30 protein-coding genes, 3 pseudogenes and 1 CRISPR repeat array are annotated in these 41020 nt (G+C 41.0%); of the genes and pseudogenes, 17 read left to right on the top strand and 16 right to left on the bottom strand.

Going from position 1 to position 41020, the window contains the following annotated elements; translation table 11 throughout:
• Nucleotides 1–80: 80 nt before the first annotated feature.
• Nucleotides 81–704, bottom strand: coding sequence for a 5-formyltetrahydrofolate cyclo-ligase (locus MKI79_RS10815; protein ID WP_241573410.1), 624 nt, complete (start codon nt 702–704; stop codon nt 81–83).
• 2 nt (nt 705–706) lie between these two features.
• Nucleotides 707–1549, bottom strand: coding sequence for an rRNA large subunit pseudouridine synthase E (locus tag MKI79_RS10810; protein WP_241573408.1), 843 nt, complete (start codon nt 1547–1549; stop codon nt 707–709).
• A 188-nt stretch (nt 1550–1737) separates the two neighbouring features.
• Between MKI79_RS10810 and icd the strand changes: the two genes are divergently transcribed.
• From icd to MKI79_RS10785, 5 genes are all read left to right on the top strand, one after another.
• A complete protein-coding gene (icd, locus tag MKI79_RS10805) occupies nt 1738–2994 on the top strand; it encodes an NADP-dependent isocitrate dehydrogenase (protein ID WP_241573405.1) in 1257 nt (418 codons plus the stop codon).
• A gap of 304 nt (nt 2995–3298) precedes the next feature.
• Nucleotides 3299–3796, top strand: coding sequence for a hypothetical protein (locus tag MKI79_RS10800; RefSeq protein ID WP_241573422.1), 498 nt, complete (start codon nt 3299–3301; stop codon nt 3794–3796).
• Nucleotides 3797–3828: 32 nt separating this feature from the next.
• Entirely contained in the window at nt 3829–6195 is a 2367-nt protein-coding gene (locus MKI79_RS10795; protein ID WP_241573400.1) for a beta strand repeat-containing protein, read from the top strand.
• 110 nt (nt 6196–6305) lie between these two features.
• Nucleotides 6306–12320: an SdrD B-like domain-containing protein gene (locus MKI79_RS10790; protein ID WP_407651641.1), complete on the top strand. Its 6015-nt coding sequence runs from the start codon at nt 6306–6308 to the stop codon at nt 12318–12320.
• A 2-nt stretch (nt 12321–12322) separates the two neighbouring features.
• Nucleotides 12323–13690 (top strand): OmpA family protein, encoded by a 1368-nt coding sequence (locus MKI79_RS10785; RefSeq protein ID WP_241573397.1) that lies wholly within the window; start codon nt 12323–12325, stop codon nt 13688–13690.
• Nucleotides 13691–13727: 37 nt separating this feature from the next.
• Here MKI79_RS10785 and MKI79_RS11770 read toward each other — a convergent pair whose 3' ends face one another.
• A complete protein-coding gene (locus tag MKI79_RS11770) occupies nt 13728–13937 on the bottom strand; it encodes a helix-turn-helix domain-containing protein (protein ID WP_407651640.1) in 210 nt (69 codons plus the stop codon).
• An 8-nt stretch (nt 13938–13945) separates the two neighbouring features.
• Complete coding sequence (locus MKI79_RS11680) at nt 13946–14071, bottom strand: hypothetical protein (protein WP_274619083.1); 126 nt, start codon at nt 14069–14071, stop codon at nt 13946–13948.
• 107 nt (nt 14072–14178) lie between these two features.
• Between MKI79_RS11680 and mobI the strand changes: the two genes are divergently transcribed.
• From mobI to MKI79_RS10770, 3 genes are all read left to right on the top strand, one after another.
• Complete coding sequence (gene mobI, locus MKI79_RS10780) at nt 14179–14430, top strand: conjugative transfer protein MobI(A/C) (RefSeq protein ID WP_456055765.1); 252 nt, start codon at nt 14179–14181, stop codon at nt 14428–14430.
• A 363-nt stretch (nt 14431–14793) separates the two neighbouring features.
• Nucleotides 14794–15762: a calcium/sodium antiporter gene (locus MKI79_RS10775; RefSeq protein WP_241573394.1), complete on the top strand. Its 969-nt coding sequence runs from the start codon at nt 14794–14796 to the stop codon at nt 15760–15762.
• Nucleotides 15763–15807: 45 nt separating this feature from the next.
• Nucleotides 15808–16317, top strand: a complete 510-nt coding sequence (locus MKI79_RS10770; protein WP_241573393.1) for a mechanosensitive ion channel family protein — start codon at nt 15808–15810, stop codon at nt 16315–16317.
• Between the two features lie 55 nt (nt 16318–16372).
• Here MKI79_RS10770 and MKI79_RS10765 read toward each other — a convergent pair whose 3' ends face one another.
• Both MKI79_RS10765 and hemB read right to left on the bottom strand, forming a co-directional pair.
• Nucleotides 16373–18571, bottom strand: coding sequence for an OsmC domain/YcaO domain-containing protein (locus MKI79_RS10765; RefSeq protein ID WP_241573388.1), 2199 nt, complete (start codon nt 18569–18571; stop codon nt 16373–16375).
• 76 nt (nt 18572–18647) lie between these two features.
• Nucleotides 18648–19655 (bottom strand): porphobilinogen synthase, encoded by a 1008-nt coding sequence (gene hemB, locus MKI79_RS10760; RefSeq protein WP_241573385.1) that lies wholly within the window; start codon nt 19653–19655, stop codon nt 18648–18650.
• A gap of 97 nt (nt 19656–19752) precedes the next feature.
• Here hemB and MKI79_RS10755 point away from each other — a divergent pair, with 97 nt between their 5' ends.
• Nucleotides 19753–20253, top strand: a complete 501-nt coding sequence (locus MKI79_RS10755; protein WP_241573383.1) for a thioesterase family protein — start codon at nt 19753–19755, stop codon at nt 20251–20253.
• 68 nt (nt 20254–20321) lie between these two features.
• On the opposite strand, the gene epmA is transcribed toward MKI79_RS10755, so the two are convergent.
• From epmA to MKI79_RS10740, 3 genes are all read right to left on the bottom strand, one after another.
• Complete coding sequence (epmA, locus tag MKI79_RS10750) at nt 20322–21278, bottom strand: EF-P lysine aminoacylase EpmA (protein ID WP_241573413.1); 957 nt, start codon at nt 21276–21278, stop codon at nt 20322–20324.
• A 47-nt stretch (nt 21279–21325) separates the two neighbouring features.
• Complete coding sequence (locus MKI79_RS10745) at nt 21326–22414, bottom strand: 4-phosphoerythronate dehydrogenase (protein ID WP_241573380.1); 1089 nt, start codon at nt 22412–22414, stop codon at nt 21326–21328.
• 62 nt (nt 22415–22476) lie between these two features.
• Nucleotides 22477–23244, bottom strand: coding sequence for a glutathione S-transferase family protein (locus MKI79_RS10740; RefSeq protein ID WP_241573377.1), 768 nt, complete (start codon nt 23242–23244; stop codon nt 22477–22479).
• 301 nt (nt 23245–23545) lie between these two features.
• On the opposite strand from MKI79_RS10740, the gene ychF reads away from it, so the two are divergent.
• A complete protein-coding gene (ychF, locus tag MKI79_RS10735) occupies nt 23546–24637 on the top strand; it encodes a redox-regulated ATPase YchF (protein WP_241573373.1) in 1092 nt (363 codons plus the stop codon).
• Between the two features lie 130 nt (nt 24638–24767).
• A complete protein-coding gene (locus tag MKI79_RS10730) occupies nt 24768–25130 on the top strand; it encodes a hypothetical protein (RefSeq protein ID WP_241573357.1) in 363 nt (120 codons plus the stop codon).
• 71 nt (nt 25131–25201) lie between these two features.
• Here the strand turns inward: MKI79_RS10730 and MKI79_RS10725 are convergent, their stop codons facing one another.
• The 4 genes from MKI79_RS10725 to MKI79_RS10710 all read right to left on the bottom strand — a co-directional run bounded on the left by MKI79_RS10725 (nt 25202) and on the right by MKI79_RS10710 (nt 29158).
• A complete protein-coding gene (locus MKI79_RS10725) occupies nt 25202–25945 on the bottom strand; it encodes an SDR family oxidoreductase (RefSeq protein WP_241573354.1) in 744 nt (247 codons plus the stop codon).
• A 44-nt stretch (nt 25946–25989) separates the two neighbouring features.
• Nucleotides 25990–26688: a histidine phosphatase family protein gene (locus MKI79_RS10720; protein ID WP_241573352.1), complete on the bottom strand. Its 699-nt coding sequence runs from the start codon at nt 26686–26688 to the stop codon at nt 25990–25992.
• A gap of 44 nt (nt 26689–26732) precedes the next feature.
• Nucleotides 26733–27842 carry a phosphotransferase family protein gene (locus MKI79_RS10715; RefSeq protein WP_241573349.1) on the bottom strand — a complete coding sequence of 370 codons (1110 nt, stop codon included), beginning with the start codon at nt 27840–27842 and terminating at the stop codon, nt 26733–26735.
• A gap of 80 nt (nt 27843–27922) precedes the next feature.
• On the bottom strand, nt 27923–29158 hold the full coding sequence (locus tag MKI79_RS10710; protein ID WP_241573347.1) for an acyl-CoA dehydrogenase family protein: 1236 nt from the start codon (nt 29156–29158) through the stop codon (nt 27923–27925).
• A gap of 91 nt (nt 29159–29249) precedes the next feature.
• On the opposite strand from MKI79_RS10710, the gene MKI79_RS10705 reads away from it, so the two are divergent.
• Nucleotides 29250–30218 (top strand): LysR family transcriptional regulator, encoded by a 969-nt coding sequence (locus tag MKI79_RS10705; RefSeq protein ID WP_241573343.1) that lies wholly within the window; start codon nt 29250–29252, stop codon nt 30216–30218.
• Nucleotides 30219–30293: 75 nt separating this feature from the next.
• On the opposite strand, the pseudogene MKI79_RS11765 reads toward MKI79_RS10705, so the two are convergent.
• The 3 genes and pseudogenes from MKI79_RS11765 to rraA form a co-directional block, all read right to left on the bottom strand.
• A pseudogene (locus MKI79_RS11765) lies at nt 30294–30626 on the bottom strand (glutathione S-transferase N-terminal domain-containing protein); the annotation flags it as partial.
• A gap of 107 nt (nt 30627–30733) precedes the next feature.
• A pseudogene (locus tag MKI79_RS11760) lies at nt 30734–31085 on the bottom strand (glutathione S-transferase N-terminal domain-containing protein); the annotation flags it as partial.
• Between the two features lie 45 nt (nt 31086–31130).
• On the bottom strand, nt 31131–31634 hold the full coding sequence (rraA, locus tag MKI79_RS10695; protein WP_241573337.1) for a ribonuclease E activity regulator RraA: 504 nt from the start codon (nt 31632–31634) through the stop codon (nt 31131–31133).
• A gap of 255 nt (nt 31635–31889) precedes the next feature.
• Between rraA and cas1f the strand changes: the two genes are divergently transcribed.
• From cas1f to cas6f, 5 genes and pseudogenes are all read left to right on the top strand, one after another.
• Complete coding sequence (gene cas1f / locus MKI79_RS10690) at nt 31890–32852, top strand: type I-F CRISPR-associated endonuclease Cas1f (RefSeq protein WP_241573335.1); 963 nt, start codon at nt 31890–31892, stop codon at nt 32850–32852.
• Nucleotides 32852–35818: a CRISPR-associated endonuclease Cas3'' gene (locus tag MKI79_RS10685; RefSeq protein ID WP_241573330.1), complete on the top strand. Its 2967-nt coding sequence runs from the start codon at nt 32852–32854 to the stop codon at nt 35816–35818. The genes cas1f and MKI79_RS10685 overlap by 1 nt, the downstream gene beginning before the upstream one ends.
• Entirely contained in the window at nt 35718–36812 is a 1095-nt protein-coding gene (gene cas7fv / locus MKI79_RS10680) for a type I-Fv CRISPR-associated protein Cas7fv (RefSeq protein ID WP_241573327.1), read from the top strand. Before MKI79_RS10685 ends, cas7fv begins: the two co-directional genes overlap by 101 nt.
• 11 nt (nt 36813–36823) lie before the next feature.
• Nucleotides 36824–37819 (top strand): type I-Fv CRISPR-associated protein Cas5fv, encoded by a 996-nt coding sequence (cas5fv, locus tag MKI79_RS10675; protein WP_241573324.1) that lies wholly within the window; start codon nt 36824–36826, stop codon nt 37817–37819.
• A gap of 8 nt (nt 37820–37827) precedes the next feature.
• Nucleotides 37828–38439: pseudogene (gene cas6f / locus MKI79_RS10670) on the top strand (type I-F CRISPR-associated endoribonuclease Cas6/Csy4).
• A 132-nt stretch (nt 38440–38571) separates the two neighbouring features.
• A CRISPR array of direct repeats spans nt 38572–40942; the repeat unit is 28 nt; unit sequence GTTCTCCATCGCACAGATGGCTTAGAAA.
• Nucleotides 40943–41020 lie beyond the last annotated feature (78 nt).

Genomic DNA, 41020 nt, shown 5'->3' with positions numbered 1-41020 from the left:
CCATCGACATGAAAACCTCTATGCTAAACTACTCAAAGAATTAAGAGAGAATCCACTCTAAAGTTATCTAGACCCTAAAATTAAAACCGAATCAAACGTGTTGGTGTGCAGACTAGATCTAAATTCTGATCCCAAATCTGCGTTGCTAAAATACCATTAACCTCCTGAAAATCATGCGTTAATCCAAGTCGAATAGTGCGATATGGATGCTTTGCCAATGTTCGATCATAAAAACCACCACCCATACCGACACGATGTCCAAACCGATCAAAAAGTACCAATGGCATGATCACCACATCAAGCCTAGCCATATCAAAAGCACGACTTGCCATGATTTGTTGCATACCGAGTCGATGTTTTGCCAAACGATTTGAATGGAGATGATTTAAAGTCAACTCTGTCCACACAAGTCGCTGATTCATATTACAAATCATTGGAATATAAACTTTCTTATTTTGTTGAATGAGTTTTTGAATTAAAGCTTGTGTCGGCACTTCGCCAAAATCACTGAGATAAAGTCCAATTCTTTTTGCCTTTTTAATTTCTGCGACGTTAAGCAATTTTTGCACTACGGCAGTTTCCGCTTGTCGAAGTTGACGCTTTGAAAGCTGACGACGTTGTTTACGGATTTGTTTACGACGTGCAGGAATTTGATTGATTGCAATTTTATCTAGAGTAATTTGATCTGAAGAAATACTACCCATGACTATTCCTTATTTCGCCGTTTTGTCGTCGCACGGCGATTAGAAGGTTTTGGGCTATTTGTATTTCGTCGTCCTGACGGTGGATTACCGCTCTTTTGACGAGAATCTGATTTTTCAGTTTGAGAATTTTTTGTTTTAGCTTTGTTTGGTTTAAAGCCATTGTTGTTATGGTCTTTTGAATTTTGATTTTTTCTCTGTTGATCTTTCGCTTTTTGATCTTTCCAACTCAAACCACTTTTAGCATGATCTTGAGTTTTATTCTTTTGCTTTAAGAGGTGTCGAAACTCATCATAAAACAAAGCTTCTAATGGCGTAGATTCTCCAAGTACTAAACCAAGATCAATCAGATTGACTGAACCAATTTGGGTGCGAATTAACCGTAGCGTTGGAAAGCCAATCGCAGCCGTCATACGGCGTACTTGCCGATTCTTGCCTTCACAGATTTGGATTTCAATCCATGAGGTTGGAATATTGGCACGATGGCGTATCGGTGGGTCACGCTCCCAAAGCCATTTAGGTTCTGTTATTTTTTCGGCTTTTGCAGGGAGTGTCATACCGTCTTTTAGCATCACACCACGACGCAATTGTTCAATTGCATTTTCTGAAACGTCACCTTCGACTTGCACGACATAGCTTTTATATTGTTTATGTTTTGGATGAGTGATTTGTTGATTGAGCTGTCCATCATCAGTCAGCAGTAATAAACCTTCGGAATCTCGATCAAGCCGTCCAGCAATTCTTAGAGTTGGATCATGGATAAAATCAGACAAAGTGATCTGCAGTTCTTCTGAACGAAATTGGGAATGTACGTTAAATGGTTTATTGAAAGCGACGATTTTTACCATGAACTTCTACTTTATTTGAATCAATAGCTTAGCGAGTATTGTAACCATCATTTTGGGAAATATTGCTATTTGTGAGATAAATTACAAAACTATTCTACATTCTTTATTATATAGGCGTTAAAAAAGTTTTAGTGTCGTTCAAGACATTTATACAGCATCGCTAATTACAAGAAGGGAGCATCTTTACAATGGGTTATCAGAAGATCGTAGTTCCTGCGGATGGTGATAAAATCACCGTAAATGCAGACCTGTCACTGAATGTTCCAAACCATCCAATCATTCCTTTTATCGAAGGAGATGGGATTGGTGTGGATATTACACCTGTAATGAAGACGGTGGTCGATGCTGCGATTCTTAAAGCATATGGTGGCAAGCGTTCGATCGAATGGATGGAAGTATATTGCGGCGAAAAAGCAGATAAAATCTATGGCACGTATATGCCTGAAGAAACCTTTGATGCGCTACGTGAATTTATCGTGTCGATTAAAGGGCCGCTTACCACACCAGTTGGTGGTGGTATTCGTTCGCTCAACGTCGCACTTCGTCAAGAATTAGACTTGTATGTTTGTGTGCGTCCAGTGCGATGGTTTGAAGGTGTGCCTTCGCCGATGCAACATCCTGAGCTTACTGATATGGTCATCTTCCGTGAAAACTCAGAAGACATCTATGCAGGGATCGAGTGGAAAGCAGATTCTGACGAAGCAAAGAAAGTTATTAAATTTCTCAAAGAAGAAATGGGCGTGACCAAGATTCGCTTTGAAGAAGGTTGTGGTATTGGGATCAAGCCAGTATCTAAAGAAGGAACACAGCGTCTAGTACGAAAAGCGATTCAATTTGCGATTGATAATGATAAGCCTTCGGTGACTTTGGTTCACAAAGGTAATATCATGAAATATACCGAAGGGGCGTTCAAAGAGTGGGGCTATGAGCTTGCAATTGATCGTTTTGGCGGTGAGTTGTTAGATGGCGGTCCTTGGGTCAAAATCAAAAATCCGAAAACAGGGAAAGACATCATTATTAAAGATGTGATTGCTGATGCGTTCTTACAACAAATCTTGATGCGTCCAGCGGATTATTCTGTGATCGCAACTTTGAACTTAAATGGTGACTATATTTCTGATGCACTGGCTGCTGAAGTTGGTGGTATTGGTATTGCGCCAGGTGCAAATATCGGTGGGGCGATCGCTGTGTATGAAGCAACACATGGTACAGCACCAAAATATGCAGGTCAGGATAAAGTCAATCCAGGTTCTATTATTCTCTCTGCGGAAATGATGCTACGTGATATGGGGTGGATAGAAGCGGCGGATCTTATCATTCGTGGTGTATCTGGTGCGATTGAAACCAAAACGGTGACTTATGACTTTGAGCGTTTGATGCCAAATGCAACTTTGCTTCGTTGTTCTGAATTTGGTAAAGCGATTATTCAACACATGGAAGATTGAATGAGCTTTCTTAAGTTATAATTTTTTGTTGGGAAGAGCAGATTAGTCTGCTCTTTTTTTTATATGAATCATAAAACTAAAGTATAATAGCGGAATAATAAAACTTAAAAATTCATCATAAAGTTCTATTCACAAGATACAAAATCATAAAATAATATGATTTATCATCCAAATTCTGCCCCAGTTACAAAAAAATTGGCTTTTTTTAAATATTTCTGTGATACATGTTGCATTCTTGTACCGTAAATGTTGTATATTAAGCGCTAAATAATCTCAGATTGTAAATATAGGTTCGAGGATGATTATGGTGCTTTCTAAACAATTCATGAAAACTGCTTTGATGAGCTCTGCGTTGATTCTATTGGCACCTAGCGTGCTTGCAAATACTCAAGCTGCAAAAGAGCCTGTATCGGTAAACTTAAACACCTATCTCATTGCTCAAAATGCTGAAGGTAAAATTACGGAACAAGTAACTTCAGAAGTGAAACCGGGGCAGGTGGTTGAGTATCGTGCAGTATATACAAATAACACAGCAGGGACGATTAAAAATCTAGTAGCAACTTTGCCAATTCCTGCTGAAACGCAATTCCTTGCTAAGTCTGCTCCAACAAAGGCTCAAGCAAGTACTGATGGTGTGAATTTTGCACCAATGCCACTGAAGAAAAAGGTTGGCGATCAGGTAGTGAATGTTCCACTAGCAGATTATCGTGCTCTGCGTTGGACCATCGCAGAGCTTCCTGCTGGGAAGTCAATTGCTGTTTCTGCGCAAACTCGCATTAATAGTACAGCTGTAAGTAATTAATCTTAAATATGCTCTTTATGAGGAAGGTAAAAATGTCTCAAAATTTTAAATTACCGCGCATTACGCAGCTAGCAACTTCGATTGCACTAGCTCTAGGTGGTGTTGCTGTAGTGCAAACAACCCAAGCGGCCGCTCCTGCTGCTGGATCAAACATCAATAACATTGCATCTGCAACGTATAATGATGCAAGTGGTAACCCACAATCTGTTACATCTAACCAAGTAACAACTACAGTACTACAAGTGGGTAGCTTCACTTTGGTTGATAATCGTACAGCATCTGCGAATCCAAATGGTTCGGTAAGCTTGTCGCATACATTAACAAATACAGGTAATGGTTCAGATACATATACACTTGCACTTGCACAGTTAACAGCTGACAACTTTGATTTGAATAATCTACAAGTATATTTAGATGCTAACAATGATGGTGTTAAAGATAGTAATACTCCTGTAACTTCAGTAACTTTAGCACCGGGTGCATCAGTTGGTTTGATTATTGAATCAACTGTACCGAGTACAGTTACTACAGGTCAGGCACAGTACACTATAACTGCGACCAGTGCATTTGATAGCGCAACTGATACAGATACAGATACTGTTGTTGTAACTAACGGTGCGGTATTACGTATTGAGAAAGCTGCAAGTGTAACTAGCGTCAGCGCAAACGGTGATATTGAATATACATTAACATATCGTAACACTGGTAATGCTGCGGCGGCTAATGTATCTATTACAGATAACATTGATGTTTCTAAAGTTGCTTATGTACTAAATTCTGGTCGTTGGAATGGTTCTGCAACTGCTTTAACTGATGCAGCTGGTGGTGATCCTGCAGGCATTAACTATCAAGTTAATGCTACAACTGGTGAAATGTTAATTTCATTGGATAACGTTCCTGCAAACTCAACAGGTACGATCAAATTTAAAGTCACTGCAAATACAACGAACACTGCAAACATTCTCAACACTGCATCTGTCTTTGATGATGATGATAATGATGCAAGCACAACCCCAAATGGCGTAACACCGACTGACTCTAACCAAACTGTCGTGACCGTGACTAGAACCTATTCGGGTACTGTCAATGAAAGCACAACCAACAATTACGCAGATGCTGCAACATTGCCAGGTAATGTCAACCAAGATAACACTGTTAAAGAAAATGCAACCATTGGTACACCAGTAGTATTTGGTAACAATACAGGCTCAGCAGATGCAGGTCCAGATCAAATTGTGATCCACAATACAGGTACTGGTGTAGAAACATATAACGTCACTGTAAATCAGGCTGACCTTCCAGCAGGTAGTACCGTTGAACTGTTTAAATCTGATGGTGCAACACCGTTAACAGATACAAATGGCGATGGTATCGTAGATACAGGTCCTATTGCAGCTGGTTCAACTGCGAACATCGTTGCAAAAGTAACTTTGCCATCAAACTACTCAACGCCTATAAATTCAGCGACTACGGATGATGTGATCTTAACAATTGATCCTGTAAATAATCCGTCTGCATCTGCAAATGATACATTGAAGCTTAGCATTGTGGATGTATTGGCACGTGATATTGACTTCCTTGCAGACCAACAAGGTCAGATTCAACCAGGTGGTACAATCCTTTATACACATACTTTGACCAACAACGGTGGTTTTGATGAAGGTGTTGGCACAAGTGTATTAACACTTACTGATCCATCAACGACTCACGCAGGTACAATGGCTGGTGCAGTTACATCGGTATATGTAGATTTAAATAATGATGGTGTTGCAGATATTGGTGAACTTGTAACTAACTTTACAAGTACAGGTGCAGGTTCTTTACAGGACTTGTTATCACAGACTGGTACAGCAGGTTTACAACCAGGTGAATCTGTAAATATCTTGGTGAAAGTTGAAGCGCCGTTGAATGCAACAGCTGGTCAATATGATCTTTCTACAATTACCATTACGCCAACAGGTACTTTGGGTGGCTTGAATGCGCCTGCAACAGTTCAGGTAGTTGACCGTACAGTGGTAAATATTGGTCAATTGCGTCTTGAAAAATCTCAAGCACTAGATGTGAACTGTGATGGGTTGGAAACAACCTTTACAAAAGGTACGTTACAAGCAGAACCAGGTCAATGTATTAAGTATCACATCGTTGCAACCAATGATGGTAATCAACAAGTTACTAATGTCGTAATGAGTGACCCAGTACCAGCATATACTACTGTTTCAACGACAGCTCCTGCACCAGCGTTTACGACTGGTAATACACCAGTAGAAGCTGCAACAGGTAACCCTACTGTGACAGTATCTAATGGTAGTACTGGTAGTGTTATTACTACTCCAGGATTTGCAGTAGATCCATTAAAACAAGTAGTGATTGAATTCACTGTCAAAGTGGACGAAAACTAATCTAAAGTTTTGGTATAAGCAATACAGCCTCTAGAAGGCTGTATTGTGAGATGCTTATATCTAAATATAAGCATCTCATTATCTCAAATTATCTATTTAGGGTCATCGCAGTGTTGCAATCGACAAAACTACAGACTTGCCAAAAAACGACATTTGTACTGTCGGCGTTGACGATGTCTATGTTGTTAGCGCAATATGGCAATGCAGCCATGCCTAGTGCAAATAGTACGATTCAGAACATTGCATATGCAACATACTTTGTAGATAGTTCAGGTGTTGAGCAAACAGTTACTTCTAATGCAGTAGAAATTAATGTTTCCGCACTATATGCAATTCACTTAACCACGCCAATTGCTCAAGAGATTGAGCCAAGTCAGTTGGTGATTTGGTCAAATACACTTACCAATAATAGTAATACCGATGCTACAGTGAGTTTGAGTACTTTTGATATTACTGGTTTAAGTAATGTCAAAATATATATCGACTCAAACAAAAACGGTCAATTTGACTCTAGCGACCCTGAATTTACGCAATACATTCTCCTCCAACCAGGAGAGAGTGTTGATTTATGGGTGGTTGCTACAGCAAGTTCATCACTGACAAATGGTCAGAAACTTGATTTACCTATTAATGCTGTTGTGGTTGAAGACACTGACGCTACAGCAAGTGCGATTGATAGTGCGAACGTCGTTATTCCAGAACTTGTTGCTACAAAAGAAGTACAGCAACAGTCGTTTGATCCTGATAACGCATCAGATTTCGATCTTGACTACACGTTGCGCATTCAAAATAATGCTTCAAAAGCAGCTACGCCAATTGATGTGACAATTGATGGTCAAACCCAGCAAATGGTGCTATTGGTAGATGATATTCCTGCCAATACGACATTCAAATATGCACGCGCCATCAATCCACAAGCAAAAGTGCTGTATAAAACTGGTGCAAATAGCTATAGCACAACAGCGCCTACTGATTTATCAACGATTGATCAACTTGTTGTTGGTTTCCCAACCATCGCTGCAAATACGACAGAGCAAGTAGATTTCATCGTCACGATGAATACTGGTATTGCACAAACTACAGTTAAAAATGTTTTTAAAGTTGAGTACGCAACCACTGGTGGACAAAAAGTCACACCATCAAATGAAGTATCAACAGCTATTTCAGGCACTGCTAAAATCTATAATAAATCAAGTGATTTTAGTACAGTGCTTGGTTCGGGTACTGCTGAACGTCCTTTGTATATTGAATCTCGAAGTGCGACATGTAATGCAGATCGTTATACAGTTGATCGTGTTAAGATTCGTGTCCAATCGAGCAAAACTGGTGACTTAGAAGAAATCATCGGTGTTGAAACAGGTGCAAATACTGGTGTATTCCGTTATGAACTACCTACAACACGTTCAGATGTTGCAATTAATTTAGATAATATTTTACAAACAGTGAAGCGTGATCAAGTTGCGATTAACTTGACCGACTGTTTGGATGAAAACAATCAATCAACGCAAACTTTTGAAAATGTTGATACGCAAGTATTGATGGATAACTATGGCACTGTTTTTGATGCAAAAACAGGGCTTCCGGTTGCTGGTGCAACAGTTACATTGCTTGATGCATCTACAGGTCAACCGATCGGTAGCGATGTTGCATACCGTATCGATCCTACAACTGGCGCAATGATCTCGATTTCTGCTACTCAGCTAACAAATAGCGACGGTGAGTTTGTTTATCCATATGTTAAAGAAGGTCGTTACATCATTGACGTAGATACAAGCACTGTATCTAGTAATACCGAATATAAGTTTGTTAGTGATACGTCAGTATATCCAATCTCAGGTTTCTCATCAGATAAAATCGTGAATGCTCAATGGTCATATGCCGGTGAGTTCAATATTGGTGAAGGTGAAACCGTACTCAATATTGATATTCCAATTGACCCATTGTCAGAAGAAAGTCGCTCAAACTTATTTGTAAAAAAAGTTGCGACAGATAATGAAGCTGAGATTGGCGAATTTGAAGAATACACAGTTACGGTTGCAAACCGTGGCAATGTTGATGCGACTGATGTTTCGATCAAAGATACCTTACCACGTGGTTTTATCTACGTTGAAGGTTCAATGCGTGTTGATGGCACGAAAGTTGAAGATCCATACGGTGGAAAAGGTCCATATTTGACTTTGGGTCTTGGAACTTTAAAAGCTAATGAAGAAGTTAAAGTCCAATATCGAGTTTACATTGGTCCAAATGCGCTAAATGGCGATGGTGTTAACCGTGTACGCGCTAAAGATTCAACAGGTGAAGAGTCTAATGAAGCTTCTGCTAAAGTTGAAGTTAGCCCAGGAGCAATGATCTCTGAAGGCTTTATCGTTGGTAAGATCTTCACAGATTGTAATCGTAATGGCGTACAAGACTTCGGCGAAATCGGTGTACCGGGTGTACGTGTTTATCTTGAAGATGGTAGCTATGCGATTACCGATAGCGAAGGTAAATACGACTTCTATGGTGTTTCAGCTAAAACTCATGTTTTAAAAGTTGACCGTATTACACTGCCATCAGAAGCAGAATTGCTTTTGATTAGCAATCGCCAAGCTGGTGATCCGAACAGTCGTTTCGTCGATTTGAAACGTGGTGAGTTGCATCGTGCTGATTTTGCAATCTCTAGTGTTGCGGCTGGTACTTGTTCTGAAACTTTGATTGATCAAGTCCTTAAACGTAAAGAAACGATTGAATTAAAAAACTCAAAGCTTGAGCAAATCCTACGCACAGACTTAACGATTGACCCATTAAATTTCCGTGTATCTGATGCACGTGGTCAGCCTGCAAGTGGTTGTATTTCTGCGCAAGGCATTAGCTCAAATTGTGCCGTTGACTATTCTAAAGAAAAGTTGATGGACTTGAAGCCAGTTCAGTTTGAACCGAAAAAAGTTGAAACGACTGTTCTTCTTGAAAAAGCATTAGAAAATGCAACAGATAATAAACTTGAAATCCTAAACTTACGTGAAGGTCAAGTGTTGGCATATCCGCAAGCCACTATTCAGATCAAAGGTACAGCGGGTACGAATCAACAACTTTGGGTAAATGGCGAACAAGTTGGCGAGAAGCGTATTGGTAAACGTGCAGTATTGCCTGATTTCCAAGTGTCTGGTTTGGACTTTATTGGTGTAGCACTTAAACCGGGTAAAAATACGATCGAAGCACGTCAGCTTGATATGATGGGTAATCTTCGTGAATCTCAAAAGATCGAAGTGATTGCACCTGACCAACTTGACAAGATTGTTCTTAACGCAACTGCGCAAACAGCACAAGCGAATGGTACAGATCGTCTAAACGTTACCTTAAAAGTGGTAGACCGTTTTGGTACTGTGGTGTCTAGCCGCACGCCACTCACTGTACAATCAAATATTGGTACAGTAGAACTAGAAGATTTAGATAAAAAAGAACCGGGTATTCAAATCTTTGTTGAAGGTGGTACTTTAGTTGTACCAATTCAATCTCCAAATGATGCAGGTGAAGGTATCCTTTCTGTTGAAAGTGGTATCTATCATGCAAGTACGCCTGTACGTTTTTTGCCAAATCTTCGCCCGATTATTGCAACGGGTATCATCGAAGGTGCAATTTCATTTAAAGACTTTAACCCAAGTGAACTCAACAAAGTTGATTCTAATGATGGTTTTGAAGAAGAACTAAACGAAATCGCAAATGCAGAAGACGGCAAAGTTAAAACCACTGGTCGTGCTGCGATGTTCTTAAAAGGTAAGGTAAAAGGCGAATACCTACTGACTTTGGCGTATGACTCTGATAAAGATAATAGTCAGCGTTTGTTCCGTGATATCCGTCCAGATGAATACTATCCAGTGTACGGTGATTCTGCGGCAAAAGGTTTTGAAGCACAGTCAACAAGTAAGCTTTACATCCGTGTAGATAAAGGTCGCTCACATGTCATATATGGCGACTATGTAACACGCACAGAAAATGATGAAGGCTTGTCGCTTGGTCAATACAACCGTTCTTTGACTGGCGTACGTGGTGTCATCGAAGGTGATAAATATAAAGTTTCAGCATTTGCTGCTGAAACCAATACTGAGCAAGTTGTGACTGAACAGCGTGCATTAGGTATCTCAGGCCCATACAGCTTAGGCAATGTTGATACGGATGACATCTTAGAAAATAGTGAAAAAGTTGAAATATTAGTCCGTGACCGTAACAATCCAGGACTGATCATTTCTACTGAAACATTGACTCGTTTTACTGACTATGAAGTAGATACTTTTAGTAATAGTATCTATTTAAAAGATCCTGTACCAAGTGTCGATGCAAACTTAAACCCAATGTATATTCGTATCACTGTTGAGTCAGATCAAGGTGGTGAAGAATATATCGTGGGTGGTGTATCAGGTTCTTACAAAATCACTGATAGCGTTAAAGTTGGTGGTTCACACGTTCAAAGTGACAATCCTTTGAATGAAGAACAACTAAGCAGTGCGAATACTGTGGTGAATCTTGGCAAATCAGGTAAGTTAGTTGCAGAATATGCAAGCTCAGAAGTCAATGTAAGTGATGTCAATGTATTGACTCAGATCAATGTCGATCCATCTGAAACAGGTGAGATTTCAGGGGATGCTTACCGCATTGAGCTTGATTATGCTTATAAGAACATGGACTTCCGTGCATATCACAATAATGCAGATGAAGGCTTCTACAATACTTCATCACCGATCTCATCAGGTCGTAGTGAAAGCGGGATCAAAGCACGTGCCAACATTAACAATGTTGGTTTGGTAAATATCGAATTTATCCGTACAGAAGATTTAAACAACGGCGTAAATCAAGGTTTATCTGCAAGTATTCAACGTGCCATCAACAAGATTCTAGCAATTGAGTTTGGCTTGCGTTATTACGACGAGTCAGAGCCTGCAACTGCAAATACTAATCAAATTGCACCGTATAGTGGTACGACTGTTCGTACAAAATTGACAGGTCAATTGCCATGGGCAGGTTCAAGTGCCTTCATCGAATATGAGCAAGATATTGAAGAATCTGATCGCCAAGTCTTTGCTGTAGGTGCAGACTACCAAATCAATACTAAGCTACGTGCTTATGGTCGTCATGAGCTAGTTTCAAGCATTAGTGGTTTGTATGAGTTGAATGATACACAGCGTCGTAACGTGACTGTATTTGGTTTAGAAAGCCGTTATAACAACGACTCTACAGCATTCAGTGAGTACCGTGTACGTGATGGTATCAGCGCTCGAGAAGCAGAAGCAGCGATTGGTTTGCGTAACCGTTGGGAGATTGAAGAAGGCTTCTATGTGAATGCAGGCTTTGAGCAAGTTAAAGCAGTGTCTGGTACAAGCAATCTGAGTGCAGACAATACAGCAGTAAGTCTTGGTGCAGAATATTTAGCACCTGAAAACTGGAAAGCTGTGGGGCGCATAGAAGCACGTTGGGCAGATCAATCGGATACTGTATTGAACAACTTAGGTGTGGCGTATAAGTATTCTGATGATGTGACTTTACTTGCGAAGAATGTACTCAGCTTCACTGATAACAAGAGTGAAAATAGTGGAAATCGTTTTGTCGATCGCTTCCAACTTGGTGCAGCTTATCGTGATACAGATACCAATCGTTTTGATGCGTTGACTAAAGTTGAGTATCGTTATGACAAGAATGAATCTGACTTAAGCAATAAATTCTTGAAGAATGTATATATCTTCTCGACACATATGAACTATCATCCAACTCGTGCAATGACCTTGTCTGGTCAGTATGCAATGAAAAAAGTTGATACGACATTCTCAGGTCTACAGTCAGACGGTACAACATACCTCGTTTCAGGTCGTGCAATGTACGATATTAATGAGCGTTGGGATGCTGGAATCCACAGTGGTCTATTGTGGTCTGACGTGAGTGATGGAAAACGCTTGCTCGTCGGTGGGGAAGTTGGTTATCTTGTTGCCGCAAACCTATGGTTGTCAGGTGGTTATAACTTCTCTGGTTATGACGATGAAGATCTTGTTGATAGTGACACCACGGTAAAAGGTCCATATTTACGTATGCGCTTCAAGTTTGATGAAAACTTGTTTAAACGTAACGATTCATCTGTTAATGCTTCGAGAGAGCCATAGTTATGAATAAACAAGCTATGAATGAAAAAGCGATGAAGCAAAAAATGATCAACCAAGTTGGCACAAGTCAGACTTGGAAAGGCTTTCGACGTCCTGCATTAATTGTTGCCATTTCTTTGTGTTTAATCACCTTAAATACGACTGTAGCTTTTGCTGTCGAGCTTGATTCGATTCCAAAACAGACTGTTTCAAGTATTCCACCTCAGCCAGAGCAGGTGAGTAATCCAGTTCAACCATCTGCACCTGTAGTTACTGCTGAAAAGAAACTTACACCAAGTTTGCCTAGACCAACGGTTGACGAATCTACGTATATTGCCAATCCACAAGACACAGACGTTGCTGAGATGCAACGACGTCTTTTGCCATTTTTTGCCAATAAACAAAGTATTCAATATTATCATGCGAAAAAAGCAGCAACGTGGCTCACTTATGCAGCACACGAAGGTAGCGAACGTGGTTTTATTAAAAATACTCGCAAAGAAGCACTTGCTGAAGCAGATCGTATCATTAGCGCATTAGAACAAGGTCAAGCAGAAGAATTAAGCTTGACGACAAATGTGCTGTCGATGTCAGGTGTAATGCGCCGTGACTTGTGGGCAAATGCAGAAGTATTAAAGCATCATGAAGGTTTTAGCCATAGCTATTCTCAAGTTGCTCAGGCAGAAGTAATGCTCGTATGGGCAGCAGCTGAGCATTGCGAGCTCGGTTGGCGCCATTCTCGTGAGAAGTTTCTCGCTGCACAGCGCTTATTGGATCTCGCAACCTATCAAGCGTTGACATCGAATCCAAACGGCACACAAGAATTACTGAAAGTCACTTATCCATCTTTAGAGGAATTGAATGGTGGGGAGAAAGCGTGTAACGGTGTCAAAGGTCAGTGGCCGATTTGGACACCAGCTGTAGTTGCACCTGTAGTCATCCCAGAACCTGAACCAACTGTGATAGATGAGTTTGAAACCGAAGAAGCGGTTAAGTTTGGTAAAATTCCAAATGTGGTGCACTTCGCTCTAGATCAGTCAGATATTACAGATGAAAGTGCGGTGATTTTGAATAAGATCATTCGGTTCATGAATAAATATCCTGACCATACCATGACTTTGTACGGTTTTACTGACCGTCGTGCCAGTGTGGCTTACAACTTACGTTTATCGAAAAAACGTGCCAATGCCGTTGCAAGCTATCTGATAGTGCATGGTATTGCTGAAAGTCGTATTGCGATGGAAGCAGAAGGCGAAACACAGTTGATTGATAATGATGAAGCGAAGATGGGACATGCTTTGAGCCGTCGTGTTGAGCTTGTCTATGTCGATCCTGAAGGCAAAGAAGTGAAAACCTATCGTCAAACTGCCGATCTTCAATTAGAAGATTAATTAGTGGTTTTAAGGTTTTGATTTTCAAAGTTTTACGCTAAGTTTTAATCATGCTAAAAGATGAAATGGCATGCGGTGACATGCCACTCCATCGCTTAAACGCACGCCTAAAATTATTCGCATCATTGATTTGTAAATATTGCGATACTTGTTCTGTTTTATAACCGTTAATTCGATACAGCTTAATTGCAGTGTGTAGACGACATTGATCAACTTGTGCTTGGAAATGAGTATGATGCTTTTTCAATTTGCGTTTTACTTGTGTGCCTGTTTTTGGCTACTTTGCGCCAAGATACTTGAGGCATTTGGTAGTGACGTGTAGAGATATTGGCGATCTAAAATCATCATAATGAGGCTTAAATCATGCAGTAAAAACGCCATCCGCTTAAAACATGCATGTAGATGCTCACAGAATCGCACACAGCGTATAAAATAGCAATTTATGTATCTACCTAGCACAACAAAATTAAAATGCAGAATTTCGCATAATGTATATTATGTTAAATAACATCTCTACGACCACACCCTACTTTCACGGTCAACGAGGCAAGCGCGTGGTCTTTAGCAAGGGACTGCGTATTTCAAAGACGAAGCTGAGATACTCATTTTTGGACTGCCAAGGTCTAGCTAAAGAATGGGAGTTAGCGCTGGCCATAGAGAAAGAAGAATTCTTCAGTGATGTTCGACGCCATGTCGATAAGCTCAACATTCTGCGTCGCAGAGTGAACGCTTATTACTAAGTTGTAAATGGCTATAAATGGTTATATCATTCAGTTCTGACCTTGGGGAGTAGTCTCTTAGTTTTTACTGTGATAACCGTCAACAGTCTCCGAACAGCAGTTCGTGGCGGTTATGTCCATACTTGGATTGACAAGACTTAAGGCAAATGGCGCTCTCGGGGTGGAGAGTCTCGTTTGACTTTGTCTAAACCACCCCAAGGAAATACTCATGTCACAGCTAATCATCGTTATTACGATCAATCGATTGGCGTCTTATGCCACTGGAAATACTCGTAAATTTTCATTCAGTAAAGCCATTAAACAACTTCCAAACTGCATCTCCTTTGATAACAAAAACCATTTTACAAATGGGAGTGTCGTCTAATGTTAGTTTCTTTTTTAGCCATTTTAGGTGGTTTCATTCTATTGGTTTGGAGTGCTGACCGTTTCGTTGAAGGTGCTGCTGCTACTGCTAAACATGCTGGCATGCCGTCATTGCTAATTGGAATGGTCATTGTTGGTTTCGGTACGTCTGCACCTGAAATGGTTGTTTCTGCAATGGCGGCCATTCATGGCAATCCAGATTTAGCCCTCGGTAATGCGCTCGGCTCGAATATCGTCAATACAGGTTTAATTCTAGGGTTAACAGCCATTATTACTCCAATATTGGTGCAATCAAAAATAGTCAGAAAAGAGATCCCTATATTATTGCTTATTAGTTCTGCGCTCGGTTATTTCCTTTGGGATGGCTCGCTAACACGTTTTGAGTCTGTTCTTCTTCTGGTAGGGTTCTTTACCTTAATTGGCTGGAGTATTTACTCTGCTATGAGAGGTAAAGGGGATAAATTAGAAAGTGAAATGGATCAAGAACTGGTTGAGCACGAGATGCCTATCAAAAAAGCTATTTTTTGGCTGGTTATTGGCTTGATTCTTCTGATAGTGAGTTCACGATTACTCGTTTGGGGAGCAGTGAGTATCGCAGAGGCGCTGGGTGTTAGTGATTTAATTATCGGCTTAACGATTGTTGCTTTGGGCACGTCACTCCCTGAATTAGCAGCATCCATTATTGCAGTTAGAAAAGGTGAACATGATATAGCTATTGGAAATGTGGTGGGTTCTAACATGTTTAACTTACTCGCTGTCGTTGGTATCGCGGGCGTTATATCGCCAATTACAGGTATGTCTTCCGAGGTTATGTCTCGCGACTGGTTAGTTATGATGGGTTTGACAATCGCCTTGCTATTTATGGCCTATGGATTTCGTGGCGCTGGACGGATTAACAGATTGGAAGGCGCAGGTCTGCTAATCGCATTTTTTGCTTACAACACTTGGCTAGTTTCTTCTGTGATTTAATCACGACATCAAAAAGTATTAAATATGCATGTGGACTCAACTCACATGCGCACAATGAAAGAGAGAAGTAAAAAAGATTCACTTATTCAATTTTGGCAAAATCATTCAGAGGCAATAGCAGCGCTTGGTTATAATTTAATCTTGGCTATTGTTATTTGGGTGGCAAGCTCACTTATTGCAAAAGCAGTGTGCAAAGCGATTCAAGACACTAACTCTAAGTTGAATAAAGTTGACGCGACCCTGATACCAATATTTTCAACCGTAGCCAGTTACGCGGTTTATGTCATTGGTGGTGTATTTATTTTAGACATCATTGGGGTAAATACCGCGAGTCTTATCGCTCTAGTTGGTGCCGCAGGGCTAGCAGTTGGTCTTGCGCTTAAGGATACGCTTAGCAACATCGCGGCTGGAATCATGCTATTGATACTTCGACCGTTTAAATCTGGTGATTTTATTGAGTTTGGTTCAACTCAAGGTACAGTTAAAGAGATAAACTTATTCATTACAGTGCTTGAAACCATCGATGGTTTGTATATTGCCTCATTTAAAAACTAAATATATAAATGCATTGTGACTCATCGTTTTAATAGATTTTGGTGATTAAAAATGATTAATTTTTAACGTATTTTGCCCTCGCCTGATGCAACTTTTTATAGCTGTCGATCAAGCGCAAATGACGATCTAAGCCCTCAAGTTGCATATTGGTTTCGGTCAATCCGTAAAATTTCACTGTGCCATTGACTGAACCTAAGACTGCATCCATGCGTTCATCACCAAACATACGGCGGAAATTCAGTTCAAAATCGGCGATGTCCATCTCATCACCGAGCATCACTTCGAGCACCACATCCATACATTGATAGAATAAACCACGCTCGACCGTATTGGTATTGTATTGCAAGAAGGTTTCCACCAATTCTTTAGCTTCTTCAAATTCTTCCAATGCAAGATAAATCAATAGCTTTAACTCAAGAATGGTGAGCTGTCCCCACACGGTATTGTCATCAAATTCAATGCCGATTAGCGTGGTAATATCAGTATAATCATCAACTTCCACGTCTTCTAAGCGTTCAACCAATGCTTGCAATTGCTCATCATCTAGGCGATGCAGATTGAGAATATCTTCACGGAAAGCCAAGGCTTTATTGGTATTGTCCCAAATCAAATCTTCGACCAAATACACTTCGGAATAATCAGGCACGATGATACGACAAGCCGTTGCGCCAAGATGCTCATAGACTGCCATATACGACTCTTTGCCCATGTCTTCGAGAATTGCAAATAGCGTTTCCGCTTCTTGCACATTGCTGTGCGTCCCATTGGCGGTAAAATCCCATTCAACAAAAACATAATCAGACTTTGCACTAAAGAATCGCCACGACACCACACCGCTCGAATCAATAAAATGCTCAACAAAATTATTCGGCTCAGTCACTGCATTTGTACTGAAGGTCGGGCGAGGTAAATCATTCAAACCTTCAAAACTCCGTCCTTGTAACAGCTCGGTCAGACTACGCTCTAATGCAACTTCGAGCTTTGGATGCGCACCAAAAGAAGCAAACACGCCACCAGTACGTGGATTCATCAAAGTCACACACATCACAGGGAACTGACCGCCGAGCGACGCATCTTTGACTAAGACAGGAAAGCCCTGCTCCTCTAACCCTTTGATTCCGGCAACAATACTTGGATACTTGTCTAAAACATCTTGTGGCACATCAGGTAAGGTGATTTCATTCTCGATTATTTCACGTTTGACTGCACGCTCAAAAATCTCTGAAAGACACTGCACTTGTGCTTCGGCTAAGGTATTGCCCGCACTCATGCCATTACTGAGATATAAGTTTTCAATCAAATTGGATGGGAAATACACCGTTTCACCATCAGACTTGCGTACAAATGGTAAGGAACAAATGCCACGTGCCATATTGCCTGAGTTGGTATCGAATAGATGTGAACCACGAAGTTCATTGTCAGGATCATAAATTTCTAGGCAATATTCATCGAGAATCTCAGGTGGCAAAGCATCATCTTTACTTGGTTGAAACCATTTTTCATCGGGATAATGCACGAATTCAGCGTTGGCAATCTCTTCACCCCAAAACTGATCGTTGTAAAAGAAATTACAATTGAGTCGTTCAATAAATTCGCCCAAAGCCGATGCGAGCGCACTTTCCTTAGTCGCACCTTTACCATTGGTAAAGCACATCGGCGACTGCGCATCCCGAATATGCAATGACCAAACATTCGGCACGATATTACGCCATGAAGCAATCTCGATCTTCATGCCCAAATTCGCCAAAATACTCGACATATTGGCAATGGTTTGCTCAAGCGGTAGGTCTTTGCCTTCAATAAAAGTTTGACTGTCCGAAGTCAGGCTCGGCATTAATAATGCCTGTGCATCGGCATCAATGCTTTCCACTTCTTCAATAATAAATTCAGGTCCAGTCTGAATGACTTTTTTCACCGTACAACGGTCAATCGAACGTAAAATTCCTTGACGATCTTTGTCGGAAATATCTGCTGGCAGTTCAACTTGGATTTTAAAAATTTGTTTGTAGCGATTTTCAGGATCGACGATATTGTTTTGTGACAAGCGAATATTATCCGTTGGAATATCACGAGCCGCACAATAGACTTTGACAAAATAAGCTGCGCAAAGTGCTGAAGATGCAAGGAAATAGTCAAAAGGTCCTGGCGCAGAGCCATCGCCTTTGTAGCGGATCGGTTGATCTGCAATCACACTAAAATCATCGAACTTGGCTTCTTGGCGAAGATTGTCGAGATAATTGACTTTGATTTCCATGTTTTGAGTACCCAAAATTTTGCTGATTAACGATGAACTAGGTGAGCGGTGTTGACTAAATTATTGATTTCTATTTTTACGCCTTTAACTGCTCCGCAGCCACTTCAGCAAAATAAGTCAAAATCCCATCTGCACCTGCACGGCGACAGCACATCAATGATTCTAGGATCACGCTCTCGGACAACCAACCATTTTGAATTGCCGCCATGTGCATGGCATATTCGCCACTCACTTGATATACAAAAGTCGGCACACCAAATGTATTTTTTACCTCACGTACCACATCCAAATACGGCATACCGGGTTTGACCATCACCATATCTGCACCCTCTTGAATATCTAATGCCACTTCATGCAAAGCTTCTACTCGATTGGCAAAGTCCATTTGGTAGTTATATTTATTGGCACCTTTAAGGTTACTCGCAGAACCCACCGCATCACGAAATGGTCCATAGTAACTCGACGCATATTTTGCCGAGTATGCCATGATATTGGTATAAATATGCCCATTTTGTTCTAAAGCCTGACGAATTGCACCGATACGCCCGTCCATCATATCACTTGGCGCGATTACATCACTGCCTGCTTCGGCATGGCTTAGCGCTTGTTTGATGAGACATTCGACCGTTTCATCATTCAGCACATAGCCTGTGTCATCAATGATGCCATCCTGCCCATGCGTGGTATACGGATCAAGTGCGCCATCAGTGATCAGCAACATCTCAGGGAGTTCTTTTTTCAGTAAACGACAGGTTGTTTGCACCAAACCATCTTCGCGCCAAGCTGATTCTGCAGTGATCGATTTATCATCTTGTGGTGTGACTGGGAATAAAGCGAGTTTTGAAACGCCAAGATTGAGTAATTTTTCCGCTTTTTTAAGCAGTAAATCGGCAGAAAGACGCTGAATCTTCGGCATGCTGGCGATGTCTTGTGCTTGATTTTGACCCGGTAAAACGAATACTGGGTAGATCAGATGGTCTGCGGTCAATTGCGTTTCGCTGACCATGTCACGTAAGCGGTCATTTTTGCGGATTCGGCGCATACGAGTCGCAGGAAATCCAGGTCGATTGAACGTATAAGTCATTACAAAGCTCTTCTGATCTATTACTATACGGACGTTATTGTACGCCTTTGCGATCATTGCTCGCAAAGTATTTGCTTTATTTTATGTGAGTTTAAGTATGCTTAATGATCAACAACAACAATGGACTGGTCATATCACTGCTGAAAATCAGAGTGATATTAATATGATCTTAGAGCAACTCTGTATAGCTTTTAACAGCTCACCGTTTTATACCCACAACAATCTCAAGATGCGTGTCGTTGATGGGCAAATTGAAGGTTATGTTGAGATGGCGGCGCACTTAATTGGTAATGTGAAATTCCAAATTTTGCATGGTGGCGTGTCTGCAACCATTCTCGATAGTATGGGCGGAGTAGTTGCAATGAGCGAATTATACCGTCGTAGCACTCCTGAAACTTTTGAAGAAACGACTAAGAAAGTTGGAAAATTGGCTACTTTGGACTTGCGTGTAGATTATCTTGCACCGGGTCGTGGAAAGTACTTTATTGCCAAAGCACAAGTGGTGCGCCTCGGTCGTAAAAGCTGTCTGATGCGTATGGATTTGCATAATGATCAAGGCATACACATTGCCACAGGTACAGCATCTTATGTGTATTGATTTCCTATTATTTTGATAGAAATGGCGACAATTGTTCGCCATTTTTTACATCTAATTTTAACGCTAAGCTAAGCCAAATGCGCAGGAAAGCTAATCAACTGCTCTAGTCGCATTCGTTGCATCGCAATCATCAGTAAACGGTCAATACCGAGTGCAATCCCTGAACAGGCTGGCATAAAATCCAGTGCAGCAAGTAGTCGATCATCAATTGGCATCGCTTCTAAACCTTGTGCAAGCCGAGCTTGATTATCTGCTTCAAAACGCTGACGAAGTGCATTGGCATCACTGAGCTCATCGTAGCCATTAGCAAGTTCCAAACCCTCGATATACACCTCAAAACGTGCAGCGACTTGCTCGCCATCGTCATCAGTTCTGATCTTGGCAAGTGATGCCATCTCAGGTGGAAAATCAGTGAGAAAAACAGGTGTATCAAAGCCTAAACTTGGCTCCACCATATGCGAAAACAGCAAATCCATATAGGCTAAACGATCATCGCCAAGTCGTACATCTAAACCAACTCGCTTTGCGCATTGTTTTAACTCCTCACAACTGGCTTGCAACGGATTGATGTCCAAACGATCTAGGAAAGCATGCTTATAGCTGATCAACATCGGACGTACTTCATCGAAACGATCTTGCAGACAAATATTTAATAAATCCGTGGTTTCATACATCAAATCTTTCAGATCAAAATCAGGACGATACCACTCCAACATGGTAAATTCGCTATTGTGCTTTCGACCATGTTCATCATCACGAAACACTTTGCAAATTTGATAAATCGCCCCACTACCACTGGCAAGCAAACGCTTCATGGCGAACTCTGGCGAGGTATGCAGATAATGCGTTGCTTTTGTCCCATTGACATGACGTAAGGCTTGCACTGATGCGAGATGTACATCAGTCGTCCCTGCTTGGGATAATAATGGCGTTTCAACTTCAAGCACATTACGCTCAGCAAAAAATGAGCGAATTCGTTGATATAGCTCGGCACGTGCTTGTAACGCTTCCAGATCGCAGGTCATTTTAAAAGTTGTTTCAGTCAATTTGTCATTCTCAAAAGCATGATTGTTTATATAAACTCTGCGCCAAAGGCAGACCATTCACGGCGTAGCGGATAATTTTTTCTGAGATCATCAAAAGCTTTCTGCTGAATTGCACCATCTTTTAAACATGCACGTAAGGCTTGATCATCACGGCTAATATCATAAATTGTTGTGAGATTTTGCATAAGTTGTGTTTTAAAATTAGCCTCTTCATTTGGCGCTAAAAGTGGTTCACAAGTATCAAGTAATGGTACAAAATCTTTATCTGCTAATTTATCGAAAATTTGACAAAACGACTGATAAATCATTTGTGTGCCTCTCGCCTTACCCTCAAGGCTATAGCCTGCAATATGCGGTGTTGCCAGTGTCAAAGCATTTAACAATTCTGCGAAAATTTGCGGTTCATGTTCAAAGACATCAAGCACCACTTGACGCTTATTCTTCTCAATATCAGTAAGTAATGCTTTTTCCTCAACCACCGAGCCACGTGCACTATTGATCAAGATCGCATCGGATTTCATTTGACTGAAAGTGCTTTCATTAAACAAATGATGCGTGGCATGTTCTACTGACACGTCAGTTTTTTTGGTTAAAGGCACATGGATCGAAATTGCATCGGATTGATTGAGCAAAGTTTGAAATTCAACTTGTTCCACTTGATCATGAAGTACAAACGGATCATAGCCAATCACCCGCCAATTCAAAAACTTCGCCAAAGCCACCAGTCGTGTCCCAACATTCCCTAGACCGACCACACCCAAGCAAAAAGACTGCCCTGCATCAATCAACTCAGGTCGAAGCGTGAGCAATGCCGTCACTACATATTCCGCCACAGCTTGGGCATTACAGCCTGCGGCGTTCGCCCATGGAATGTGATTATTTTCTAAAGCCGGAATATCAAGATGATCTGTACCGATGGTGGCACTGCCGACAAATTTTATAGGCGTATTTTTGATGAGATCAGCGTTGACCTTAGTCACGGAACGCACTAGAAGCGCATCGCAGTCTTTCAGATCATCGTTAGAAATGGTGCGCCCTGCCAAATTTTGGATTTCTCCAAACTCTGAAAAAAAATAATCGGTAAACGCTAGATTTTCATCTGCGACAATTTTCATAACATTGATCCAAAAACAATTTTCAAAAGAACACGGAAATAGTCTAAATATTCACCAATAGACTAAATACCACGCCAATCCACTCTGGCATTGCGCTCCTGATCATAAATACGCTGTACATATTGTCCAAGTGGGATTTGAAGTAAATAATGCTGAAATGCCATCACTTCAGGCGCTATCTCACTGTGTTGCTCACGCTCCCACGGCGTGCCCTCAATCATCATCAAGGGCGCAATCATGCTACACACCGCAATGTCTGCAAGTGTAAGTCGATCTGCCACCATATATTTCCCGCCATTATCGACAAGAATCTGATTAAACTGTTCAACCATTGCATCAATTTTCCGCTTTGATTCAACTGCGGTATCGCCTGTAATATGATGATAGCTATTAATGGCAAATTTTATCGTTGGGCGAGCCAATGCTTTGAGATCACGAAGCCAGCCTCGTTCACCAAGTATGACTTCAATCGCCGAATTATGCTCAAATTGCAAAATAAAATAAAATAACCAACGCCTTACATGGATACCGAAAACCTGACTTAAGGCATCAATTTCTAAAATCCGCTCTCGTAGCTCAGGCTCACTGCGAATCAAGGCATGTTCAGGATAATAGCAATCTAAATAATCAGCAATTTTACTCGAATCAGCGATCCACTTTTTATCATCTTTAAGTACAGGTAAATGCTTGCTTTGCGTATGGTGTTGTGTGGTTAAGCGATGTAAACCTGGTGTCAAATTCTTTGCCACATAATCCAACTCTTTATGATCGAGCAACCAACGTGCTTTCTCACAAAACAGTGACAAAGGAAATTGATACAAAATACGCATGTACACTCCGATTGATTATTTTTCTCAGTGATATAAATTGTGTTTTACGCCATAAGGGATGAAGCCTTTCCACAAGGCATATTAAACTGAATCGCTAAGTTGCGCAAAAACCTATTACACACCATTTGCCTTTTATGATTCTGCATAAACTATTTATCATCTAAGCGTATCTAAGAATAAGCTCAAGCAACCTCCATGCTATCAACTGAAAATCAATTTTTGAAGTCGTTTAATGACTGACTTAGATTGGAAATTGCTGTATCATGTGGCGCAGTATAAATAGAGCATTTGAGTAGATTTTATGGGCTTTAATTGTGGTATTGTCGGCTTGCCAAACGTGGGGAAATCCACCTTATTTAACGCATTGACCAAAGCAGCCATCGCCGCTGAAAACTTTCCATTTTGTACCATCGAACCAAATACAGGCGTCGTGCCTGTACCTGATGATCGCATGGATAAACTCTCAGCTATCGTCAAACCGCAACGTGAAATCCCAACTTCAATGGAATTCGTCGATATCGCAGGACTAGTTGCAGGTGCGTCGAAAGGTGAAGGTTTAGGTAATCAATTCCTTGCCAATATCCGTGAAACCGATGCAATTGCCCATGTGGTACGTTGTTTTGAAGACGAAAACGTCATTCATGTGAATGGAAAAATTGATCCTCTTGATGATATTGCAACGATCAATACCGAACTTGCCCTAGCTGATTTAGAAACCGTATCGAAAGCAATTACTCGCCTGACCAAAACAGCTAAAGGCGGTGATAAAGAAGCGATTGCAACTAAAGCGGTACTTGAGAAAATACAACCATTACTCGATGACGGTCGCCCTGCTCGTGCCGCAGATTTGTCTGATGATGAGCGTAAACTGATTAAAGGTTTTGGTTTACTGACTTTAAAACCAACCATGTATATCGCCAATGTGGCTGAAGATGGTTTTGAAAATAATCCATATTTGGACTCAGTGCGTGAACTTGCTGAATCTGAAAATGCGGTTGTTGTCGCACTGTGTAATCAGATCGAAGCAGAAATTTCACTACTTGAAGAAGATGAGCGTGCAGAGTTTCTTGAAGCGATGGGCATGGAAGAACCGGGATTGAATCGTGTGATTCGTGCGGGTTATGCACTACTTGGTTTGCAAACCTACTTTACCGCTGGTGTGCAAGAAGTGCGTGCATGGACGGTGAAAATTGGCGCTTCTGCCCCGCAAGCTGCTGGCGTGATCCATACCGACTTTGAAAAAGGCTTTATCCGTGCCGAAGTAATCGCCTATGACGACTACATTCAATACAATGGCGAGTCTGGTGCCAAAGAAGCAGGAAAATGGCGCTTGGAAGGCAAAACCTACATCGTACAAGATGGCGATGTGATGCATTTCCGTTTTAATGTTTAAGTAAATTTTGCTTTAAACTGAGATATTAATCACATTTATCAAGATTGATATGGCTTTTTTTATCAAATCGTATATTATTTGGCTTCGAAACGGTTAAACGTTTCGGATGCCATTTTATGAGGATTTAAAAATGAATAAACTATTGATCGCTTTAGGCTTAGCGTCTGCTGTTGCTTTCGTTGGCTGTGCAAAAAAAGAAGAAGCTGCTGAAACTGCAACTGAACAACACGCTGAAGATGCTGCTGCACATGCTGGCGCTGCTGTAGAAGCTGCTGGTGATGCTACTGTTGCTGCAACTGAGGACTTGGCTACAGATGCTGCTGTTGCAACTGACGAAGCTGGTAATGCAATCGGTGAAGCTGCTGACGCAACTGCAACTGCAGCTGGCGAAGCGGCTGATGCAACTGTTGACGCTGCAAAAGATGCAACTGCTGCTGTTGCTGGTGCAGTTGAATCTGGTGCTGCTGATGTGAAAGAAGCTGCTCAAAACTAATTTTGACGCACTACTTCAAGAAAAAACCATGCTTCTGCATGGTTTTTTTATTGCTTAGATTAGCAAGTGATCTAACTTAACTTGTTCACGATACGTAGAGGCAGGACTTTCATCGCCAAACCAAGTGGCAACCACGGCCATTTTGGTACATAGGCTTTGACTGGTTCACTTTCGATGGTTTTCACCAAGATTTTACAGCCAGTTTTTTCATCCACTTCAAACGGTAATTTCTTCGCCCCTTCGTTTAGCTCAGTGCGAATATAACCTGGGAAAATGGTCGATACTTTGATCGGTGTATCGATAAGTTCGGCACGAATTCCTTCGGCAAGGTGCGCAACTGCAGCCTTACTTGCGGCATAAGTCGACAAATGTTTTGGCAAGCCACGTACTGCACTCATCGAGGAAATCATCACCAAATGCCCTGCATCTTGTGCACGGAAAATTTCTACCGCAGCTTCGCTCTGGGCAAGCGCTGAGATAAAGTTGGTTTCTGCTGTGGCACGGTTAATGGCAAAGTTGCCCTTGCCAATACGACGACCTTCACCAACACCCGCATTGACGATGATTCGATCAATACGCCCAAATTCTGCCTGAAAGGCTTTAAATACGGTAAACACATCATCATAGTGTGTGACATCCAAAGTTTTGGCGATGACTTTGATGCCGAATTGGCTTTCGAGCTCTTGTTTTAGTGCATCTAAGCGCTCTTGACGGCGTGCGCAGATCGCAAGGTTATAGCCTTTTTTGGCGAATTCACGTGCCATACCTGCGCCAAGTCCTGAGCTTGCACCTGTGATTAAAATTGTTTTTGCCATAATCCGATCCTTTAATTTCAATGATTTTCTTTAAAAATATTCAATTAAATCCATGTCAGTAAATCTGCATTTTCAGCCTTGATAAAGTGATGTTCGTTTAAGCTGAGCAGCTGTCGATCGTTGCCTTTTAAACGAATAGTGGTGATCGAGGTGTTGGCAATCGACCAATTCAGCTGAAAAATGCTTTTCGCATCCAGTCCAAGTAGATGTCCGACAATGGTGGAAATCACCCCACCTGAGCTAAACACCACCGAGTAACGAGGTTGTTGCTCTGCCAAATCCGCACATAAGGCATCAAATGCCCCATTTACCCGAGTGGAAAATGCCGTCCAAGATTCGTCATATTCATGATCAAATTCATTGCCAATCCAGCGCTCAATCGCCTGATCAAAGATGCTTGCCAGATACGCCCGTGGATTTTTCTCTTGTAAAATCGCCAGTTTCAGCTCATCAGGTTTGTTGAAGCGATCATCAAATTTGGCAAAGACTTGCTGATGATGAAATTCATTCCAAGCTTGATCACTTTTCAAGGCAAGCTCAGGAAAACTTTCCGCCAAGGCAAGCTGTGCAGTCTGTTGATGACGTTGCATCGTGCCTGCATAGACATAAGGCGGTTCTTTTAAAACTTTGGCAAGATAACGCCCCAGCAAAGTCGCTTGTTGCTCGCCCTTGTTTGAAAGCTGATCATAATTGGCGGCACCAAATGAGGCTTGTCCATGTCGAATCAGATAAATCGTGGTCATACTTTTACTACCTTTATATCCGCTACACTCATTTATTGCCTGATTTATTTACTGATTCGCTGTAAAATTTGCTTGCCAATCGGATGATTTGCCATTTTTTGTTTAGCGATCAATTTTAAAGCACGTAAATGTATCGCATTGATGACAATCCAAAGATTTTTAAAAGCAGGATTATCGGTTTGCTTGTGGTAATATCGATAATAAATCTGCTGTGCAATCCCTGCTAAGCGGAATAAACCAAACACTTCGTAAAATGCCCAATTCTCAGGTGCTAGACCAGTTTTTTGCAGATAATAATCGACCACTTGCTGACGGCTAAACATACCTTTGCGGTTGGTCGGCTGACGGCGTGTGGCTTTAAAGATTTTATTGTCACCTTCTTCCACCCAATACGCCAATGCTGAACCCAAATCCATCAGCGGATCGCCAAGTGTTGCCATTTCCCAGTCCAATACACCGATCACTTCGGTCGGCTGTTGTGGGTCAAGAATGACATTATCAAAACGCCAATCGTTATGAATCACGCAGGTCTTGGTATCAACAGGAATATTTGCCAAGAGCCATTTACGCACATAGTTAAATGACGGAACATTCTTGGTGCGGGCTTTGGCATAGCGTTTATCCCAACCCTCGACTTGACGACGACAGTAGCCATCGCCTTTGCCCAGTTGTTCTAAGGCGGTGTCTTGATACGGCACTTGGTGCAATTCGATCAATTTATCTAATACATTGATGCAGAGCTGGCGCACATCAGCTTCAGTGTAATCAATTTCTTTGGGCAAATTGGCACGAGGAATAATGCCCTCGATGCGCTTCATCACATAGAAATCACAGCCAATCACCGCCCCATCCTGACACAGCGCCACCATCTCAGGAAGTACTGGATAGAACGGTTTGAGATTATTTTGCACATGATACTCACGTGCCATATCATGCGCTGATTTGGCTTTGGTGCCTTTTGGTGGGCGACGTAGAATCAAATCCACATTGTCGTATTTCAGGCGATAAGTCCAGTTGGATGCGCCGCCAGAATATTGCGTGACTTGCACTTGACCTTGCAGATCAACCTGTTGATTTTTAAGCCATGATTCTACTGCTTGTATATCAAGTTCTTCACCATTTCGGACATTGCCACCAATATCGATGATTGCCATGAAATTATCCTTTATCAACTGCTTTATTTTCCAATTGTGCGCTTTTTCATTTCGCCATTTACATCAACAACTTACATTGTTTAACGGCGAGACGCATAGCCTCGTTTCATCAATTCCAATTTGGCAATCATGCCTTTATGCACTTCATCTGGTCCATCTGCAAGACGTAATGCACGTGCCTGTGCGTAAAACGCTGTCAGCGGTGTATCTTTGGATACGCCTGCACCGCCATGAATTTGAATCGCCATATCCACCACATTTTGCAGGACTGTTGGCGCAACCACTTTAATCGCAGAGATTTCTGTCAGCGCTGCCATATTGCCCATTTTATCCATCTTATAGGCTGCGTATAAGGTCAGCAAGCGGGCTTGATCAATCGCAACACGTGCTTCTGCAACACGCTCTAGATTACCACCCAACTTTAATAATTCTTTACCAAAGGCTTTACGTGACATACCACGATCAATCATCAGCTCCAAAGACTTTTCCGCCGCACCGATACAACGCATGCAGTGATGAATACGTCCTGGTCCTAGACGACCTTGCGCAATCTCAAAACCTTGCCCTGCACCGCCGATAAAGTTCGCCACAGGCACACGTACATTATCGAAGCTCACCTCACCATGACCATGCGGTGCATCGTAGTCGCCAAATACAGGCAACATGCGTTCAATCTTCACGCCTTGCGTATCTGCAGGAACTAAGACCATGGAATGTTGATGATGACGATCTTTGGACTCATCAGGCGTATGCGCCATAAAAATGATGACTTTTGCATTTGGATCACCCAGACCTGACGACCACCATTTGCGACCATTCAGCACAATTTCGTCCCCTTCGATCACCGCAGTGGCTTGCATATTGGTGGCATCACTCGATGCGACATCAGGCTCAGTCATACAAAATACCGAACGAATCTCACCTGCCAGTAAAGGCTTGAGCCATTGTTCTTGTTGCGCTTCACTGCCGTAACGCCAAAGCACTTCCATATTGCCACTATCAGGCGCATTACAGTTAAATACGGTTGGCGCAATCAAACTGCGTCCTGAGCGCTCAGCGATATGCGCATATTCCTGTACCGATAGTCCTGCACCAAAAGTCGCATCAGGCAAGAACATATTCCACAGTCCGGCGGCTTTGGCTTTGGCTTTTAAGGTTTCAAGCATCGCTGGCCACTGCCATTTCGTCCAATCGCCATCGACATTCAAACGGTGCACTTCATGCCAAAAATCGGTCTCAACTGGCTCGATTTCATCTTTGATAAATTGCTCTGTACGTTGGATATAGTTTTTGGCGCGATCAGAGAGCTCATACATGGTGGAAATCCTTTGCGAATTTGTATTATCTATTGCGATAGCATACGCAAATTATTATTATGAATGAAATGATTTAATTGACACAAAGATTATGAAAGATATTCATAGTGAAAATTTCGGTGGGGCAGAAAACTTAAATACTAACCATCTAAACATCCAAACTTTAGACATTAGCCAGTTTCATCGTGTTGATATTAACTTGTATCCTTTGTTTATTGCCATTTTTGAGCAAAAAAGTATTTCTAAAGCAGCACTCATTCTCTGCATTAGCCAGTCTGCGGTGAGCCATGCCCTGCAACGTCTACGGCAACAGCTTGGTGATGAGTTATTTATCCGAGCTGGACACAAGATGCTGGCAACGCCATTTGCTGAGCAAATCTATACACCAATCAAACAGGCGTTGTTGACCATTCAAAATATTGCCGCTTCGCAAAATACTTTTGATCCCAAAGCGATTCACAGTTTAAAAATTGCTGTACATGATGAAATTGAACCGATCATCTTTCCGAAGTTGCTCGCTCATTTCCGCAGTCTGGATTTAAATATTCAATTTCTAAGCGCAAAACTTGATCGCAAAACCATGTTTAGTGATCTCAGTATTCAGCAAGCGGATTTTGTCATTGACCTGAAACAGCATTGTCCAAGCAATATCCACTATCAATCCTTGATTGAAGATCATTTTGTGGTCTGTAGTCAGCAGAAAAATGTCAACAAAACCATCTATCTGAATGCACCACATATCGGCGTGTCATCCCGCCGTACTGGGCAATTGGTGGAAGATATTGATCTGAATCGTCAGCAACTCTCTCGGCAGATTCTACTGCGTTGCCAACACTATTCCACGGCATTGCAAGTCTTGGCACAGCATCCTGAAGCAATGCTGACTATCCCCAAGTTAATTTTACAAAATTTGCATTATGCGGACAGCATTCACGTACATGAATTACCGATTGCGTTACCTAAAATCGACATTGGCATGTATTGGTATCAAGATTTGGCACACAATCCACGACATCAATTCCTTCGTGCGGAAATCTTAAAACTGGCACAATTGATTTAATCAGAAATGTTTCAAGCAAAAAAATAGCCTTAAACATATTGCTCAAGGCTGTCTTAATGGTTATTCGAAAGTAAATTAACCGTATTGCTTGTCCAAATATTTTACAATCTGCCGAGATTCAAACATCTCCACATCTGTATTTGGATCAATCAAAAATGGCACTTGCATTTTGCCCTGCATATTTGTGATTTCACGAGCACGCTTGCCATCAGCAAGCGGTTCATATTTGCCAGGTTTAAGACGTGCCGTTGCAGGCCCTTGATCTTGCCAACGCTCTTTTGGCACGCTATGCAATTTATAGGGAATCTCAAGCTCAGTTAGCTTGGCACGGACAATTCGTGAAAATGGACTGGCTTCAAAGCTCCACAATTCTAACAACTGCTCAGGCGCTTCACGATTGACATTATTTGCATTCGCCGTCATGCCATCAAAGCTATTCACTGCAACAGCGATACCACCAACCAAGGATACAGGTGGAAGCAATTGATAACTCAAAGGCACTTTACCCCTGTGACTATAATGGGTAAATAAATGCGCAATAATCGTTTTGGATTCATACAGTAGATCACCAGTATTCTCATCAATCAAAAATGGAAATTGCGCCTGCCCACCCAACGCCTGCACCATCGGACGAAAACGTGTGCCATTTTTTGGACATGGATAAATTTCCACATCGAGATTGAGCCGAGTAATCACGTCACGGACACGCCGACAATATGGACACGCCTCAAACTCATAGAGCTTTAATGGCTTCTCAGGTTGCTTAGGAAAAGCTGTGCCCATCACACCCCGAGGTAAAGTGACAAGTGTTGATGCTAAGGCTTGATAAACCTTAGTCCGATGACGTTTTCCAGTATTGTTTTTCATGATGATGTAACCCTATTCAATCCATGATTTTTGCAAATAAATGTGTTAAACCAATGCTTCTTTGGCAACCACAATACCATTATTATCAGCATAGATATAATCATCTTGGGCAATCGTCACACCGCCAAATGATAAAGTTAAACCTGTTTCACCCACGCCTTTACGGGTACTTTTTTGCGGAATACATGCCAATGCCTGCACACCTAAATCCAACTCAGCAATCGCATCAACATCACGCACACAGCCGTATATAATCACACCATTCCAGTGATTTTTCACCGCTGACTCTGCGATCATGTCGCCCATCAACGCACAGCGCATCGACGCACCACCATCAACAACTAACACTTTGCCAGTGCCGTCCGTTGCCAACAGCTCTTTGACCCGTGAATTGTCTTCAAAGCATTTCACCGTAACCACTTGACCGCCAAAGGTTTTGCGTGCACCAAAGCTACGGAAAAATTTGCCATCTATCGAGGGATAAACCACTTGTAAGTCTTTATCTTCATTATCATCCAAGAGATCACACGTCACAAAAGCAACACTCATTTTTTAACTCCAGTCATTGTCAGTATTTTTTAATGCGTTAGTTATACCATTGCAGTATGAATTTGCAAATTTCTGATCGGTCACAAACCGTTCTCGTTCTGAAAAAACAAAACGACACAGCATGTCGTTAATGAATTTTTGCCACTTTCTTCAGGCAGTCTATTCGGCTAGTTTCAATATCAAATGCAATATATGAACAAAATCGAAAATTTAGGTATCAAAAATTTGAGTATCAAAGATTAAAACTGGAATAAGATGGAACAACTCAATCCAAGCGACTTAAAAGCCATTCTGCACTCCAAACGTGCTAATCTGTACTACCTCGAATACTGTCGTGTCATGCAAAAAGACGGTCGGGTACTCTATCTCACCGAAGAAAAAAATCAAAATCAATATTGGAATATTCCCATCGCTAATACCACCGTGATTTTGCTTGGTACTGGTACTTCGATCACCAATGCAGCCATGCGTATGCTCTGTAGTGCAGGCGTATTGGTCGGCTTCTGCGGTGGTGGTGGGACGCCATTATTTTCAGGTGCAGAGATTGAGTGGCTTACCCCACAAAGTGAATATCGCCCAACCGAATATGTACAAGGTTGGTTGTCTTTTTGGTTCGATGAGGCGAAACGACTTGAAGTCGCCAAAGCCTTCCAACTTGCCCGACTGGATTATATCCAACAAGTTTGGGCGAAAGATCGTGACCTCCGTACCGAAGGCTTTCATTTGGATGATCAAGACATTCAAAATGCCTTACAAAGCTATCGCAACAAAATTCCACGTATGACTAAAGTGGCAGATTTACTGCTTGCCGAAGCGCAGACCACCAAACAACTGTATAAAATCGCTGCCACACGTTGCCAAATGTCTTTTGAGCGTAATCCCGAACAAGGTGATCTTGCCAATGACTTTCTTAATCATGGCAATTATCTCGCTTATGGGCTCGCCGCAACCACACTGTGGGTGCTCGGTATTCCGCATGGCTTTGCAGTGATGCACGGCAAAACTCGTCGTGGCGCATTGGTCTTCGATGTTGCGGATTTGGTCAAAGATGCTGTGGTGCTCCCCTACGCCTTTCTCTGTGCCAAAGAAGGTATGAAAGAACAAGAATTCCGCCAGCAAATCCTACAGAAATTTACCGAGCATAAATGCTTAGACTTTATGTTTGATCAAGTCAAAGCACAATCGCTCAACACATTCTCTAACGAAGTGCATGACTGATGATCGTGACCTTGATTAGCCAATGTGAAAAGAAAGCCTTGGCACGCACTCGACGTGTGCTCGATGCCTTTGCTGATCGGATTGGTGATAATACGTGGCAGACCGTGATCACCGAAGATGGCTTGCTTGCGCTGAAAAAACTGCTCCGCCAGACCGCTACTAAAAATACTTCCGTGTCCTGTCACTGGATCCGTGGGCGACGGCGTAGTGAATTGCTGTGGGTGGTGGGCAATCGCAGTAAATTTAATCATGAAGGTGTAGTGCCTGTGAATGAGACACAAAAAGATGTTCTTATGGATGTAATAACGATGAAAGCGAAACAAGATGAAGTCTATGCAAATACACACTTACAGCCACTTGCAGAGCATTTATTTGCCGTGGGGTATGTGGCATCTCAACTTTTCCATCGCACGATTGGCAACGAAGAATTCAAAAGTCTAGAACACGCCACATTCCTAGCGGGTTGTTTACACGACCTCGGGAAAATAGATATTGCCTTTCAAGAATGGGTTCGTAATCCCAAAAATAAAGACTATATTGCTGACGATGGGCAGCATATAGATACGAAAAAAGGAAAAAATCATCATTTCGAGGATAATCCGACACATAATGAATTATCACTTTTACTATTCCATTTCTTTGATAGCCTACGTGACTCAAAAATATCAGGCAGAAATAAGCAATATATTCGTCATGCGATTTTTTGGCATCATGCACGCCCTTACCGTAAAGAAGATAAATTTGAAAATGTAGAAAATATTTACAATATTTATAAAAGTGTTTTATCTGAAGAGGATTTTCAAAATTTTTTCAAAAAATCAATTCAACTACTCCATCAAGTAAATGCGATATTTAAACGATACGCCAATTCAGAAATAAATTTAATTGAAAGCTTAGAATGGTCATCTGACAATGAAAGTTTGCATGATGACTTGCTGTACAAAGATAAAAGCTACCCGCAGTTTAAATACTATGATTTAGCAAAAAGCAAATTTTCAGACATTCAAAATAGTGTGCAATCTAGTGCCGAAGCCAATTTGATCCGAGCATGTGTGATCAGTGCTGACCGTATTGTTTCCAAACAATCTGCGATTGATCTTTGTGAGTTCATCCAAGAACAACGCTTAGATGAATTGCTAGATAATCAGGAGCTCAGCTCTAATCTTGTGTCACACATTGAAAATGCTTTAACGAAATTTCCTGATAGCGAGCGTAGCCAAAGACAAGCTGAAGTAGCAAAACAACTCGCTGATTTAAAATATGTTGCGGTACTTGCGGGAGCTGCTGGCTGTGGTAAAACCAAAATCGCTTTGGAATGGGCAAAACTAGGCAATGCGCAAAAAATTATTTGGGTTTGCCCTCGTGTACAAGTCTGTCAGGGAATTTTTGAAGAATTATCTCAATCTTATTTGCCTGATGCCAATATTGAGCTATTTACAGGCGAGTTTAAATTTACCAACGCATGGGACAAGATCACCGCAGAAGATGACTATTTTTCAGGGGATGTCGTTGTCACCACCATTGATCAAATTTTAGGTGCAATCACGACACATAGCAATGTCAATAGCTTGATTCCGTTTATTGATGCACATGTGGTGTTTGATGAATATCATGAATATATCAACATGGATATTTTTAATTTGCTTTTTGCGGAGCTAGTTGCCAATAAAAATATGCGTAAAAATTATGACAAACGTGTGTTATTGGTTTCAGCTACGCCACATTATCGTTATCTCAAAGAAGTATTGACGATTGATATTGATCACGATGTGATTGAAATGCCCTCTTTTAATCAAAGCCAATATCAAATCCAATTTACTGATTATGAGGAAAATGACATTGCCTCAAATCCGTTTTATCGTGCGTATCGTGATAAAACTTTTGTGATTAGCAATACAGCAAAAACTGCACAGCTTGGATTTTTAACACAGAAAGATCATGAAAATAGTATTTTGTTTCACTCTAAGTTTAAACGCAGTGATAAAAAATCGTTATTTAGTGAAGTCTATGAATCTTTTAAACAACAAGGTAGCCAGCAATATGATGTACTACGTAGTGGTCCAATTGTTCAAGCCTCTTTAAATATCAGCTGTGATTTTATGCTCAGTGAAATGAGTAGTGCAGAAAATATATTACAACGATTAGGACGACTCGATCGTTTTGGTCAAAACACTGAAGTGAATACCTTAAATATTGCGATCACGGAAAGCATCAAAAATGGCAAACAAACAGGTGCATCTGCAATGTTTTTAGCCAAATTGAATAGTTTACAATCTGCGAAAGCATGGTACAGTTTTCTTACAGAACGATTAGACAACAAAGTATTTCAATTGCCTGAATTATATCAAGTCTATAAAGATTTCTATAATTCAAGTTATACAGATAAAGAGATTCAGCAAGATTTAGAAAGTGCAATTAAAAGTAGTATCACATTGCTCAGTGCAAAAGTCACTGAACCCGTCAAAGTGTATAAAATCAAAACTGATGTGAAGAAAATGAAGATTAGCAAAAACTCATTACGTGGGGACAACCGATTTATTCAACTTGCCAAAATTAATTTGAATGATCCAAAACAGCCAGTATTTCTCAATGAATATGCTTATCAACCACCACTGGATGATCGTGGTGAATTTGACAATTTAACCGAATCTACGCCATTGATCCGCGAGTTGGGGCTGATGCAGTTTATAGCGCAAAAGCATGGCAATATTGACCCAACACACCCTGTCAAAGGTATACCAGAAAAGAAAATGACAACACGGCAAAAAGTGCTAGAAAGCTATGCACGAGACGCAGAATATCCACTGTATCTCAGTTATATCGAAGATGACCTCAATAAGGTTGGTGGAACAAGCATTCGTCACAATGCTGCAATCTACTATGCCGTCTGCGACCAACAAGCGATTGGTTCAATCTCAATCGAAGACATTCTTAAATTCAACAACAGCAACGAAAGAGGACAATAACAGGTCTAAAGTAACAGGTATTAAAAGTGTCGATTTTAAAATTACAGCTTATGGTTATGGCGTCGTCAACTGGAATGGTAATGTACGGATACGCCATGAAGGTATGATTGAAGATGCCACAAATCACAATATTCCGAAATTAAGAGGATATTCAAATTTAACAGGTGAAAAATCAGAAAAAGGTTTTCTTTATAAAAAAGATCCAAGAGAAATTGATTTTGAAAAGCATCAACTATACATCAGTCAAAATTGTATTCGACATCACCTGTTCAAAGATCAAACATATGATGTAAGCAATGCAAAAGATAAACCAATGGTGGATTTGCTTGCATCAATAACAGGACTTGTGCGTGGTTATGTTATTCCTCAGGGAGAACAGTTTAAACGGACAAGTGCTTTGTTAATTACCGACTTTGTGGATCAATTAAAAAATGGTAATTATGAACAAATGGGGCGTGCTGGATCTAAAGAAAAGGAACTTAATAAAAAAGGTGAAATGTCTAGTAATACTATTTTTTCAAAGATAACTTTTGGCGATACTCAATATGAAGCATACGGTTCAATTAGTATTGAGCAATTACAGTTTATCTCATTGAGTAAAGATTTTGACCGAGCTGCCATGATAATTGACAATAAGGACAATACGGGTGAAAAAATAGCACTACATATACAAAACTTTATCAAAAGTCTTGACCCTACGAGAGAGCCAAAAGCTATTTTTAATGCTCAATATGCAAGAATAGGTTCAATCTATAAAGATTTTGAGGCAGGGATTCTACTAGATAATGTTGCAATAGACATTTTGGTTAAAGAAATTCTAAATATGATTTCTGAACTTAGCATTAAGCAAGCGAAAGGTTATATGTATGTAGACGAAGTCGAGATTGATTATAATGATAGCAATAAGATGATGAGAATTAAGCAACCAAGATTTGCAAGCCAAACCAATAGTAACCCTCAAAATGAGTATGCAGTTTACTATGAAATTGTCTAAGGGGGCATGAGATGCGAATTACTATTGAATATGACTCCTCATGGCGAAACTCTTTTTTATCTGAGTCCAAAAATGAAGAGGATTTACAAAGAGAATTTATTGCAACAACTAAACAGCTAGAAAAAAACTTTTATCAAAAGGAGGTTTCCCATAATACAGTTATGGGCATTTTAAATCGTTTAATTGGCGAACAAAAGAAGTTAGCCAAAGCACGAAAACGACTGGATTATTTTTTCAAAGACTTGGAAAGTCAAATTACTTTCACTGACCGAAATGATCGAAGTTATGAAATAATTTATTTGCGAAATCTTAAAAAAAATAGTGTTGATCCTAAAGCTTTTTCAGGAATTGTAAAAGCATCAGATTTAGCATTCACTTCGGACTACTCTCTTAACTTGTGGGGTGTCCTTTTCTTAGAAATAGATGAAATCTACCAATTAATTGTAAATAACAAAACAATTGATTTTTCGAGGTTTTCAAACAAAATTCATCCTATTGATATTAAAAATAGATTGGCTAGTTTGAGTGGATCAATTTCTATTGAAGGAGAGATTTATGAGTTATTACAAGAATATCAACAAAAGAGAAATGGTTTTGACTGCCCTGAATCAGGACAAAAAATTAATATATCAAACATTTATTCACTTTTAATTTATTGGCAATTAGATGAGTTGAGTAAAACTTATGATATTAGTTCTGTTTTATCTCCTCAAGGAAAGCTGACTGGCATAGCATTATCAGGAATTTTTACAGAAAAAGACTTTATGGCGCGATACTCAACAGGTGGAAACAAGAAGTCTTGGGGCTCACCATACATTAACCCATCAAGAAAAAATCTTGAAATTCAAGATAAAATGTTAACTAAAGCTAATCGCGGAATATTAGAAATCAATCTCAATATTTCCAAAGATCAAGCCCGAGACCTTGAAGAAAAGATTGAAAATGCGGGTGTCTCTGCATTTTATTTGGGCAAAAAAGGACTCGCATACGTCAAGGACATTCGCTAGAGGTACAGATGAACTACTATATCGAAATCACACTGATCGAAAATCCTGACAAATCGCTATATCAGCTATGGACTGATCTTTATACCCAACTCCACCTCGCCTTTGTCGAGCAAAAGGACGATACAGAACAGATCACCTACGGCGTATCTTTTCCGCAGTATCGTCTGCATGAAAAAAAAGAGCTTGGACATTTGGGCAGTAAAATCCGCATCTTTGCCAATAGTCCTGCAGAACTGGAAAATCTCAATTTGCAAAAATGGTTAGATCGACTCGAAGACTATGTGCATGTCACTCGACCTCGAGATGTTCCGAAGGACAAAATTACAGGTTATGCAAACTACAACCGCATTAGACCGCTCAAGAATAAGCAGACTCGTATATTGCATCAAGCAAAGCATCGCAATATTTCTGTGGAAGAATCGGCGAAGTATTTTGAACAGTTTACTGAACGTAAGCGTGGCGAGCCTTTTATCCAGTTAAAAAGTTAAAGTAGCAGTGATATAGATCAGCCGAAAAATGAGTTTAACTTGTACATTTCTAAGCAAAATGTAGAAGCTGAGCATCTCGGGAAATTTGGAACTTATGGACTAAGTCAAAATTCAACTGTTCCCGAGTTTTGACCCAATATTTTTTCGACTCTTTAACAACTTAATAAAATCAATAAGTTATAACATGTGCTAAAAACTTTGGGTATTTCATACTTTTTAGGGTTAAAGCACTGTTATGGCTTATTTTTTTGTGATAAATTTATAGTTCTCCATCGCACAGATGGCTTAGAAAGACAAGCAACGAATGCAACAAATTCGAGATATGTTCTCCATCGCACAGATGGCTTAGAAATTGATGATTTCAATCGGCTTTTGCTTTGTGAGGTTCTCCATCGCACAGATGGCTTAGAAATATATAAAGCCAACAAATAGGGGAATTGGGTGGTTCTCCATCGCACAGATGGCTTAGAAAAACAGTTTTTTAAGAATTGCCGTGTTGCTTCAGTTCTCCATCGCACAGATGGCTTAGAAATTTAAGGTTCTTGGGTCTTTAAAAATCTTAGCGTTCTCCATCGCACAGATGGCTTAGAAAATTTTAACAGTTACACACCAGTCGGCACGGATGTTCTCCATCGCACAGATGGCTTAGAAAATTGGGGGTTTAAATGCTAGTTAAACCTAAAAGTTCTCCATCGCACAGATGGCTTAGAAAAATTGCACCCATCGGGTCATCGCCTGACAATGGTTCTCCATCGCACAGATGGCTTAGAAAAATAGCTTGCTTGAACAGCAATTAATGGGTGGGTTCTCCATCGCACAGATGGCTTAGAAAATGCTTACGGACGGTTTTACGTGCCTCTGATCGTTCTCCATCGCACAGATGGCTTAGAAAAAATTCCGTTTTGCTTCTATTCTGTCCATAGAGTTCTCCATCGCACAGATGGCTTAGAAAGTTCAGCACGATGTGATACACACTATCCCAGCGTTCTCCATCGCACAGATGGCTTAGAAATGAATTGATTTTGTATCACTTGGGGAAAAACCGTTCTCCATCGCACAGATGGCTTAGAAAACATATACGGCAATTGTCCGCTTGTATCTCCTGTTCTCCATCGCACAGATGGCTTAGAAATAGCACATCCTTAAATTGCGATGGCGTGGTTGGTTCTCCATCGCACAGATGGCTTAGAAAATTCAAGATTTGTCAAAACTTCTCGTTCTGTTGTTCTCCATCGCACAGATGGCTTAGAAAAACCACTACCTGATCAACCAACACACCATTTTTGTTCTCCATCGCACAGATGGCTTAGAAAATCGAAAGGTATCTTCTGAGAAACATCCACGTGTTCTCCATCGCACAGATGGCTTAGAAAATATGTTGACCAAGTTGATAAACGAGTATAGTGTTCTCCATCGCACAGATGGCTTAGAAAGTGACAAGTCGCACCACCAAACTCGCTATCCAGTTCTCCATCGCACAGATGGCTTAGAAATTACTCCGTTTCCAAGCATAATCAGGCATGTCGTTCTCCATCGCACAGATGGCTTAGAAAGTTGGCGCATTACGCTCGCATTCTCGATGAGAGTTCTCCATCGCACAGATGGCTTAGAAATACGGAAGAATAGGTAATTATCTTTGGGTAAGAGTTCTTCATCGCACAGATGGCTTAGAAAAAAAAGTTCTGTTAAGTGCATCACTTGCTGTAGTTCTCCATCGCACAGATGGCTTAGAAATGTGAGTATTGATGATGACGATTTTCTTGCTAGTTCTCCATCGCACAGATGGCTTAGAAATTGATCAATGCCGTCTTTTATGCCGTCAAGTTGTTCTCCATCGCACAGATGGCTTAGAAAACAGTTACAAGGCGAGCATACAAATCACCTGTGTTCTCCATCGCACAGATGGCTTAGAAAAAAAGGTTCTGTTTAGTGCATCACTTGCTGTATGTTCTCCATCGCACAGATGGCTTAGAAAAAGCTCTGTCTGCTTGACTTCGCCTAAACCTTGTTCTCCATCGCACAGATGGCTTAGAAAAAAAAGTTCTATTGAGTGCGTCACCTGCTGTAGTTCTCCATCGCACAGATGGCTTAGAAAATTAACAGTGAAATCGTGGCGAACCTAATCCAGTTCTCCATCGCACAGATGGCTTAGAAAAAACCGAAAAAACCAAAGTCACGAAATCGGCGGTTCTCCATCGCACAGATGGCTTAGAAAATTTGCGTCAATGCCGTCTTTGATTCCGTCGAGTTCTCCATCGCACAGATGGCTTAGAAATTTCTTAGATACCACTTAGCACGCTCAGAACCGTTCTCCATCGCACAGATGGCTTAGAAAACAAGGTTCTATTACTACATCCCTTTACGGTTGTTCTCCATCGCACAGATGGCTTAGAAATTTCAAGCTAAAAGCTGTATCACATGAGATAAGTTCTCCATCGCACAGATGGCTTAGAAAATGCAGTCCACGCAGTCCCATTAAATACCCGCGTTCTCCATCGCACAGATGGCTTAGAAAGTGCAATGAATTGAGTTTCATAGTCTTGTTGGGTTCTCCATCGCACAGATGGCTTAGAAAAAGCATGATCGGTATCAAGCATCTTGGCATGTGTTCTCCATCGCACAGATGGCTTAGAAAAATATGAATAGCCACCGATTTTGTAGACACCTTTTAGTTAGATAAAATGGCTAATTAACGAGGTGCTTATGAGCAGTA

Source organism: Acinetobacter sedimenti (genome assembly GCF_022601685.1).
GTDB classification, from domain to species: Bacteria; Pseudomonadota; Gammaproteobacteria; order Pseudomonadales; family Moraxellaceae; genus Acinetobacter; species Acinetobacter sedimenti.
Note: the sequence above shows the minus strand (reverse complement) of the source record. Positions and strands in the feature narration are given on the sequence as shown.

Coding starts and splice junctions, on each gene's coding strand:
- MKI79_RS10705 (WP_241573343.1), top strand. CDS start 29,250: ATGAAAGATATTCATAGTGAAAATTTCGGTGGGGCAGAAAACTTAAAT.
- rraA (WP_241573337.1), bottom strand. CDS start 31,634: ATGAGTGTTGCTTTTGTGACGTGTGATCTCTTGGATGATAATGAAGAT.
- MKI79_RS10745 (WP_241573380.1), bottom strand. CDS start 22,414: ATGAAAATTGTCGCAGATGAAAATCTAGCGTTTACCGATTATTTTTTT.
- MKI79_RS10800 (WP_241573422.1), top strand. CDS start 3,299: ATGGTGCTTTCTAAACAATTCATGAAAACTGCTTTGATGAGCTCTGCG.
- MKI79_RS10785 (WP_241573397.1), top strand. CDS start 12,323: ATGAATAAACAAGCTATGAATGAAAAAGCGATGAAGCAAAAAATGATC.
- MKI79_RS10710 (WP_241573347.1), bottom strand. CDS start 29,158: ATGTATGAGCTCTCTGATCGCGCCAAAAACTATATCCAACGTACAGAG.
- mobI (WP_456055765.1), top strand. CDS start 14,179: ATGTATATTATGTTAAATAACATCTCTACGACCACACCCTACTTTCAC.
- MKI79_RS10770 (WP_241573393.1), top strand. CDS start 15,808: ATGCGCACAATGAAAGAGAGAAGTAAAAAAGATTCACTTATTCAATTT.
- epmA (WP_241573413.1), bottom strand. CDS start 21,278: ATGACCTGCGATCTGGAAGCGTTACAAGCACGTGCCGAGCTATATCAA.
- cas1f (WP_241573335.1), top strand. CDS start 31,890: ATGGAACAACTCAATCCAAGCGACTTAAAAGCCATTCTGCACTCCAAA.
- ychF (WP_241573373.1), top strand. CDS start 23,546: ATGGGCTTTAATTGTGGTATTGTCGGCTTGCCAAACGTGGGGAAATCC.
- MKI79_RS10810 (WP_241573408.1), bottom strand. CDS start 1,549: ATGGTAAAAATCGTCGCTTTCAATAAACCATTTAACGTACATTCCCAA.
- MKI79_RS10765 (WP_241573388.1), bottom strand. CDS start 18,571: ATGGAAATCAAAGTCAATTATCTCGACAATCTTCGCCAAGAAGCCAAG.
- MKI79_RS10740 (WP_241573377.1), bottom strand. CDS start 23,244: ATGCGTATTTTGTATCAATTTCCTTTGTCACTGTTTTGTGAGAAAGCA.
- MKI79_RS11680 (WP_274619083.1), bottom strand. CDS start 14,071: ATGGCGTTTTTACTGCATGATTTAAGCCTCATTATGATGATTTTAGAT.
- cas5fv (WP_241573324.1), top strand. CDS start 36,824: ATGCGAATTACTATTGAATATGACTCCTCATGGCGAAACTCTTTTTTA.
- MKI79_RS10795 (WP_241573400.1), top strand. CDS start 3,829: ATGTCTCAAAATTTTAAATTACCGCGCATTACGCAGCTAGCAACTTCG.
- MKI79_RS10730 (WP_241573357.1), top strand. CDS start 24,768: ATGAATAAACTATTGATCGCTTTAGGCTTAGCGTCTGCTGTTGCTTTC.
- MKI79_RS10755 (WP_241573383.1), top strand. CDS start 19,753: ATGCTTAATGATCAACAACAACAATGGACTGGTCATATCACTGCTGAA.
- cas7fv (WP_241573327.1), top strand. CDS start 35,718: ATGCTGCAATCTACTATGCCGTCTGCGACCAACAAGCGATTGGTTCAA.
- MKI79_RS10720 (WP_241573352.1), bottom strand. CDS start 26,688: ATGACCACGATTTATCTGATTCGACATGGACAAGCCTCATTTGGTGCC.
- MKI79_RS10685 (WP_241573330.1), top strand. CDS start 32,852: ATGATCGTGACCTTGATTAGCCAATGTGAAAAGAAAGCCTTGGCACGC.
- hemB (WP_241573385.1), bottom strand. CDS start 19,655: ATGACTTATACGTTCAATCGACCTGGATTTCCTGCGACTCGTATGCGC.
- MKI79_RS10775 (WP_241573394.1), top strand. CDS start 14,794: ATGTTAGTTTCTTTTTTAGCCATTTTAGGTGGTTTCATTCTATTGGTT.
- MKI79_RS10815 (WP_241573410.1), bottom strand. CDS start 704: ATGGGTAGTATTTCTTCAGATCAAATTACTCTAGATAAAATTGCAATC.
- MKI79_RS10715 (WP_241573349.1), bottom strand. CDS start 27,842: ATGGCAATCATCGATATTGGTGGCAATGTCCGAAATGGTGAAGAACTT.
- MKI79_RS10725 (WP_241573354.1), bottom strand. CDS start 25,945: ATGGCAAAAACAATTTTAATCACAGGTGCAAGCTCAGGACTTGGCGCA.
- icd (WP_241573405.1), top strand. CDS start 1,738: ATGGGTTATCAGAAGATCGTAGTTCCTGCGGATGGTGATAAAATCACC.